General features: G+C 43.0%; 48 protein-coding genes and 1 pseudogene (2 of these 49 running past the window's edge). 18 read left to right on the plus strand and 31 right to left on the minus strand.

Going from position 1 to position 57,671, the window contains the following annotated elements; translation table 11 throughout:
* Together ACXAD4_RS20510 and ACXAD4_RS20515 are read right to left on the minus strand one after the other, a co-directional pair.
* Positions 1-637, minus strand: the 5' portion of a protein-coding gene (locus ACXAD4_RS20510; protein ID WP_475243773.1) for a transporter substrate-binding domain-containing protein. It extends 149 nt beyond the left edge of the window; the window shows 637 of its 786 coding nt (coding positions 1-637); its start codon is at positions 635-637; the stop codon falls past the left edge of the window.
* Between the two features lie 93 nt (positions 638-730).
* Complete coding sequence (locus tag ACXAD4_RS20515; RefSeq protein WP_475243774.1) at positions 731-2,188, minus strand: NCS1 family nucleobase:cation symporter-1; 1,458 nt, start codon at positions 2,186-2,188, stop codon at positions 731-733.
* Positions 2,189-2,464: 276 nt separating this feature from the next.
* Here ACXAD4_RS20515 and ACXAD4_RS20520 point away from each other — a divergent pair, with 276 nt between their 5' ends.
* From ACXAD4_RS20520 to puuE, 3 genes are read left to right on the plus strand one after another with little or no spacing between them, the layout of a single operon-like run.
* Positions 2,465-3,124 (plus strand): GntR family transcriptional regulator, encoded by a 660-nt coding sequence (locus tag ACXAD4_RS20520; RefSeq protein WP_475243775.1) that lies wholly within the window; start codon positions 2,465-2,467, stop codon positions 3,122-3,124.
* 26 nt (positions 3,125-3,150) lie between these two features.
* Positions 3,151-3,906, plus strand: coding sequence for an aspartate/glutamate racemase family protein (locus ACXAD4_RS20525; RefSeq protein ID WP_475243776.1), 756 nt, complete (start codon positions 3,151-3,153; stop codon positions 3,904-3,906).
* Positions 3,907-3,909: 3 nt separating this feature from the next.
* On the plus strand, positions 3,910-4,863 hold the full coding sequence (gene puuE / locus ACXAD4_RS20530; RefSeq protein WP_475243778.1) for an allantoinase PuuE: 954 nt from the start codon (positions 3,910-3,912) through the stop codon (positions 4,861-4,863).
* A gap of 13 nt (positions 4,864-4,876) precedes the next feature.
* Here puuE and ACXAD4_RS20535 read toward each other — a convergent pair whose 3' ends face one another.
* Both ACXAD4_RS20535 and ACXAD4_RS20540 read right to left on the minus strand, forming a co-directional pair.
* Positions 4,877-6,124, minus strand: coding sequence for a PGAP1-like alpha/beta domain-containing protein (locus ACXAD4_RS20535; protein WP_475243779.1), 1,248 nt, complete (start codon positions 6,122-6,124; stop codon positions 4,877-4,879).
* A gap of 113 nt (positions 6,125-6,237) precedes the next feature.
* Entirely contained in the window at positions 6,238-6,552 is a 315-nt protein-coding gene (locus ACXAD4_RS20540) for a hypothetical protein (RefSeq protein ID WP_475243780.1), read from the minus strand.
* A 609-nt stretch (positions 6,553-7,161) separates the two neighbouring features.
* Between ACXAD4_RS20540 and ACXAD4_RS20545 the strand changes: the two genes are divergently transcribed.
* Positions 7,162-7,482, plus strand: coding sequence for a hypothetical protein (locus tag ACXAD4_RS20545; protein WP_475243781.1), 321 nt, complete (start codon positions 7,162-7,164; stop codon positions 7,480-7,482).
* Positions 7,483-7,484: 2 nt separating this feature from the next.
* Here ACXAD4_RS20545 and ACXAD4_RS20550 read toward each other — a convergent pair whose 3' ends face one another.
* The 4 genes from ACXAD4_RS20550 to ACXAD4_RS20565 form a co-directional block, all read right to left on the minus strand.
* Complete coding sequence (locus tag ACXAD4_RS20550; protein ID WP_475243782.1) at positions 7,485-10,331, minus strand: helix-turn-helix domain-containing protein; 2,847 nt, start codon at positions 10,329-10,331, stop codon at positions 7,485-7,487.
* A 243-nt stretch (positions 10,332-10,574) separates the two neighbouring features.
* Positions 10,575-11,585, minus strand: a complete 1,011-nt coding sequence (locus tag ACXAD4_RS20555) for a phosphotransferase (protein ID WP_475243783.1) — start codon at positions 11,583-11,585, stop codon at positions 10,575-10,577.
* Between the two features lie 332 nt (positions 11,586-11,917).
* Positions 11,918-12,460 (minus strand): RNA polymerase sigma factor SigZ, encoded by a 543-nt coding sequence (sigZ, locus tag ACXAD4_RS20560; protein ID WP_475245601.1) that lies wholly within the window; start codon positions 12,458-12,460, stop codon positions 11,918-11,920.
* A 137-nt stretch (positions 12,461-12,597) separates the two neighbouring features.
* The gene (locus tag ACXAD4_RS20565; protein WP_475243785.1) at positions 12,598-13,311 is read right to left on the minus strand and encodes a glutathione S-transferase family protein; all 714 of its coding nucleotides are present in this window, start codon (positions 13,309-13,311) and stop codon (positions 12,598-12,600) included.
* Positions 13,312-13,517: 206 nt separating this feature from the next.
* On the opposite strand from ACXAD4_RS20565, the gene ACXAD4_RS20570 reads away from it, so the two are divergent.
* The gene (locus ACXAD4_RS20570; RefSeq protein WP_475243787.1) at positions 13,518-14,492 is read left to right on the plus strand and encodes a helix-turn-helix domain-containing protein; all 975 of its coding nucleotides are present in this window, start codon (positions 13,518-13,520) and stop codon (positions 14,490-14,492) included.
* Positions 14,493-14,590: 98 nt separating this feature from the next.
* Entirely contained in the window at positions 14,591-15,808 is a 1,218-nt protein-coding gene (locus ACXAD4_RS20575; protein ID WP_475243788.1) for a serine hydrolase domain-containing protein, read from the plus strand.
* 141 nt (positions 15,809-15,949) lie between these two features.
* On the opposite strand, the gene ACXAD4_RS20580 is transcribed toward ACXAD4_RS20575, so the two are convergent.
* A complete protein-coding gene (locus ACXAD4_RS20580; protein WP_475243790.1) occupies positions 15,950-16,300 on the minus strand; it encodes a DUF3332 family protein in 351 nt (116 codons plus the stop codon).
* Positions 16,301-17,008: 708 nt separating this feature from the next.
* On the opposite strand from ACXAD4_RS20580, the gene ACXAD4_RS20585 reads away from it, so the two are divergent.
* The 3 genes from ACXAD4_RS20585 to ACXAD4_RS20595 all read left to right on the plus strand — a co-directional run bounded on the left by ACXAD4_RS20585 (position 17,009) and on the right by ACXAD4_RS20595 (position 19,382).
* Positions 17,009-18,457, plus strand: a complete 1,449-nt coding sequence (locus ACXAD4_RS20585) for a sulfatase (protein ID WP_475243791.1) — start codon at positions 17,009-17,011, stop codon at positions 18,455-18,457.
* Positions 18,458-18,657: 200 nt separating this feature from the next.
* A complete protein-coding gene (locus ACXAD4_RS20590; RefSeq protein ID WP_475243793.1) occupies positions 18,658-19,155 on the plus strand; it encodes a PadR family transcriptional regulator in 498 nt (165 codons plus the stop codon).
* Positions 19,152-19,382: a hypothetical protein gene (locus ACXAD4_RS20595; RefSeq protein WP_475243794.1), complete on the plus strand. Its 231-nt coding sequence runs from the start codon at positions 19,152-19,154 to the stop codon at positions 19,380-19,382. Before ACXAD4_RS20590 ends, ACXAD4_RS20595 begins: the two co-directional genes overlap by 4 nt.
* A 481-nt stretch (positions 19,383-19,863) precedes the next feature.
* Here the strand turns inward: ACXAD4_RS20595 and ACXAD4_RS20600 are convergent, their stop codons facing one another.
* The 4 genes from ACXAD4_RS20600 to ACXAD4_RS20615 form a co-directional block, all read right to left on the minus strand.
* A complete protein-coding gene (locus tag ACXAD4_RS20600) occupies positions 19,864-21,516 on the minus strand; it encodes a sulfatase family protein (protein ID WP_475245603.1) in 1,653 nt (550 codons plus the stop codon).
* Positions 21,517-21,699: 183 nt separating this feature from the next.
* Positions 21,700-23,043, minus strand: coding sequence for a putative glycoside hydrolase (locus tag ACXAD4_RS20605; RefSeq protein ID WP_475243795.1), 1,344 nt, complete (start codon positions 23,041-23,043; stop codon positions 21,700-21,702).
* Positions 23,044-23,189: 146 nt separating this feature from the next.
* On the minus strand, positions 23,190-24,488 hold the full coding sequence (locus tag ACXAD4_RS20610) for a hypothetical protein (protein ID WP_475243796.1): 1,299 nt from the start codon (positions 24,486-24,488) through the stop codon (positions 23,190-23,192).
* Between the two features lie 141 nt (positions 24,489-24,629).
* Positions 24,630-25,658 (minus strand): hypothetical protein, encoded by a 1,029-nt coding sequence (locus tag ACXAD4_RS20615; RefSeq protein ID WP_475243797.1) that lies wholly within the window; start codon positions 25,656-25,658, stop codon positions 24,630-24,632.
* A gap of 530 nt (positions 25,659-26,188) precedes the next feature.
* Here ACXAD4_RS20615 and ACXAD4_RS20620 point away from each other — a divergent pair.
* The 4 genes from ACXAD4_RS20620 (at position 26,189) to ACXAD4_RS20635 (ending at position 30,706) form a co-directional block, all read left to right on the plus strand.
* On the plus strand, positions 26,189-26,530 hold the full coding sequence (locus tag ACXAD4_RS20620) for a hypothetical protein (RefSeq protein ID WP_475243799.1): 342 nt from the start codon (positions 26,189-26,191) through the stop codon (positions 26,528-26,530).
* 32 nt (positions 26,531-26,562) lie between these two features.
* A complete protein-coding gene (locus tag ACXAD4_RS20625; protein WP_475243800.1) occupies positions 26,563-28,104 on the plus strand; it encodes a putative glycoside hydrolase in 1,542 nt (513 codons plus the stop codon).
* A gap of 76 nt (positions 28,105-28,180) precedes the next feature.
* Positions 28,181-29,617 carry a sulfatase-like hydrolase/transferase gene (locus ACXAD4_RS20630; RefSeq protein WP_475243801.1) on the plus strand — a complete coding sequence of 479 codons (1,437 nt, stop codon included), beginning with the start codon at positions 28,181-28,183 and terminating at the stop codon, positions 29,615-29,617.
* 267 nt (positions 29,618-29,884) lie between these two features.
* The gene (locus tag ACXAD4_RS20635) at positions 29,885-30,706 is read left to right on the plus strand and encodes an alpha/beta hydrolase (RefSeq protein WP_475243803.1); all 822 of its coding nucleotides are present in this window, start codon (positions 29,885-29,887) and stop codon (positions 30,704-30,706) included.
* A gap of 47 nt (positions 30,707-30,753) precedes the next feature.
* Here the strand turns inward: ACXAD4_RS20635 and ACXAD4_RS20640 are convergent, their stop codons facing one another.
* The 11 genes from ACXAD4_RS20640 to ACXAD4_RS20690 all read right to left on the minus strand — a co-directional run bounded on the left by ACXAD4_RS20640 (position 30,754) and on the right by ACXAD4_RS20690 (position 46,722).
* Positions 30,754-31,089, minus strand: coding sequence for a hypothetical protein (locus tag ACXAD4_RS20640; RefSeq protein WP_475243805.1), 336 nt, complete (start codon positions 31,087-31,089; stop codon positions 30,754-30,756).
* Between the two features lie 39 nt (positions 31,090-31,128).
* Positions 31,129-31,683: a hypothetical protein gene (locus tag ACXAD4_RS20645; RefSeq protein WP_475243806.1), complete on the minus strand. Its 555-nt coding sequence runs from the start codon at positions 31,681-31,683 to the stop codon at positions 31,129-31,131.
* 322 nt (positions 31,684-32,005) lie between these two features.
* The gene (locus ACXAD4_RS20650; protein ID WP_475243808.1) at positions 32,006-32,482 is read right to left on the minus strand and encodes a hypothetical protein; all 477 of its coding nucleotides are present in this window, start codon (positions 32,480-32,482) and stop codon (positions 32,006-32,008) included.
* Positions 32,482-33,303: a carbohydrate ABC transporter permease gene (locus ACXAD4_RS20655; RefSeq protein ID WP_475243809.1), complete on the minus strand. Its 822-nt coding sequence runs from the start codon at positions 33,301-33,303 to the stop codon at positions 32,482-32,484. Before ACXAD4_RS20655 ends, ACXAD4_RS20650 begins: the two co-directional genes overlap by 1 nt.
* Positions 33,300-34,181 carry a carbohydrate ABC transporter permease gene (locus ACXAD4_RS20660; RefSeq protein ID WP_475243810.1) on the minus strand — a complete coding sequence of 294 codons (882 nt, stop codon included), beginning with the start codon at positions 34,179-34,181 and terminating at the stop codon, positions 33,300-33,302. The genes ACXAD4_RS20655 and ACXAD4_RS20660 overlap by 4 nt, the downstream gene beginning before the upstream one ends.
* A 75-nt stretch (positions 34,182-34,256) precedes the next feature.
* The gene (locus tag ACXAD4_RS20665) at positions 34,257-35,498 is read right to left on the minus strand and encodes an extracellular solute-binding protein (protein ID WP_475243812.1); all 1,242 of its coding nucleotides are present in this window, start codon (positions 35,496-35,498) and stop codon (positions 34,257-34,259) included.
* Between the two features lie 73 nt (positions 35,499-35,571).
* Positions 35,572-36,558 (minus strand): LacI family DNA-binding transcriptional regulator, encoded by a 987-nt coding sequence (locus ACXAD4_RS20670; RefSeq protein WP_475243813.1) that lies wholly within the window; start codon positions 36,556-36,558, stop codon positions 35,572-35,574.
* 153 nt (positions 36,559-36,711) lie between these two features.
* Positions 36,712-40,107: a GH36-type glycosyl hydrolase domain-containing protein gene (locus tag ACXAD4_RS20675; protein ID WP_475243815.1), complete on the minus strand. Its 3,396-nt coding sequence runs from the start codon at positions 40,105-40,107 to the stop codon at positions 36,712-36,714.
* A 41-nt stretch (positions 40,108-40,148) separates the two neighbouring features.
* Positions 40,149-41,267 carry an ABC transporter ATP-binding protein gene (locus tag ACXAD4_RS20680; RefSeq protein ID WP_475243817.1) on the minus strand — a complete coding sequence of 373 codons (1,119 nt, stop codon included), beginning with the start codon at positions 41,265-41,267 and terminating at the stop codon, positions 40,149-40,151.
* Between the two features lie 350 nt (positions 41,268-41,617).
* Entirely contained in the window at positions 41,618-45,031 is a 3,414-nt protein-coding gene (locus ACXAD4_RS20685; RefSeq protein WP_475243818.1) for a carbohydrate binding domain-containing protein, read from the minus strand.
* A 158-nt stretch (positions 45,032-45,189) separates the two neighbouring features.
* A complete protein-coding gene (locus tag ACXAD4_RS20690) occupies positions 45,190-46,722 on the minus strand; it encodes a sulfatase family protein (RefSeq protein ID WP_475243819.1) in 1,533 nt (510 codons plus the stop codon).
* A gap of 573 nt (positions 46,723-47,295) precedes the next feature.
* Between ACXAD4_RS20690 and ACXAD4_RS20695 the strand changes: the two genes are divergently transcribed.
* On the plus strand, positions 47,296-49,014 hold the full coding sequence (locus ACXAD4_RS20695) for a sulfatase family protein (protein WP_475243820.1): 1,719 nt from the start codon (positions 47,296-47,298) through the stop codon (positions 49,012-49,014).
* Between the two features lie 125 nt (positions 49,015-49,139).
* Positions 49,140-50,864, plus strand: a complete 1,725-nt coding sequence (locus ACXAD4_RS20700) for a sulfatase family protein (RefSeq protein ID WP_475243822.1) — start codon at positions 49,140-49,142, stop codon at positions 50,862-50,864.
* A gap of 125 nt (positions 50,865-50,989) precedes the next feature.
* Here the strand turns inward: ACXAD4_RS20700 and ACXAD4_RS20705 are convergent, their stop codons facing one another.
* Both ACXAD4_RS20705 and ACXAD4_RS20710 read right to left on the minus strand, forming a co-directional pair.
* A complete protein-coding gene (locus ACXAD4_RS20705) occupies positions 50,990-51,523 on the minus strand; it encodes a porin family protein (RefSeq protein ID WP_475243823.1) in 534 nt (177 codons plus the stop codon).
* 164 nt (positions 51,524-51,687) lie between these two features.
* Positions 51,688-51,918, minus strand: a complete 231-nt coding sequence (locus tag ACXAD4_RS20710; protein ID WP_475243825.1) for a hypothetical protein — start codon at positions 51,916-51,918, stop codon at positions 51,688-51,690.
* 325 nt (positions 51,919-52,243) lie between these two features.
* On the opposite strand from ACXAD4_RS20710, the gene ACXAD4_RS20715 reads away from it, so the two are divergent.
* Positions 52,244-52,669, plus strand: coding sequence for a septal ring lytic transglycosylase RlpA family protein (locus ACXAD4_RS20715; RefSeq protein ID WP_475245604.1), 426 nt, complete (start codon positions 52,244-52,246; stop codon positions 52,667-52,669).
* Positions 52,670-52,721: 52 nt separating this feature from the next.
* On the opposite strand, the pseudogene ACXAD4_RS20720 reads toward ACXAD4_RS20715, so the two are convergent.
* The 4 genes and pseudogenes from ACXAD4_RS20720 to ACXAD4_RS20735 all read right to left on the minus strand — a co-directional run.
* Positions 52,722-52,823, minus strand: a pseudogene (locus ACXAD4_RS20720) (cysteine/O-acetylserine transporter); the annotation flags it as partial.
* A gap of 12 nt (positions 52,824-52,835) precedes the next feature.
* Positions 52,836-53,525 carry a zinc metallopeptidase gene (locus ACXAD4_RS20725; RefSeq protein ID WP_475243826.1) on the minus strand — a complete coding sequence of 230 codons (690 nt, stop codon included), beginning with the start codon at positions 53,523-53,525 and terminating at the stop codon, positions 52,836-52,838.
* 228 nt (positions 53,526-53,753) lie between these two features.
* On the minus strand, positions 53,754-54,260 hold the full coding sequence (locus ACXAD4_RS20730; RefSeq protein ID WP_475243827.1) for a pilus assembly FimT family protein: 507 nt from the start codon (positions 54,258-54,260) through the stop codon (positions 53,754-53,756).
* 433 nt (positions 54,261-54,693) lie between these two features.
* Complete coding sequence (locus ACXAD4_RS20735; RefSeq protein ID WP_475243828.1) at positions 54,694-55,179, minus strand: GlcG/HbpS family heme-binding protein; 486 nt, start codon at positions 55,177-55,179, stop codon at positions 54,694-54,696.
* Positions 55,180-55,394: 215 nt separating this feature from the next.
* On the opposite strand from ACXAD4_RS20735, the gene ACXAD4_RS20740 reads away from it, so the two are divergent.
* Together ACXAD4_RS20740 and ACXAD4_RS20745 are read left to right on the plus strand one after the other, a co-directional pair.
* Complete coding sequence (locus ACXAD4_RS20740) at positions 55,395-56,072, plus strand: response regulator (protein ID WP_475243829.1); 678 nt, start codon at positions 55,395-55,397, stop codon at positions 56,070-56,072.
* Entirely contained in the window at positions 56,050-57,501 is a 1,452-nt protein-coding gene (locus ACXAD4_RS20745) for an ATP-binding protein (RefSeq protein ID WP_475243831.1), read from the plus strand. Before ACXAD4_RS20740 ends, ACXAD4_RS20745 begins: the two co-directional genes overlap by 23 nt.
* A 30-nt stretch (positions 57,502-57,531) precedes the next feature.
* On the opposite strand, the gene ACXAD4_RS20750 is transcribed toward ACXAD4_RS20745, so the two are convergent.
* A protein-coding gene (locus ACXAD4_RS20750) for a hypothetical protein (protein WP_475243832.1) crosses the window boundary here: on the minus strand, positions 57,532-57,671 show its 3' portion. 172 nt of this gene lie beyond the right edge of the window; only the last 140 of its 312 coding nucleotides appear in the window; its start codon lies off the right edge, out of view; the stop codon is at positions 57,532-57,534.

The following is a 57,671-nucleotide window of genomic DNA, read 5'->3' on the forward strand; positions in this document are numbered from 1 at the left end:
AGTTCTTGATAGCAAACTTGGTTTCCGGATGGCGCTTAGGGAACTTGGTGGCAATTTCACTGGCAATCACATTGCCGGTTGCAATCAAATCAACTTGACCCGAAACATAAGCCGAAATAGTGGTGTTGTTATCTTCAAATCGGCGGATAGTGACATCTTTTCCAGCCAAATTACTCAACTCAATATCTTCTACCGAGCCACGTGTCACCCCGACTACCTGGCCTGACAAACCTTCTACCGAACTGACTTCAACCCCTTCCTTACCGAACACGCCAAGGAAGAACGGCGCATAGGCTTCACTAAAATCAATTGCCCGCTGGCGTTCGGCATTTTTTCCAAGGCTAGAGATAATCAAATCCACTTTGCGGGTTTGCAGGTAAGGCACCCGGTTAGCACTGGTCACCGGCACCAACTCCAATCGAACCCCCATCGACTTGGCAATGTATTCAGCCATATCAATATCGTAGCCTTGCAAGCTCATATCACGGCTAACAAAACCAAAAGGAGGAAAATCCTGCGGTACGGCGACTTTCAGCACGCCGCTTTTCTTTATATCTTCGAGTTGTGTTGCACTGGCAATAATAGAAGTAAAACACAATAACAGGCTGACAAAGCCAACTAACGCTTTTTTGAACATAGCTATTTCCTTTTTACGTTCATTGATACTTAACTTTCCATTCCAGCCAACAGGTTATTTCTGGAATAATTATTAGATATTGTTTTTCTATTATTACGCTTCATTCATGCTTACATGATTGCGCTTTTTTACATTCAACTGCCACTCGTAGCTCATCAAGAACCAATAGCTCACAGCACCTAAAATACCGCCAATAAAGAGTGAGAAATTAGCCAACTCAACCACAACAAACGAAGAGAATAGTGCTGCTACTGTTGATGGAATTAACGCATAAACCGCTTGTTTATTTACCCCGCCCTGATACCAATAACGGCTAGTTTTGTCTTCGGTATATAAAGCAGAGATATCAATTTCTTGTTTTCTTATTTTGAAGTAATCAATAATAATAATGCCGTATAGTGGGCCAATAACTGCTGCTAGAACATCTACGGTATAATGAATAACTTCTGGGTTATTGAATAAATTCCAAGGTGTAATTAATACTGAGCCGATCGCTGCAATAAAACCACCCGTTTTGAAGCTGATCTTTTGTGGTGAAACATTAGAGAAATCAAAGGCCGGGGCAACAAAGTTAGCCACGATATTGATACCAATCGTTGCCAGAATAAAGGTAAAGGCACCAAGAATAATCACCAAGCCATTATCTAGACGGTGAACGGTTTCAATCGGGTCTGTAATGATTTCACCAAATACCGGCATAGACGCGGCGACAATAATGACACTGAATAGCGAGAACAGAACAAAGTTAATCGGCAGACCAAGGAAGTTACCAAACTTCAGTGCTTTATAAGAACTGCAGTAACGAGAGAAATCACTGAAGTTCAAGGTAGGGCCTGCAAAGTAACCTGCAACTAGTGCTGTTGCTACTGCCATTTGGGTAAATGCGTCCCAACCCGTAAGTGATGACTCACTTAAGTTGAAGTCTATGTTCTGCCAGCCTGCCTTGTAGACCATCCAAACGGTCAACAATGTCATTGCCAGATAAATAGCTGGGCCAGACCAGTCAATCAGTTTACGGATTGCACCCATACCGAACATAAAGACCATCGCCTGAGTGATCCACATAAAGACAAAGCCAAACCAACCCAATGGTGATAAACCTAAAAATGAACCTTCGGTATAACGTCCATATTCCGGTGCAAAATAAAGGATGAGAACAATAAAGGCACTTGAAGCGAGGAAGGTTTGAATACCATACCAAACGACAGCGATTAACCCACGTATTACTGCTGGAATATTCGCCCCCAGCACGCCAAATGACATTCGGCAAACAACCGGGAATGGAACACCTGCTTTTTGTCCCGGCTTACCCATTAAATTGGCAAAATACTGGACTATCGAAATACCTAAAATTAAACAAACGAAAACTTGCCAACTGGCTAAGCCTAATGCAAATAAACTGGCTGCAAATACATAGCCGCCAACAGAGTGAACATCTGACATCCAAAAAGCAAAAATACTGTACCAACCCCATTTCTGCTCTTTCTCAGGTGCCAGATCATCATTAATTAATCTGGGACTGACTGTTACACCTTTAATTTCCTTATCCATAATAATCTTCCTCTCACAATCGTATACAATCGATGTATACAATCATCATGCCAACTTTGCGAATCGTTTAAAACAAAGGTTAAAAGGGCTATATGCAGCAAAAATAAGGTATTAGTTGCATCAACATGATGCAGGTCCGCCCCTTATTAGCGCGCTAAAACATCCGTATCGCATTTTCTTATTTGTTTATTTGCTTTTATTGTGAGAATTAAATTAAGCTAATTGTATACACTTCAACGTTATATTGTATTTAATGGGTTTTATGGACTGATAACCATGATTCAATACGATGCTATTTATCTCAAAATACGTGATGCGATAGTTGCCCAGCAATTAGAGCCAGGCGTTCGCTTGCCGGAAGATAAACTGGCCGAACGGTTCAAGGTCAGCCGAACAGCAATCCGCAAAGTACTGCAGCAGTTAGCAATAGAAAACTTCATTACTATCCAGCCCAACAAAGGAGCAGAAGTCAGGACACCGTCAGCGACTGAGGCGCAAGAAGTTTTTGAAAGTCGTATTTTGATCGAGACTGGCTTGATCCCAACGATTGCCAACCATTGGCAGGCACACCATGCAGAGGCTTTGAGAAAGGTTATTGAGCAAGAGGACAAAGCCAAGGGCAACAATGATTTTGCCGCCGCTATCAAATATACCGCCTTGTTCCACATTGAATTGGCCAAAGTCGCGAATAACGACACCCTAACCCAGTTTGTCGAACAGTTGGCCTTTCGATCCTCATTGATCATTGCCGTATTCGGCACAAAACACAGTGTCGGCTGTGATTGCGGCAGCCATATAGAATTAATAGCACTGCTAGACAAGGGCGAAGTGCAGGCCGCCACGATATGGATGAAGCACCACCTAGAAGTGATACAAGATAGCCTTCAATTCGACAGTGACAATAAGCCTGTCGATTTCGATGCCCTTTTTCATTAGATCCACTATTTATTAGGAGCCCACGGATGCGGATCCAGCTTATCAACCCCAATACCTGCCAGGGTATGACAGATAAAATCGCCCTATGTGCAGAGCATATTGCCCTGCCAACAACCCAAGTTAACGCCTGCTCCCCACAGCATGGCCCCGAGACAATTGAATGTGCCCGCGATGAAGTATTGGCTTCAGCCGGGTTACTGGATGTGCTCAAAGAGTGCGAGCAAGAGCCAAGCAAGCCAGATGCCTATATTGTTGCATGCTTTGGCGATCCTGCCCTAGATGCTGCCAAAGAGCTCACCGAGGCACCGGTGCTTGGTATTGCTCAGGCTGCTTTTCATGCTGCCAGCCTTGTCTCCCATCGATTTTCAGTGGTCACAACCCTTGCACGTACTATTCCAACGGCTGAGCACTTATTACAACGCTATGGCCTAACGGAGCGTTGTTGTGCCATCCGAGCTATCGAGTTGCCTGTTATGGCATTGGAGCAAACCGACAATGCAACCTTCCAGCAACTCTTAGCCGCTTGCCGGGAGACCCTGCATTATGACGGTGCGGAAGCCATCGTACTCGGTTGTGCGGGTATGTCCGACCTTGTATCAGACTTGCAGAGTGAACTGGGTGTGCCGGTTATCGATGGTGTAACTGCAGCCGTCAGCCTGGCAGAATCCCTCCATCGGCTATCCTTATCAACATCAAAGGTTGCAACCTATGCCCCGCCACCTGCCAAACCTTTCACAGGTCGCTACCAGCATTGGTCGGCAGTTGCAGGCAAGGAGGACTAACCCATGAACAACGATGACGCACTTCTATCGCAAAATGCTACCCTCAAACCTCGTGATATGGCCGGATATGCAGGCAAGCCGCCACACGCGAACTGGCCCAATAATGCTAAACTTGCGGTACAGTTTGTACTGAACTTCGAGGAAGGTGGGGAGAACTGTATTCTTCATGGGGACACCCACTCCGAGACTTTCTTATCTGAAATCGCCGGGGCGGAAGCCTACCCAGATCGCCATATGAGCATAGAATCCCTGTATGAATATGGCTCTCGCAGCGGGGTGTGGCGCATATTCAACGAATTCGAAAAGCGCCAGCTCCCTTTGACGATTTTCGCCATCACTACCGCGCTTGAACGCAACCCGGCGGTAACCCAGGCGATAATCGACAATGGCTATGATGTGGTATGCCATGGCCTGAAGTGGATCCACCACCAAAATATGCCGGTTGACGAAGAACGGGAACATATGGCGCAGGCACTAACCCGTTTGGAAGATATGCTGGGCAAGCCCGTTGTCGGTTGGTATACCGGCCGGGACTCAAAGCACACCCGCCAGTTACTCGCAGAGCACCCAGCAATCCTGTTCGACTCTGACTACTATGGGGATGACTTGCCGTTCTGGACCACCCTTGATACCCCAACGGGCCAAAAGCCACATCTGGTGGTGCCCTACACCCTGGACGTCAACGACATGCGCTTTTCCTCACCTTACGGCTTCAGCCATGGCGAAGAGTTCTACCAATATTTGAAAGACACATTTGATTGCTTGTACGAAGAAGGGGAAACCTCACCGAAGATGATGTCGATTGGCATGCATTGCCGGATTTTGGGTAAACCTGGGCGGATTCAGGCACTCAAGAAGTTCCTTGATTACATCAACGGGTTTGACGATATCTGGGTGACTACCCGTACCGATATCGCCAAGCATTGGATAGCGAATCACCCTGCTGATAGGAAGTAAAGCCAACTAGGACTTAGCGCAACCACATTTCAATTTGCTGGGTGACCTGCGGGTCGCTGAGCAACTGGTTGTGGTTCATTTCATAAAATACTTTCTGGGATGTCTCAGCAAACATAAGGTGTCGCTCGTCAACCGAGTGATACCCCAACGCACTATTTAGTGGAACGAGACCATCGCCAACCAGTCTTTCAGCTAACAAACTTCTTTTACTCGCCGTTGTGGCAGCGATAGTGAAACAGTCGATGTCGTTTGGCAAAGGCACCCCAGACCGCTCGTCAGGCTTGTTTTGGAAACGATCAGTACCTTGCCAATCTTCATCAACGACATAGCCGTAACGAAGGTCGGTGATACCTGAACTTCGTAGGTTGCTAAGAAGGTTAAATGGCGCTGTATAGGGTGTTTTACTCAAAATAACACCCAACTTATTTCCCAAACGCTCCAGAGGTGCGCCATGGTGAGGAGTCCCAAGAAATACCATTTTTTTCACAGCATTGGGCCATAACGCTTCCTGAGCTTGGCCATAATGCACGGCACTTCTCGACACTAACCCGCCCATGCTATGGGCAATAATTGAGAGCTCTTCTACGGGGACAGGCCAATTTTTTACAAGTTGCTCCAGCAAGTCAGATAATTGCCTGCCATTTTGCGACGTATGCAGCCCGGTATTATAACGAAGATAAACAGGGGTATAGCCAAGCGAGGAAGACAGATGCTGACCATGATCGATTTCTACCCCGCCATGCTCCCCTCGCCAGAGGCGATCATTCATGCACAGCCCATGGATCATCAGCAGTACTTTCGACGTGGCTTGTGGAATTTGGTCGACATGTAAGTCATCTAAAGACAAAGGCTCTTGCTGGTGATAGAAACTCATCGGGATCGCAAATTGACTGTTCTGCTCGACCAACCTATCCCCCATCACACCGTTAAGGGCTGACAGCACTGAAATACGCTCAATAGTCTCTGGCTTACCTTCATCGAAGGACTCAAGCCAAGGTTGATATTTCTCCAGAACTTTATCGAACCCACTCCCAAGTAGCTCGGTTATTTTATAGATGTTCTTGTACACAAACCCTGTGATACCCCGGGTACGGTCCGGGGTAGAGCCACCCGGCACTCCCATCGTACGCCAAACTGACTGATGGACACCTTCAGCGATTCGGGTTGCACTCACTGTTGCTTGCGTTGCTAGTTGCCCAATCCCACGAAGATCGGAGGCGTAGAAATGCTTAAAGCGTTTTTTTGATACTTGAGTAGCCACTAAGAACTCCATTTCGCGTAGTTATAGGGGGACTAACGCATAGTGAAGCAATAATCTAGAAACATGAACCTAGATTCTTCACATTCCGGTAATTAAGGTGATTAATTGCCGTTTTAGAGCTCATATTTTCTTTTATCTGCTTGTTGCTCACAACAAAATGAATCTACTAACTCACCCAGATCAACAAGACCCGACCATGAGTTATCAAAGGTGTCATCAATCTCACAAAACAGTTCACCATATACAGTATTCGGTGCTGCGTGCTGAACCACCCTCTCATACAGAGAAGGAAGATTAAATGCGGTCAGATACATAAAGCTGCCTAATATAACCCACAAACTAACAGATAGTAGAATGTTAATCATCATTTCAACGCTATTACTAAAATAAGATATGAAATGTTTAAGCTTACTTACCAAATCAACCATCTTATTTAACACCCAGTTTATTGTACAATAACCTAACATATACTAAGGCGAAAAATAAAAAAGAATCTTCTTCGTATCTACTACCCGAAATAGTTAACATTTAGAAATACAGCCTAAAATCATTTCGATAGAAACACAATCAAACATTTAATGTGATCCCGAGATAATACTTGATGTTTAATATAAATAGGTATAAATGTAAAATATCATATAAAAGTTTAGGTGTTTGAGATGAAGTACTCTGTGATTAGTAATGAATATACCACAATAAATAATGTCATTGGCAGTGACATAACCCCAAATGAACTAACTGTTGATTATCAGGTATGTAATCATAAACTATCAAGCAATGTATATCGTCCGGAGATGCTAATTTCCGTTTTCCCAACACCAAGGTTCAAAAGCGACCAGGCACTCGTGTCACTGTACGAGGCGCCGTTAAACGGTTCCAATGATTCTGTGCATAAAAAGATTACTAAACTTGACTGCAACCGTGACATGTCCAATAAGCGCCACATGATCACTTTATCATTTATCAACAATAAGTATCGTTACCCATGTTCTCTGTTACTAAAAAATGGTCATACAACGATAATTAAGCAGTTCTGTATGCTAAATCTTAATCATATAGATAAAACAGATAGAGGTTTTTTATTTAATATTAGTTACAAAGCTTTACCAAGAGAGCATGATATAATACCTAATGATAAAATCAGCATCTATGATTTGACAGGCAAACCGATATTACTGGCATCTGAGAGTATTAAAAACAGTTCAAAGTCATCACGCATAAATATATTTATCGAACATTTAACGCCAAACACCAAGCTGTCAATCAACTATTACCTTGGAGGACTACTTTCAAATTGTGTCGCAAAACAGCAAGTTAATATTATAAATACTTGCTGTCTTAATAATAGATTAATGTAAAGCTAGTTACAGGTTAAGCCGTGACTTAACATAATCCTCTGTTTTAGAAGCGGTGCACAGGCTTTGTGATTAATCGCATCTGTTAACCAATCTTTTGTATTATCACCACACAAAGCCTTTAATGAATATAATTCAGGTAAATAACATTCAATAGAACTATTTGTAGTGATATTTATAGCTTCATTAACAATGTCTAACGCCAATTCAGGATGATTATCAAGCAGTAATACTTCAGCGATAACTATTGAGTAGACCGAATAAGTTATATGGGCTAAACTACTCAATAACCACCTTTTATACCCTATAACTATCTGCTCTATGTGCTGGTCACAAGGTTGTTGTACATACCTTGCCCACCCTTCAAAAACGTGCGCGATTCCTATATAAAATGGAAATGACTCCTCTTCAGCTAACTGCCTAAGTTTACTCGCATAGATCAATGTTGACTTACTGTCTCTCTGTTGCCAAAAATACCATGTGCAAACATGTAAAGCAGCAGCCTTGCTAGAAGAGTGACTCGATGTATCAGCAATTGTTATAACCGAAGATAATATCTCCGCTTGTTCAGGTAATTGCTGTAATCCACTAGACAATAACGAATAATAAAGTGAAATTAATCTTGGATCTTGACCTTGAATAATAATACCATCATCAATAAAACCATCATTAAAGTAACTTTGAGCTTCAGCAGCCTGTTGATAACATTTTTCATAGTTACCAAGGTAAAAGGATGTATTACTCAACAAGCTTAAACTAAGCATAGTCAACTGATCATCTTTGTATTTTTTAGATAAATCCAACGCTGAATAAGCTATCCTACTTGCTTCTTGTACACGCATATCAAACATGGCCAACATCCACTCGCCACATAGTGATTTGATTATTTTCCCAGTGTCAGTGGAACCTTTGTAATAATCCACTATTTCTTGATACAAGTCTTCCATGACGGGAGACATAAATCCCTTTTTTGAATTATGTATCGATGCTAAAAAGAAAATCATTTCGACATCCAGATCTACAATTTGACTATCTATTTCTTCATTATTGTTAAAAGAAGAATCTTTCCTCATTTCCAACAAGTAATCACGAGCTTGATTAAGGTATATTTCTGACATCTCGCACCTATTATTTTTAACTTCGAGAAATGCCAAATACTTCAGATATAAAGCAACACTAAGTTTATCGTTAGAATTCTTATATTGCTGACAAATAAACTGAGCTTCTTCAAAAGACGGTGAGAAGCTACTCATTTCAAAAAATCTAGCAATATTCAAATGAAGGTCTTTCTTTTCTTTCTCATCCATAAGTTGTAAGGTAATCAGTCCAAACGTTTTATCAATCAATTCAAACTTGTTATCTTTAATAACCTTTATAATATTAACTTCGTTAAGATATTCAAAGTTAGGAATATAACCTAACATATCACAAGCCTGTTGCTTTTGAATAGGAACACTTGCGGCTGCTGATAATTGAACTAGTTTTAAATCATCCAAATCAAGAGAATCTAATTTTTGCTCAACAACATATAATAAAGTATCCGGATAACCAGTTCCCGTATAACTTTTTAGTAATAAATTGAGATATAGTGGATTACCTTGAGATAACTGCTGAATAGTAGTCAGTTCATCCTTGCTAAATTGTGGATACCATTTATGCTGTTCGGCACACTCATAAGATCGTACGTAAGGCAAGTTAAAAACACAATCAAATGTGAATTTATTCAATGTAACATCCAAAGACTTAGGATTTATCGCTGCAATTAAACTGATAGATTCGCCATGATTTCCATCGGATAGTAGCATCAACCAGTGTTGAATTTTTGTATCTGAGAAATCAAAATTATCCAGTAGTAAAACCAGCCTTTTCTTTAGGTTATAACTTGAATTTTTAATTAACTCTACTATGGACTCAAAGCAATGTTCGCCATTTGAAAAATCAATCAATAAATATGGTACTTCAATATTTTCACAATGGATAGCAAGCTCTATCAACATCCTTGTCTTACCTAGGCCATTGCCAGCACAAACCAGAGAACGGAAGGAATTACTTCGATTATCAATATCATTAATTTTACTTTTAATCTCAAGTAATTCTTTTTCTCTACCAAGGATTGGGGTATCAATATTTCTCAAAATTTTATTATTTTTTACTAACCACAATGAATTTGGATGCGACAACTCCAGTTTTTCATAGTCAAACTCAAGCTCGAACAATGACTTAACTTTCTCATCTACAAACATATTATTTGCTGTTATTAAATTCATCAGATGTATTGTGCAAGTTATTACTTCATTATTGATATAAGGCTTTTTTTTACTGATGCGAAGAAATTGTACAACTGAGAATACAGGTGAGAGAAAACTAGAATGTTCTTTTTGGCATTCAAACAACCTGTTAAATATAGTAAGTGACTTGACTGGCAATCCTTTATCTGAAACATAGTGTTGATAGTTAATCCCTACAAAGATCATATTTCTGTGCTTTTCAACAAATGTTGGTTGGCATCGGTTAATTTTACGGAGAAAGGCCTCTTCCTGCTCAGAATTCGCCATTTTTACAGTACAAACAATATGCCGCTCATTAATTGAATCTTTTTCAACTACAGGCTTTTCTTTTGCTACTGTTATCGCTTGTAACTCATTGGCTTCTAGCCCAAAAAACGAGGCTAGATTCTTCAATGTACGGTATGTTACCGGCTTTTCAGCTTCAGCTCGCTTTATGGTGGCAATAGAAACTCGGCGTTTTTTCTCAGCAGTGGCTTCTACCAATGCTTCCTGGCTGAGTCCATGCTCCCGCCTTAACTGCTTTAATTTATTACCATTTAGCTTAATCTGACCGTCTTTTACCACTGCAACCTCACTGCAAAACGAAATTTACTACTGCAAAGGTGAGGTTATTCAATTTCAAAATATCTTTATCGAGGGATATCACATTTTTAGCGTACTTATGCTTATATAAAGCATCTATTTGGAAACCAAATCATTCAGCGGGTAATATTCTGTAACCAACCCTCGGATAAAGTAAATAGTAATATTAATATAACTAATGAGTCACATAAGCCATATGACTGTAAACGTTCCCATATTGAGTTGCTATAACTCGCTATGCCTCAGATTAATATAAGCCTGTTCAACTAACGACTCTGTATAGCTATTGATCTTCCAGTGCCCTGGACTCCAACCTTTAATAAACCGTTGGAAATCCGCCCAAGCCACGCAATACAAAGGCCGCCATACCCGCTCGACATCGTCACTATCTATCTCCGAGTGATAATCAGACAAAGCCTGTTTCAGCGCCACAAAGTACTCATCAAGGTACCCTTCTACTTTACGCTGATTTCTCTCCACGCTTTCACTGAAGTCCAGCACACTGCTGAGGAAAAGGCTGACATCCTTCATACCACAGCCCCCGCCCACATATTGGAAATCAACCGCGGCGACAGCTGTACCCTCAGGGGTAAAACAGAAGTTAGCCAATTTGGCATCACCGTGCACTAACGTCTGATACTTGCATTGCGAAAGTATGGTATCTAACTGAATGGCTGCGGCTTTGAGTGCTTGGTCTTCAAGCACGTCCAACTCATCCGGTCGGGTAGCCAAATGCCAATATGTTCCAGTTTGCCACAGTCCTTTGGTTTCAATGGCTTTGTCTTGAACCAGATATTGAGCATGAAACTGAGCCAACCAGCGTAGGCAAGCCAACATACTAGGCTGCTCAACACGCTTATGTACCTCGCAATATCCCAGCGTGTTCAAATCCTCCAGCACCAACAAAATTTCATTCTCTTGTTGTTCCATCAGCAGGCACTTGGGTACTGCGGCATGACAGTCGTTGGCGTTATCTTGATACCAATTCACTTCAACCTGATAAGAATCCAGTTTGCGCTGGTGTGAACGTGAGGTATTCCAGCCTCTTGGGTGATCCTTTGGCTGAGGCAACAGAATGTATTTCACAATTACAGAGGTGCAGCGACCACCTTCAAGGTGTAACCGCACCAACTCGCCATAACCGCCCCACAGGTTTTGGATATGCTCAACATTCGCGACTTTGTTAGCGCCGATGGACTGAATGACTTTCTCAATGATATTTGATGGGATATTCATAATTAAAAGCAGGTTTTTAGATCCTGGATACTAGTTCCTAGTTTGTGGGTTCTGGGTTCTGGGTTCTGGGTTCTGCAACTTATGTAAAAGCATTTCATATCAGGCTCTTGATTTTCACTCTTCCTAGGAACTAAGCTCTTTAGCTCTTATTCTTTTTCCAGGATCCGCTCTTCCCAGATTCTAGGTTCTGCATGCAAATCCCAAATACTTACAGCTTTTATAAGTTCTTTAGCTCTTATTCTTTTCCCAGGACCTAGGAACCAGGATCCGCTCTCCCCAGATTCTAGGTTCTAGGTTCTAGGTTCTAGGTTCTAGGTTCTAGGTTCTAGGTTCTAGCATTTATTCCTACACTTCTTCCTTTGTTCGAAGTCGATAATATTACCATGGCTATCGACCTTCATCTCACAGCATTCACTAAACAGACGGTTAAGTTTTTCCCGGCTCTTTTGGACACGTGATTTCAGTGTCGAGTACTTCATTCCATGCTGTTCGGCATAATCTTTCTGCGAAGTGCCATTGATTTCAATCGCGCTCAGCAGCTGCGCGTCCTCTTCCGGCAAAGCTTGGATAAACGGCAGAATACAGTGGGAAAGCTGACGGTGGATACTCTCGCCACCCTCGGTATACCAAAGCTCATCTTCGGTAACACCTTTCCCTCGTGCCCGCTTACGGTAAAAGTCGATAATGGTGTTATTGGCTAATTGAAACAGCCAAGACTTCAACTTGTTCCTGTCTTTTACCGTACTGATCTGCTGGTAAGTCTTGATCAGAATGTCCTGCAGCAGATCATCCACATCATCCGGACAGGATACATTCGATTGTAAAAATCGCTTCAGGCTTGTCTGGTATTGCAGCCACACATCCTCAATACGAATCGTACCTTCCGGCAACACACTCTCAGGCATCTCTTTCTCCAGCACAGCGACTCTCCAAGGCTACTAACCTCCAACGTGAAAAGGTTATGGGCATCCCCATAACCTTTCTGAATAGTAAATTAAGATATGACTAAACGTTAGCCGCAACAACTGCTTGTGGCACATGTTGTGCTGTTTTGCAGCTCATTGCCTGTCTTGTGATGATTATCTGACAAATAAGTATCTGATAGATAAAAATTGGTGAAGTGCTGCTCGAAGTCCTCAGCGACAGTTTGCTCAACCAATCCAGATGCCATAACCGCCGTTTGCCATGCCTGCGTTTTCGGTAAGCCACACAAGAAATCATAGCCTGTATGCTGCTTGATGATGTGGGCTCGATGCAGCAATGGCAGCCAAGCGATATCAACATTGCCGATGCTATCCGCTTTAAAGAAGCGCGATTGACCCGACAATTGTTTTTCTACCTTGGCAAAGGCGGTAACAAACTTTTCATTACGCTGCTCAAAGGTTGCCTTGTCTTTGCTACTCATGGTTCCACACTGAGCCATGTAATTCTTGGCCCCGAGGTAACTCCAAGCTCTATCAAGTGCGCGTTGTTCGTGAGTCACCCCTGTCTCTAGCGGGCCATACTGATCCTCAATGTATTCAATGATGGCATCAGACTCGAACAGAGCCGTACCCGATTCAGTAATGAGCAAAGGGACTTGGCCATTCGGGGAGATATCCAAAAACCACTGTGGCTTGTCCTTGAGGCTAATGTATTCAATCTCATAAGGAATCTTGCGGGCCGCCAAGGCTGAAGTCACGCGCTGGACAAATGGGCAGATTTTGAAGCTAACAACTTTAAGCATCTCGAACTCTCTTTGATAGTTTGTATACCCGTAAGACGGGCACCATCAGGAAAAGACGAAAAAAACTAAAAATATTTTCATCTCACAGAACGAATACTCTCAGTTCATTCGTAAAATAACCGAGTCGTGAATAACCATGCACCATTCAGTTATCTTCAAGGTGAGTTAGCATACAGTGCCAGCATCATTCACCACCAAAATGGATCATGAGTTCTCTACCCGTTTGCCGAGCAGCGCTTAGTGTACCTTTTCTCCAGTTTCTCGATGAAAATGGCCGCGATCCATCACCGCTGCTAAAGCGCTTGCGCATTGATAAGAAGACGCTGACAACACCAACATTGTACCTGCCTTCACATGTCGTCAGCCTGATTGTCGATTCGGCCTCTAAAACAACGGGGCATACTGATATTGGCTTTTATGCTGCACAGTATGTAAACAACCAAGCCCTTCACCCAGACTTCCAGCAGCAACTAGCCAGCAGCGAAGGGTTGACTGATTTCCTTGATAGCTTGATCTCATTCCAGCACCTGCAGGGGTCTCACTTCAAGTTGTGGTTTGAATACCTCAATGGTGAGCTAAAAATATGCCACCAGAGCTCGCTCAAGGCGACCGACAAAAGCTATGAACATGCCAATGAGTTCACGACCTTCCTGATCATCAAACTATTGAAGGATCAGTTGGGTGCATCCTGGCAGCCTAGCTATCTGGCCTTCGACCACCAAAGCGTTCCTAAAGCTAAGATTGTTGGTCAAACTGCAGAAAAAAAAGTGTTTTATGGCGCGGAATGCAGCTACATACCGGTCAGCTTGAATGTGGCTGACTTGCAACCCTTTAAACGCCATCCCGACCAAAGGCTCGGGTGCTCAATGGCAAGGGTAAAAGGTGTGGTTGATACTTTCTGGCAAGAGGAGCACTTTGGCATTGATTTCGTTGCCCACCTGTTTGGGGTTTCGGAACGAACACTGCAACGATTATTCATCCAGCATGACACGTCATTCCGGGACTACTTCAACCAGAAGAAGATAGAAAAATCGATGCTGTTGCTCCAACAAGGGTACAGTGTTCAGGAGGTGGCAGAAAAACTCAATTATTCAGATCCGTCCAACTTCTCGCGGGCAATGAAGAAGCACCTCAATCAGACCCCGACTCAGTACCTAAAAAGCTTGTCACTAGTCTCCTAGCTTCAAGCTCTTTTGCGCTCAAGATGTCGTAATGTGATAGGTTAATTCTGCTCCCACCTCGCTATATTGCTGTTTTCAATAACACTCGCGAGGTTGAAATGATAAAACATAGTATCATTGCCCTGGCCATAGCCAGCACGGCTGCCACAGCGGACATCTCCACTGAGACCGAACAAGAATATATCGCAGATTTCTCCCTACAGACCTTTATGTACCCGAGCGAACAAGCCTCATGGTACTGGCAAAACTTAGACAAGGTACTGCCCTTTGCCACACTGGAAAAAGATTCTCAATCGAAGCCTTTACAGAGAAACCTGATACCGCTAGAAAATGTTCACCAAGCCAGTTTCAATAACCAAAACTTGGGCTCGCTGCTAACAGGCAGTAACCCGTCTGTTAACTCGATGATGATCATCCAAAACGGCAAGGTCATCTTTGAACACTTCAATATGCCCTACAGCAGTCAACATGTCTGGATGAGCAATGCTAAATCTGTTGTTGGATTGTTGATGGCGTTACTTGAGGAAGAAGGCAAACTCGATGTTTTACAATCCTTATCAGCCTATATGCCGGAACTTAGCAATACAAGCTGGGGACAAACCCGAATTCTAGATATCTTGAATATGCAATCTGGGATGGATGCGGAAGAAAACGATACAGCCAGAGCTAACCCAGCATCCCACATCACCAAACTCTTTTTTGCTGAAATCGAAGCCAAAGGTGATTACTACCAGACTTTGCTAGATATTCCACGCAAGAGCCAAGCCGCCAAAGCATTTGAGTACAGCTCGGCCAATACCCAAATCCTTGGTCTATTGATTGCCAAAATCGAAGGTAAACCTTTGTACCAGGTGATCAATGAAAGGATCTGGTCGAAGGCCGGTATGTCCGCTAATGGGTATATCACCTTGACACCCGACGGCCATGAAGTAATCCATGGCTTGATGACATCCAATACTGAAGATATGGCCCGGTATGCCATGCTTTACACCGATGCATGGCAAGCGACTTCCAATGAACGGATAGTTTCACCAGAGGTTATTCGAACCATCCAGCAATCAGTAACACCCGGCGTGTATACAATGAGCCCTGCCTCAGAGCAATTCATTGCGATGACTGCTGATGAACCACTCGGGGGAAGCTACCAGTTTGATGCCATATGGGCAGATGGTGATATGTTCAAAGGCGGGATGCGCGGCCAAGGCATTTATATTACCCCCAATAAAAATACCGTGGCAGTCTGGTTCAGTAATCGGATAGAAAAGTACAATGTTGCTGGTTTCATTCGCAACTTTGTGAAAGAACTAGAAGATTAAATAAAAAAATCCCTTACATAATATGTAAGGGCAAAAGGACCTAAGAGTACTATTATTATTTTCCAAAGAATCGAAATCAACCCTCATAAATAACCTGATTATCTTTAAAGTTTAATCAGAAAATTATTGCAGATATCGATTTTATTCAGACGTGCTTAATTTTATAGGAGCAGAATGTAGCGACTCATCAATACTGCTATTGACATCCAACCACGTATCCGTTTGAGTATCAAAGATATGAGGCTGACCGCTAATTGGATTTTCACCTGTCCAAAACTCCAATGAGTTCAATACCAAGTAATCCGCCCCTACAGTTACCGCATACAATGGTGACATCGCCATATTGAGGCCGCCACGGGCATATCGGTTATCTACAGCTTTTACGTTATATTCCATTAACTTAGTGGTAGCCACATTACTACCTACGCAACCAGTTAACAGCGCAGAAGCGATACCCATCACTACACATCGTTTAATAATATTGATAGCCATACAACTTATATTCAAAGGCAAGTTTATCGACGTGGGGAATACTACTGATTGCTCAAATATGATCTAGCGACAAGCACAATATTTGTTAGCCGGGTTGCAACTTTAACAATCAAATATTAAGTGTCGCAAAATGACCTGTACAAGTTAAATAATAAAAAAGTGAAATATTGATTGAATTAATTATGAAAAAATATTTATGCAAACCATCAATGGCTCGACTTATGAGCTTCGCTTTCTATTTGAAGAAGGCCAACTTATAAGTGAAAGGATCTCAAGGTAAAACAACAGATTAAACGGAAATAGCACATACGCTTACAAAGTCGAAAGTTACCAGAATCGCCTTACGTATCATCAGACAACAGTATATCAACTTAGCAATAAAACACTCGCAATGCATCAGGTTTTGATGCTCCATCAATCAAAAATCTTGCACGCCATACTGTCCTAGGCGTCAGACAGCTGATATGTGGCATCTAGCACGTATGTTTTGAAAAAGATCACAAATTGAAACGTTTCAATTGATAGGGGTAAAATTGTGCTGTACAGTTCATAGCAAATTACACCTTATAGACTTAAATCTTTGAAACTAAGTCTTGGCAGCTTTAATTTCATTGAAAAACAATTGAAATACGCCATAAAAACAGTAGAAACGTTACGCTACATACGCGACGTTCATGAGGTTAACGGCACATACACAAGGATAGGAAGATGATGTCATCCAAACTCATTAAACGGAAATTCTCCCCCATTTGGCCAGTTGCAGCATCGCTTGCCATGATGTCCCTGCCTTGTGTCGCAACGAACCAGACTGAAAATACTGCAGCGAAGAAACCCAATGTCCTTCTTATCTTTGCTGACGACTTGGGGTATGCAGATACCGGATTCCAAAACCAAAGCAAAGATGTCAAAACACCGAACCTCGACAGATTAGCCGAAGATGGCGTTATCTTCGAAGCAGGTTATGTTACCGCTCCGGTATGCGGCCCTTCGCGGGCAGGAATGCTAACAGGACGCTATCAGCAACGCTTCGGTGCACATGATAATGTCGGCCCATATATTTTAGAAAAAGGCATTGAGCAGGGAGTCCCTGCCAATATTCCAACCATTGGCCATTATTTCCAAGATGCTGGCTACAAGACAGCCATAATTGGGAAATGGCATGACGGTGATGCCAAGCAATTCTGGCCGCACAACCGTGGTTTCGAAGAGTTTTTTGGCTTCAATAATGGGGCAGCCGATTACTTTGTCGGGGCCCGCAATGAAGAGAACAGCAAGAATGCGCCTTTTTCTTCAATCTATCATAATGATCAACTAGTTCCTCCCTTTGATCAGTACCTTACCGATAAGTTTGGTGATGAAGCTGTCAACTTTATTGAAACCAATAAGGATCAACCTTTCTTCCTGTACGTACCATTCAATGCTATTCATGGCCCACAACAAGCATTAGATGAAGACTTACAACGCTTTAGCCATATCGAGAACCCAAAACGAAGACTTGCCGTAGCAATGAACTACAACATGGATCATAACGTCGGCCGGATCATCGCTAAGCTGGAAGAGCACCAATTAATGGAAGAGACACTGATCATTTTCCTCTCTGACAATGGTGGCAAATTCCTCGGCAAGCATGGCAACGAGTCCTACAACCATCCGCTTAGAAGTGAAAAAGGACAAGTTTGGGATGGTGGGATCAGAATCCCGTTCAGCGTGACTTGGAAAGGCACCATTCCCGCAGGCCGCACCATCAGCGATCCTATTATCTCTTTAGATATTCTGCCTACCGCCTTGGCTGCCGCTGGAGTACAAACCTCAAAGGAGATGCAGCTTGACGGTGTGAATTTATTGCCAGTGCTAACAGGTGAAACAGAGCACCTCGATAACCGTTTCCTCTACTGGCATATGCCTAATCAAGCGGCTATTCGCGATGAGAACTGGAAGTTGGTCATGCCCAACCTTGCAGATAAAAATGCACCCTATGAATTGTTCCATATCAGCGATGATATCAGTGAAAGTAAAAACGTCGCGGATACCAACCCAGAGCAAGTTGCTAGGCTAAAAGCTCAATTTGACGCTTGGAGCAGCGACAATATGCCGCAGTTATGGGGGTGGGATAAAAACCGATTGAAATATACCAATGGCTGGCGAGGAAGATACTGAGCCAGTTGGACTATGTTCGCAGTATCCCCTTCGGAGGCTGCGAACTGTTCTTCATTAAGAAATCAATGATCTTACAGTGTTCTGCTTATACAGCAAAGTAATACCCAAAATCTGAGTACATATATTAAGTTACGGCTAGACATACCAACCACATAATCATAATTACAAATCGAACCAACCAACAATTTAGAAGAGATATCATGATAGGCAATCTTGAAGTCGTCGTTTTAGCCAATTTATTGGAAAATGCATCTACTGGCTATGAACTGACAAAGAAAATAAATAAATCACCTTGGAAAACATCACATCAACAAATATATAGAACTTTGTTGAAACTCAAAAACAAAGGTTTTCTCACTTGTGAAGAAGTGAATCAAACAAATAAGCCTGACAAGAAAATATACTCCATTACCCACGAAGGCGAACTTGTTGTGAGTAGTCAAAATCTTCAAGAAGCTAAAGTGAAAATTAAACAAGATGAAGCTAACTCAAGACTCGTCTTGGGTGATCCGCAATATTTCATCAACATGCATAATGAAATATCGAAAAAAGTATCTGAATTAACGATGGCCAGAATTGATGCTGATCCTTTAACTCAACTCGCTATCGACCGTAAGATAAACCTACTGCATGCTGATTCAGAATGGTGTAAATATGTGGTAAGAACATTATCAAACAAGATCAAGGTTGCGGCATGAATTACATTGCTATATTCCTCAATGAGAATGGAAAAGCAGTCTCCGATAACATAGGTCAATGTATCAATATACAACTTGGTGAGTTTGATGATATTCACCAAGCGACAAATAGTGCCCGTGATCTTTTTGGTGGCTTTGAAGTACAAGAAGGGCTTATTTGGAGTAAATCACGATGCGGCGGGGTATTGATTACACCAGAAACACTGACAAATATCACCTATTACTAGGTCGTTAAACCAACTAAAGTAATTGTAAATAGTCGAATATACCCAAATATATTAATTTATACTTGGGTATATTTTCATATGGGAAACTAAAATATTGAATAATGGAACATAATTTTTAATTAAGATTTTCATGATAGAAATAACTTTTAGAGATACAGAGAAACTAACACTAACCAAATAAAAGTGGATGATAAAGCAAGTGTATCGCCAATACGGGTATGCTTGGTAAGGTACCAATGGATTATTATATTTATCATAGCGTCCATAAATAATATTAATAAAATAGCATGGATGTCTATTCACTATTGAAAAGTAAATATCTCCGCTTCAATATATATAGTATGATACTCTATTATTATTTGATGTGATCTTGATTCCATTTTACTTTGAGTAATATAAAAAACGCCCATACTTAATATAACAAATAATATTTTTAAATAATTATTAATTCAAGTATGGGCTATTGGATAACGCTATTATCTTACTTATTCTTATTCGAGAATATCTCTTCTAACGTTGGTTTTGGTTCGTGAATAAGTTGCATATCAACCCATTCCTCTTGCGGTGGAACGTCATATTGCTTTTCAAGCTTGTTCAGCTCAGCCTTCAAGCGGGTGACTTCATTTTGATAATCAGGGTTATCAATCAAATTCACCATTTCTGATTTGTCGGATTCCAGATCGTAAAACTCCCATTCATCATCTGGATAGTAGAAATGAATCAGTTTATATCGATGATCTCGTACACCGTAGTGGCGAGCTACATTGTGGAAGCCTGGGTTTTCATAATAGTGGTAGTACAAACTATCACGCCATGTTTCACGGCCTTGGCCAGTAAGCAATCCCTTCATAGAGACACCATCAAAGGCTTCATCGGTTTTCACGCCGGCGAAGTCTAGCAAGGTAGGCGCATAATCGATATTCTGAACAAGTTCATCTATCACCGTGCCAGGCTTTATCTTAGCTGGGTATTGTACCAGTAGTGGTGTTGAGAAAGACTCCTCATACATAAAGCGCTTATCGAAAAAGCCATGCTCGCCAAGAAAGAACCCCTGATCCGATGTATAAACAACAATGGTGTTATACGCAAGATCGTGCTCTTCAAGGTAGTCGAGTACTTCACCGACACTTTCATCGACAGCTTTTACAGTGGCTAAGTAATCCTGAAGATAGCGTTGATACTTCCAGACCGCCATCTCTTTATCTGACCACTCCGACTCATGGCGATTCATGTAGTCATTGCGCTCTTGATACGCCGCGTCCCATGCTTCGCGTTGCTCTTTGGTCAGTCGAGCCAACAGGTGTGGCCAAATATCTTTTCGCCATTGGCCGCTGCCTACTTCACGGGTCATTTTTAAATCGTGCCCTTCTTGAGCATCACGATATATATTCATTTCCTGCTTACTTGCCGCTAAACGACCTTGGTAATTATCAAAGTAATTTTCAGGCACAGGAAACTCAGTATTCTCATACAAGCGGGTATAACGCAATGGAGGCATCCAGTTTCGGTGCGGGGCTTTGTGATGCATCATCAATGCGAATGGCTTACTTGTATCCCGCTCGTTATCCAACCACTCCAACGTTTTGTCAGTGATCAAGTCCGTGGTATAACCCATCTCCTGCTTCACCCCGTTTTCGGTGATGAAATCAGGGTTATAGTACTCACCTTGATCATTCAAAATATCCCAATGATCAAACTCTAACCCTTCCGGAATGCGATTAATGTGCCACTTACCAATAACAGCTGTGTTATAACCGGCCTCATGTAAAGCTCTCGGCCAAGTAAACTGATTACCATCAAAGCTCTGGCCATTGTAGTTAAAGCCGTTTTTATGGCCAAACTTGCCTGTCAGCATTGTTCCTCGGCTTGGCCCACACAGCGAATTAGTCACATAAGAGCTAGTAAAAATCGCGCCATGCTGCGCGATGCGGTCGATATTAGGCGTCGGAGCCAATTGGGCAATCTCATGACCATAAGCGCTGAGCGCCTGCACAGCGTGATCATCGGTCATAATAAACAGCACATTCGGCCTTTGCTGGCCATCGGTATTTTCCTCTATGGGCATAGATTCAGTAGCGTGGACACTACCGACTGATGCAAGAGCCCCCATAACAATTAGAGGTATTGCTTTCATTTTCACAGTGAGTTTCCTTTATGTTTTTCCTTAAAATAAAAAAGCCGGTACTACTGCTCTTCCCCTAGCGAAAGTAGTACCGGCAAAAAACATTTTTTAATTTGTCGAAGAATCTGACTGTTATTTATAAAAAATCAGATAACAACAGTCAGAATCATTGCTACAAGCTTTACGGTAAGTAATTTATTGAGGGTTCATCACGAACTTCACATCACTGACACTGAATTTTAGGCCTTTTGGTGTATAAGATTTATCATCAACTTTTTCAGGAAAGAAGACCACTTTCTTAACGTGTTTCAATACGTTGATATCAATCTCACCATCTGCCGTACTAAACATATCAGCTAACGAAACTGACATTTTCTGTTTTTTACCTTCACAGTTATCTACCTTACAATATATTGTATATAGCTTTGATGCTGGGTAGCGGTAATCTGGTGAAGGACTCTCAGGTTCATTCTTGGTTGGTGTATCAATTTTCATAATAATATGATCATTAGGATGAGGCATCTCACTATATGACTCAATCCAGATATTAAATTCTAATGTACCATGCTCTAGGTACTGGCTAACATCTTTAAGCTTCGTGTCTTCTTTATTCAAAATAAAGCTCAAGTACGTCTGCTTCCCTGGAGCCGCGGTAGATTCAACCCCCGCCCAACCAATATCTGGATTTTCACTGTCTTCAGGATAGGTTTTGGCGCCATTTGAAGTCTGGTGGTAAGTCCATCCAGACTCAACAAATTCACCTTGATCGTTTTTCTGACGAGCATACACGACAGACTCAGCCGTGGTTAGCACTTCACTCTTCGATGAGTTATCACACTCGATCACTAGGTTAATGCCAGGCTTATCACCACCAGCCTCTGCCTGAACACGAACATTGCTAATATCGAAATTAGCATTAGCACTCATATCCATTGAGAAAGATTGTGTCACTTTGCTGAAATCAACACCCTGATCAGCAAAGCATTGCAAAGGAATTCGGACACTCTGAGTGCTATTAACCTCATCACTATTTTTTACGCCCAAGTAAGCATTGAGCGAGCTAGTAATATCAACTTTGCCTTCTGAGCCGTCATCAGACTTTAAAGTAACAGTAGCTGGCGTTACTTTACCCGTTGGGAAGTCTTTCATATGTACATCGAAGATCAGTAGGCCAGTCTTATCAGCATTTGCCTCTGAGTAATCAACTGGAGAACTTGCGATAAATTGAATACCCGCCTTAGCATCCTGAGTCACAGCAACATTAAGTGCTGCTTTGGATTGGTAATCACCCGTTACTTGGATATTACTTAAAGCTGAACTTTCTTGACCATCAACATCGACAACACTGCCATCTTTATCGACGGCTTGCATGATGAAAGAACCATCAGAACCTTCACCGTATATCTGAGTAACCTCACCACCAGGGACAGGGCCGGGACCATCTTTTCCATCGTTGTAATTAAAGCCATCTTCCAAGCAGCCGGACAATGCCATTACTACAGATGTCAGTACTGCTGCTCTTTTAAAATTAGTTTTCATAAGCATCTCATAAACTAGTTTAATTTATATTCAATACAGTTTGACAGTACGTCCATTTAGATAACATGGGTGATATTTTCCTATCTACGTTGAGGAGAGTATTAATATAGGTATCACCCAGTCATTTGGTGCACGCCAATCACAATTTAACTTTTATTTTCCTTGTCAAAGTAATTGTTGTAAGTGTTAAAGAACTCCATACCTAAGTTCTCTGGCATTGCTGCTAAACCAAATAAGAAAGTTGAAAAGTCTACGCCTTCAACCCATCCAGCCTTCCATTCAGGTTGGTCATAACTGTAGCGCCATAGGATTTCATGGCCATCAGGCAGTACATAACGAGCATTCACCGACTTATCACGATAAGTTGAAATTAGATCGCTGCGAGCACTCTCTGAGTAAGGCATGAAACCAGCCATAATATGTGGAGAGACAACTAGGTTTTTATTGAACTGACGATCGGCATCAAAATGAAAACGGTCAACACAATACCCATCAGGACAAGCACCCGCACCAGTTCCCCATTCATAACTCTCTAGCCCATCAACTTTCAAATCATTCCACCATGCATGGTCAACACTCGCCGCATTGGCCGTCGCGGCCTGGTAAGCCGGTGAATTAGAATATTCATGGATCAGGTAGTTATTGAACAAGAAATTAAATTGTGACGTAAAATATTTCTTGCTTTCCGAAAGAATAGGAATGCCATTATACTCAGCAACAGGTAAGTTATCTGGTGTTGCATACCACTTGTTCCAGAAAGCAACAGGGGCTGAATCTTCACCATAACCAAAGTCCAGAGCTTGGTGTTTGGCAAACGCCGCTACCAACATGTACTCATTGTAGGTTTTGGTTGCATATTCCTTGAAGGTGCCGTCATTGTTCTGAGCGAGGAAGATTAGGCCTTCCTCGACATTAGCAATATAGGCGGTTAAATCCGTTTTACGATACAACTCATCAGCTAATTGGGCGATTTCTTCATTATCACTGAAGTAGTTCTTAGCAAACAATGCACCACTTAGCATGATTGCACTATCAATAGGACTCCAATCATCGCCGACAGCATCACCTGTTTGGGTGTTGTAAAAGTGAATGAAAGTATTCGAACGATTTTGAGGAACACGGATGTGTGGATCTTTACCTGCTAGCATCCTTAATGTTTGCAACGCTAATTTCTCAGCCTCCGGCTCCCAACCATTTTTATGACCAATAGTGAGAGCAATCAACCCCATCCCTGAATTGGCAATAGAACCGACATAACTGCGGTCACCGTTAAGGAAAAGCTTATCCTCATAGGAACCATTGTCATTTCTCGCCTGCTGCCAATAGGCATAGCCACCACGGTACAAATCTTGAATGATGTCATCATCACTTTTCTGATTTTCTACCGCTATTGCTTGAGGGGCTAGAAACGCAGCCAATAACATTGGTAACAGTTTTTGTTTCATTTTCATTCCTTTACAAGCTCTATCTTAAATGAATAAGACAAAACTCTAATCAAATCGCCTCTGTTACCTACTTCACAGAGGAAACATATCATTCTTCAATAAACAATAAGTTGAAGTCTTTAATTAATAGCTAAATTAAAATTAGAAAGATAAATTGAATCCCAGTTTTGCATTCAACCCATTCTTATCTTTTTCTTTATCGATACCACCTTCATGAAGCTTAACCATGGAGTAACCAACATTAGCAATGAGTTTCATATTTTTGTTGATTGGGTAGTTATTGTTCAGGTTAATCTTAACTGTTTCGGAGCCGCTTAATTTCAAGCCACCTTCGTTGTAGTTATAAGGCGTGCTAATTTCAGTCACGATTCCTTTCCAATGCTTGATACGCATTGATGGTTTGACCGCAAAGGCTCGACGACGAAACTCAGGGTCAGAATTGTCAACATAGCCATTACGGGTAAACTCTAGGCCAAAGTTCACTCGAGAACCGTAGCGGTAAATGTAATTGGCTTTAATTTCAAAAGTTTCGAACTTTTTATTCGTAATATTTTCGTTATCGGTTTCTTTATCAACAAAACTATAAGTGTAAACAGTATTTAAACCATGTTTACCCTTAGTAAACTGCAGGCCCGGACGAAGCTTGATTTCTGTATTAGTTTGACCTGCATCAGGGTCAGATTGATGCACATAGACAGGCTCAGCAAAAAAACTGAACCAAGGGTTTACCCACTGCTCATAACGAGGAGCGATAGTGAAGTTTGTTTTTTTATAACTGGTTTCTTGCTCAATACCAGATTTGTTCTGGATCTGGCTGAGTACATAACGTATCCGCCAATTCTCATGAAGTCGCGTCGAGCCATCCGCTACAACGTACTTAATGTTTTCCGTCTTAGCAAAATAATCCGAAACCGTTTCGTTATACTCCATGCCCGTAAAGAAAGAGGTTCGCTTGGGCATTTTGTATGAAGAATATTCAGGCGCTTTTCGGATAATATCAACATCATCCTCCATGATAAGAAACTTGCCGTCATCCGCTGCGTTGGCATATCCGGTAAAAGCCAGAGAACCAAGTAATATAGGTATTATTTTATTCATAATCATTCCGTCTATAGTGCGTATCTGTTCCGTATTAAAAAACGCATTATCATCAAAACTTGATTCTCTCATTTAGTCTTACCCAGGCTTTATTATATTTATTGCATAACAAACTAAATTCTTATCGCAATAATGTTTCATCCTCAAAGTTCCAAATGAAACCACCGCATCAAGTTTTGTAAGAAACACAAAAAGGATAAACGTTTCGACTCCTCCGTACAACTACCTATTACAGTGTGTAAATTAATGTAAATCACCATAAAGCCATGTAAATACTGGCTTTGCGAGCAAAATCCCCCTCACAACCAAGTTTCAGTTATATGAAGCCAATCACAATAATTTCCTTAAGTTGTACGGTTCGCTATACAAAAACTTTGAATTCCCGCCTAAAACAATGCTAATTCCCTATGTTCACTGGACTCGCGGCTCCTCCCTATCTCACCAGCACATAACCTGATTTGGGTCACACCATGTAATAAAATGTGTTCATTAGTCACAGTTTTGAGCTTTGCCATGTTGTATCCCCCTATTATCTGGAGTATGTTTCACTCAACAAAACATAGAAACGTTTCAATTACTCCGGAAAATAAAAGGATTTCAGTGTGAAAAGATTTCTTCTTTCAATTATTACCATCTTTAGCATTATTTCTGCTTCCTCTAGCTTTGCGGCCGAGTTAAATGAAAAGGATATAAAACGGATTGAGAATGAAGTGAGTTCTATGACAGATTTCATGGACTTAAGCCCAGCAGAGGCAAAGACAATCACTGAGTTAAAAAAAGAGCTCACACTAAGTAACCGTGAAGCGGTTGCCAAACACGGTCGTGGCACCAGCGAATTCAAACAAGCTCGCAAAACAGCAATGAAAAGTTATCAAGGTGAGCTTTTCCAAATTATTACCAAGCAAGAACTAAAAGAGTGGCGCCAAGCAAAAGCTGGCAAATAAAACGCCCATACCAATTTAACAGGAGGTAGAAAATGGAAATTAAAAAGAAGCACTTGGCGCTAATCATTGCAGCAATTATTGGTCTGTCTGGCTGTGTTGAAGACGCAAAAGATTCTGATAGTAGCGGTAATAGCGGCGAAGTTACACCACCAGACGGCGGCGGTGATAACGGCGGCGATAACGGCGGCGATAACGGCGGCGATAACGGCGGTGATAACGGCGGTGACGGAGATGACTTGAAGCTACCTCGTGAAGTCACTCTGTATTATCAAGACCCAGATAAAGAAGATACCAGCCCTTACGTAATGTATGTTTATGACAAGGATGGCAATCCGCTAGCTATCAGTGGCGACAACGACATTAATCACGGTAACATTAGTTTAAAAGGCGAATCCTCTGTTAAAGACCCGCTAACTGTGACGGTTGCCGACGATAAAGCATCCATTGTTTTTTCTTCTGACGACAAAGCCTATGACCTGAATACAGCCAACGGTAACGATAATCAAAACGGCACATTACAATTTAGAGTAATTACAAACAGCTTTGATGTACTGAATGCTCAAGATGAAAAAAATACTGTCACCCTTAGCATGGCTTCAGGTGAAAATAAAGCCACCATTGATGTAACAAGTGCGGTTTCTGCCTCTATCGGGGCTGATCAATCACAGTTAATTCGTGTTCCTTTACGCTGTTTCGAAGACGCAGGATTAGAGATTGGTAAAGTCGACATGGCAATGACTCTTGAGTCATCAGGCCCTATTGAATACGAGTTCAGTAACGCACGTATTATTGCTAATTCTGTCACTGACCAACCAGCTTCAAACAATGTCCAGGGGTGCCTCAACAACAATAACAGCAATATCATTGTCGGTGAGAGCTCTTTAATTACTGAAAGTATCAAAACTACTGATGGCTGGGTTGAGCAAGGTCTAGCAACAGAAATCCTTCGTACTCGTGGTCAAACTATAAACCCGACACCTAATGGCAATGCGGAAGGTGCAACCCGTTTTGTTGGTATTGGTTATGATAGCGAAGCAGCGACAGGGGCTTTTGATCCAACAAAACGTAGTGTCCTGACCTTCTCAATTGACAAAGCAGCAAATCTTAAAGACATGTCAAAGGAGCGTCTGGACATCAGCCGATACATGGGTGGTACTTTGCAGATACAATTTATCATGCCTTCGGCCAGTATTGATTTACCACCAGGTGACGACACTTTCCTAGTTCTACAGTTTGATACTCCTGATAGCAAAACAACTGATGTTGCAACTGGGGGCTACCCTCAATCAGAGCTTGTATCTTATAACCTAACGCAAGTTAATTATGAAAAAGGGAAAATCCTTGATATTGAAATTCCAATCAAGGACTTCTTCACTAAAGCTGATACAGGTGCAGTGAGTCTAAATAGCATTCAATACGTACAGAAGCTGGTAACACATATCCAGCAAACAGACAGCGAAGGTAATGCTGATTATTCGCAGCTTGATAAATTCCGGTATGGCCTTGCCGATATCAAACTTGTGATGCCAACCGATGAATCAGAAGCACCTGAACCTGAAGTTCCAGCAGAGTAATACTCAATAGTCATTCGTTCTCAAAGCCAACTCATCATTTGGGTTGGCTTTTTCAAATGTGAGTTAAAGGAATATTATGACTCTTCCATCGCTAAAAAAATGCGCCCTCGCAAGCGCACTCAGCACAGCGCTGTGCCTAAGCCAACCCGCTTTAGCCGACTCGAAACCCATGCCTATGGTTGATGGCCATCGCGCACCTAATGTCGTTCTACTGTTTGCTGATGACCTTGGGTATGCAGACACTGGCTTCCAAAACAGCAGCAAAGATGTGGTTACACCTAATTTGGATAAACTGGCAAAAGCCGGTGCCATTCTTACTACCGGCTATGTTACCGCACCGGTATGCGGCCCTTCTCGCGCCGGTATGCTCTCGGGACGATACCAAGAGAGTTTCGGCTACCACGACAATACCGCGCCTTATGTTCGTGAAGAAGGTATCGTGCAAGGCTTACCGCTTGATATCCCGACTATTGGTAATCGCTTCCAGGACATAGGCTATACCACGGCAATGATTGGTAAGTACCATGATGGCGACCCTAAAGAATACTGGCCACATAACCGCGGGTTTGACGAATTCTTTGGATTCAACAATGGTGCCGCCAATTACTTCGTCGGTCCTATCAATGATAAAAACGCCGAAGAAAAACCAAACTCATCTATCTACCATAATGATCAATTAGTGCCGCCTTTTGATGACTACCTCACTGATCGCTTTGGTAACGAGGCTGTCAGTTTTATCGAAAGCCATAAAAACGAGCCGTTTTTCCTTTATGTTCCGTTCAACGCTATTCACGGCCCGCTACAGGCTCTAGATGATGATATCGAGCGTTTCAAACATATTAAAGATCCTAAGCGTCGTTTGTCGGTAGCGATGAACTACAACATGGATAAGAACGTCGGTAATATCATCAACAAACTCAAAGAGCATGAGTTGATGGAAGATACTATTATTATCTTCTTGTCTGACAATGGCGGTAAACCAAAAGGCAATGCCTCATATAACCATCCATTGCGTGGTCAGAAAAACGAACTATGGGATGGCGGCATCCGCGTACCTTTCACCGTCACATGGGAAGGGAAAATTCCAGCCGGGCAAAGCATTGATGATCCTGTGATCTCACTCGATATCCTACCTACTGTACTCAAAGCAGCTGGTGCTGATACTTCTGACTGGGATCTCGACGGTGTTGATATCATGCCACGCCTAACAGGCCAATCAGAGAAGCTAGATAATCGCTTCCTATATTGGGATAGAGTGATCAAAGCGGCGATTCGTGATGATGAGTGGAAGCTTGTTATGCCAAATATCACACCTCGAAAAACAGAGATCCAGCTATTTAAGATCAGCGAAGATATCAGTGAGTCCAACAACCTTGCTGACAAGCACCCTGAGCAAGTCGAACGTTTGATGAAAGAGTTCAAACAGTGGCAGGCTAAAAATGAACCGGCCAAATGGGGATGGAACAAGAAGAAGTTCCCGCATAAAACGGTCTTCCGTGGTAAACAGTATTAATTAAAGTGACTTAATCAAGCCAGAGTTAATAAGCTCTGGCTTTTTTCTATCGAAAACAGATCTTAGATATCTCTTGTTAATTTAACAAAGGAGAACACTATGTGTGAGATGTGTGGTTCGCAATTATTACGTCAAAAAAGAAACTGGTGGCAAAAAGTGGTATACCGATCAATTTGGAAATGCTCAAAGTGCCAATATCAAATTATGCTTTAAGCCTTAACAAGCCAGCACCTATTTTATTTGTGCCTTCATGATTTATGGATGAATATGAAAATAAAATTACTCTTGATTTCAGTGTTATGTCTGTTGTCATTTTCGCTCTGTGCCGCAACAAAGCCAGATAGCATCATGACTTATAAAGAAGTGGATGGACATTCATTAAACCTACACATTTTCACACCACAAAAACACCTAGCTTCAGAGAATAAGCCTGCCATTGTCTTTTTCTTTGGAGGTGGCTGGATTGGCGGTAAGCCCAAACAGTTCTACAAGCAAAGTCAGTACCTTGCCAAACGAGGTATGGTCGCAATGTCCGCCGAATATAGGATAAAGAATACGCATGGTACATCACCAAAAGAGGCTCTCAGAGATGCTAAATCGGCCATACGTTGGGTAAGAGCACATTCCGACGACTTAGGGATAGATCCGAACAAAATTGTCGCTGCTGGCGCTTCTGCCGGAGGCCAACTTGCCGCAGCAACTGCGACGTCCAGTGGGTTCAACGAGGCAGCTGATGATGTCAAAATCAGTGCCCGTCCCAATGCACTCGTGTTGTTCAACCCTGTAATAGACAATGGGCCAAATGGTTATGGTTTTAATCGAGTCAAAGACTATTGGCAGGACTTTTCGCCAATACACAATATTAGCGACAACATGCCGCCTACCATTTTGTTTCTTGGCACAAAGGATAAACTGATCCCTGTATCCACAGCAAAGAAGTTTAAAGCCAAGGTGGAAGAGCAAAGCGGCCGCTGTGAGCTACATCTTTACCCTAACCAGCCTCATGGGTTCTTTAATGTCAAAAAATACAATGAGACCTTACAGGCAACGGATCAGTTTCTTGTTTCTCTTGGTTTTATTAAAGAATAAATCATGAAACGTTATAAGCAGTGATGCAGTAGTTAATTGAAGCTGCATCACTTTTCTACCCACTCCCCATCAAGGTTAATGATTTTACACGGAAACACCTTTTCATATTTTAGATTGACACTTCGGCATGATTGAAGTGCGTGATCAATAGCATCTTCTTGGGTGTATCGATTTACCGCCCACGCCCAGCTGCCTGCTTTCGTACGAGCCCATGCTTTATGAAAGTCGCCATCAACATAATTCACCATATAGCTTTCTACAGCGCCTTTGGTTTTTAAATGCTGTGAGACTACCTTCATTTCCTCTTTGCTTAACGTTGGCTCCATCGCACAACCCGAGAATAAAATGGATATGGTCAATGTTTGCAATATTGTTTTTTTCATAATGGTTCCTGTTTTACTTGCTGTTTGTTATTTTATTTTTTAACTCTGTTCATTTTGTTCTGCTTCACTTCCTGTAAAGCAGTAGACACCTTCCTGGTATCGCTTTGAGTGGAATAAATTCTGATAAGGAAATAACCATATCTTCAAAGACATTGCATAGATAAAAAGAGAAACATCAATACTCAACCCTATCCACGCTCCAATCATATTCATATCAAAATCTTTCAGGCAGTTGATACTCCCTTTAAAACATAAAAATGCAACGATTAAATATGAGAGTGCGTTTTTCTTATAGAGACCATAAAGGATAAACCCATCAAAAAGCAATGAGCAGAAAAACAGTATGGCTGTATATTGATTTAAAAACTCATAACTGACCTCAAATACAGACCCAATTGTCGCTAACATTACAACGATTGAATATAAAATAATGAAGGTCAGATTAGCTGTATGATACTTCTCAGATTGCTCTGGATCAGGGAAAAGGGATAAGTACCTAGATACTTGTCGTTTACTCAAGCCAGAATAAACACCTCGTTGAAATACCTCTACTTTACTGAGGCCTTTTTTAAGGAGGCTTCTAACGTATTTCATTTCAATATCCTATTTGTGATAAGGCGTAACAGTTAGTTTTATTGATTTGCTTTTTCAAAGCCTCCTCCTTGCAAATCTGATCACTGAAGTATCTTGCGCCTGTGCTTGTTTACCTTAGTGACTTTATGTGGGCCATGTTTCCAGTATTGGGGCTGGGAGGATGTCCAACGGAAAATCAGGCTACTACGTCTTTGGCGAATTTTTCTTGTTTTCAACTTCAATATTTCCTGAACTATAAATGGAAACCAGAAATGCCGCTCAATCAATTACAAGCAGAGACGGCATCAGGTTTAATTTGTTTAGCTTTTTGGTACCTTACCGATCAACTTTGGTAAGCTTGTTCTGGAAACGCTTCGTGTAAGAATTCGTACATTTCCTTGGCCATATTGATGTTACCTGCGTGCTCTGATTTTTTTAGTAATTCCTTCGCAGCTTCAGGAACATATCGAGTATCGAGTTGAACATAGATTTCGATAAATGACTCCAGCTCCTGCTCAGACAACTGTGGAATTATCTCATCGGCTTCTTTAACCGCAAGGTCGTAGAAATCAGGTCGAGGACCAATTATGCTGGACTCCCAAGTTTCAATTACCTGTTGGTACCCTCCGAGGTACTTTTCTTCGATTCTAAGCTCAAGTTTATTCATACCTTTCAGGGCATAAGTCAAATTGCCATTATCACGTTGCTGACGTGCGTACTCAAAGTATTCACTTGACTGGTTATATGCCTTTACCCACGCCATCACATACGTAAAAGCAAGAAATGCCACTAAGAAAGACAACTTTTTGGCCATATCCATTACTTCACCCCTACCCCGGTAAATGCTTTGATAAAGTTTTTCTGCATGAAGAAGAAAGCAAACACGACAGGAACTGCAATCATTGTGGTCATTGCCCACACCTGTTCTAAGTTACCGGCTGGGATATCTTGCTGAAACTTAAACAGCGCCATTTGTAACGTCAGCATCGAGTCGTCACGGATATATAGAAGCGGCCCCATAAAGTCATTCCAGGCCCCCATGAAGGTCAAAATACCAACCGTTGCCATTGCTGGTCGCATCATAGGCAATACGACTTTAAAGAAGATCCTGAACTCACTTGCCCCGTCAATTCTGGCAGCCTCCAAATATGCCTCGTCAACTTGAGTCATGAACTGATAGAGCAAGAAAATGTTATAAGCACTGATCGCCCCAGGGATGATCAGTACCCTGTAGGTATTCACCCATCCCCAATCGTACATCATCATATAAACAGGAATGGTAAACAGGATGGCAGGCACCATCATTGATGAAAGAATCAACCTTAGCCAGACATCACGCCCCGGCATTTTCGTTTTGGCAATGGCAAAAGCGACCATGGCCGACAACAGGCAGTTCAATACCATCACTGACACAGAAACAAAGATAGTATTGAAGAAAATACGCAATAAGTTCGTACTTTCGAAGACATCGATATACCCTTTCCACGACCACTCTTTCGGCAATGCATTCGGGGTATGCATAATTTCAGCCCCAGACTTGAAAGAGTTAATAATCATGAAGAAAAACGGGTATAACACGATAAAACTGGCAGCAATCAAACCCAAATAAATTAACCACTGATTCTTTTTGGAGCTGATCATTCTTTATCTCCGCCATTGGTAAGTTTTAATTGAAGTGTTGTAAGCACAAAAATAACCATTGCTAACAAAAGGCCGGCCGTTGACGCTTGGCCCATTTTCATTTGCTCAAAGCCTATCTGATACAGATACAATACCGGGGTCAGTGCCGCATGATGTGGGCCGCCCTGAAGGTCAAAATTCATAAAGACCTCGGTAAACATTTGCAACCCGTTGATCACATTGATCGTTAACACAAAGACAATTTGTGGCTTCAACAGTGGCAAGGTGATCCGCGACACTTTTCGCCACCAGCTTGCCCCATCAATTTCTGCAGCCTCAAACAAGGATTTGTTGATGCTGGCAATACCGCCGAGGAAAATAATCATTTGTACCCCGAACCATTTCCAGGAACTGAATACCGCGATAACTGGCATTGGCAGCCATTGTTCAAACTTCCAAAAAACCGGTTCATTCAATATATCCATGCCCATCATGGCATTCTGTATTGGCCCTGTAGGACCTGCCAGAAAGTCAAAAATCAACATGGCTACCGTTACCGAAGTGACCACTGGGATAAACAAGATCGTTCGGAATAAGCTCGATAAAACAGTGATTTCATTAAGCATGAGCGCAGCACCTAAAGAGATCACAAAACTGAGAGTAATGAAAATAATCTGGTTAAAAAACACATTAAGAATCGATTGCCAAAACCTAAAATCAGCTGCGACGTTAATCCAGTTTCCTGCCCCGACAAATTTGGTATTTTCAGGGTTCAATATATTGATATCGAGAAAGCTATTTTCAAATGACAAGAAGAATGGATAAAGCATGAAAATAGCAAAGTAAAGGACCCAAGGTGTGATGAACACATAGGATATCCAGTGGCGTTTAAAGTTCATGATAAAACGTCCCATGTAAATAAAATCAATTCGAAGCGAACTTGCTAAACCATAAAAAAGTTAACGAGCTCACTATTAATGCCGTAAAACGAATTTTGCTTCTTTGCTAGCTTGAGTCACTGCATCTTCTGCGGACAGCTCATTCATCACCACAACCTTTGAGTAGTATTTCAATATGATGTTAGACACCTCTCCAACATGTACAGAAGACTCATTCATTACCGCGTGTTGTAATTGATCAACAAACGGTTTGACATCCGGTGTTTGGAAATAAGGGTCATCCTGCAATGATTTCAATGTTGGCAAATTTTGTAGTGCCATATTGGCTTTCAAGTTGTAATCATCTTCCATTAGCATTTCAATCAGCTGCCAACTGCGCTTCTCGATATGACGGGTATTTTTAAAGACCATCAAGGCCCGACCATCAAGGTTCGAATAGTGAGTGTCACCTTTGTGCTGGGTTGGAATAGGGGCAATACCCACATCCTTACCAATCTCCATCGGATGACCCGCTGCGTCCTGCAAGTTCACTCGCCATGCAATACCGTACTGAGGCCACATCCCAATGGTTCGAGAAAAGAAATTTTGCTCCATGGTTAACGGCGCATACTGTTGCACTTCTTTCATGGTGTTGAGGAAATCAACCATCCCGGCTTCTTTTTTATCAAAGATTGGGTGAGTACCGTATTTATTCAGCAACTGATATTGACCACCATTGAAGTTGTAATAGATCTGCGACAGCATATTCCAATACCAACTACCACCCGCTAACGCATCATTCCACAAGGCTACACCATGTACTTTTGCGCCATTTTCCTGTGGTGGCAATTCATTGATTTTCTTGGCCGCATACAAAAGCTCGTCCCATGTTTCTGGCGGTGTGTCAGGATCCAGCCCTGCCTTTCTAAACAAGTCTTTGTTATATATCATCATCTGGGTCGTGGCATGCCACGGGATATAATAATGACGGCCAAAATTCTTGCTCATAAATTGCGGTGCGATGCGAGAATTCATCTCATCGAAACCATCGAATCGATCGAGATACGTCAAACGACCCAATTCGGCATACCGCGCAACCATATAGCCAAATACTCCAGCATAAACGTTGGGATAGTCGCCGGCAGCCATCCGAGTTTCTAAGTTACTGTCGTTCGTTAACACCAACTCTACGTCTGGATATCGCTTTTCGAAATCTGGCTTAATTACTTTATTAACAAATTCAATTTGATCGCCAGAGGAAACCATAAATTCAAGCTTTTCTTTCGCTTGAACAAATGGCGTAACTGTAATGAGTACAACCAATAACCACTTGTACATCTTTCTATCCTTGAAAACAGGAAAAAGGGAAACGCTAGTTTTTACAAAACAACTTGCCGTCTATTTGAAATAACTACATCGTTTTTCTCTCGACTAAAGTCGTCGGTAGCATAGTGATAGGATCAATATCACTTTTACCGTTGATTGCATCGAAAAGAATCGTAGCTGCTTGTTCGCCTTTATTGAATTTCAAGTGGCTCACTGTCGTTAGTGCCGGCGTTGTCATTTCTGACTCTCTAATATCATCAAAGCCAATAATTTTAAGTTCAGAAGGGACTGAGATATGATACTCACGTGCAGCCCTTAAAATACCAATCGCCATTTCATCATTGCCAGCAAAAATGGCCTTAGGCCTCAAACCTCGCTTGATGAGTTTAACCATTTCACGGTAACCACCTTTTTCGGTGAAGTCACAGTGAACTATCAGGTTTTGGGTAAAAGGTATGTTGTAGAATCCTAAGGCAGCAATATAGCCATCAAGTCGCTTTTGGTTATCAAAAGAGTTTTCTGGTCCGCTAAAATAATAAACCTCATTACAACCACTTTTGATCAGTGATTTGGTTGCCGAAAACGCACCACCAAAGTTATCAATCAGTATATTGTAAATGTGAGGAGCATTTATCTCACGGTCGAGCAAAATAAAGGGTAAGCTTTTGCTTGCTGTGCTCCTTAGCAACTCATCACTCAGCGCATTGCTCAAAATAATCGCCCCATCGACCATTTTATCTTTCAGGTATCGATGCGCGGTAGAATCTGCTCCTCCGAATACGCTACAAGCGATAAGATCGTAGCCCATCTCTTGTACTTTCTTCTCGACCCCTTTCACGATCTCACTGTAAATAGGACCAAACCAGGAATTGAAGAAAATACCTATCGCACCATTATTTCTCTGCCTTAACTGCTTGGCATTGCTATTCGCTGAATAGTTCAGTCTTCTAGCAACTTCTAAAACATGTTGCCGGGTCTTCTCGCTAATACGGTCACTACTATTGACTGCGTACGATACCGTCGAAATGGAGACATTTGCCTCTTTTGCGACATCCTTAATCGTTGGTTTCAATATCAGCTCTCCCTTTTCAATCTATTCCCTAAATAGCTTGTATCTTCATTGCCTGTAATCCAGACACAAGCTGGGATTTATCACCCTCTGAGTAACAGTTCCCCGGAGCGCACTTCACAAATCAAGCAAACTCCGAGGGTTTCATTCAAACTGCTACAACCAGATTTCAAGTGTGTTTTGAACAGCATTAAGCTTGCTCATGGCCATTTCTTTTTCGATGACAACGCCACCTGTTCGGTATGGGTTGAATTGAGATTGTAAAGGTAGACTTTCACCGTTAAGCACAACGCGCTTAGGTGTGTGACAACCCTCTTCTGGATGAATAGCAACCTGACAAGGCATACCGTACAAACTGAAGTTCAATTTCACTTTACCTAATGATTGAGCAATGACTGGGTCGAGTAGCAATGATTGGTTTTGGTAGCGAATACCCAACACGCTGCTAATGACCTGATTGATATAAATACCAGGACCACTTGAATAAATGCGCCATCCACCTTTAACTTCAACCTCGCCAGTTCTTAACTTATCGAAGTTATCGTAGGCCTGATAACGGTCATTAAACTTACCGTCAGAGCTGGAGAAATACGCATTGGCTTGCCTTACATCCGCATTAGGAACCGCTTTATTAATACCGACTGGCACAATTTTATACAGGTTATCAAAAACATCGTCCGCTTTACCCATTTTGCACAGTGCTTCAATAAAGCGAATATGGGCGTGGCAGTATTGCAGACCCACTTCACGACCAAGGTTAGCGGCCAACTCTGCCCGCTTGAAATAGCTCTGTTTACCCGCGTTGTATTCGGCCATTCGCTCCATAAGTCGAACACCATCAGGGAAAACCAGTTTCTCCATAATGGTTGCCATATGTGACTCTGCCATTTCCTTGTCGAAGGTTTCAGAAATAATCGAGCGCGATGCAGGTAATAAACGGTGCTGAATACCGGTTTTCACATCCGAGGGATGCAGTAAGTACTCGACCTTATCCAACTCTTTATTGGGGAAATGGACGAAACCCGCGATCACATTATCTTTTACCAGGTATCGATGGTAGTCGGCTTCCATTTTTTCAGTCAGCTCGGCTACTTGCGCCACAAACTCACTGTAAGCCTCTTCCTCAGCAAGTGCCGACGTCAGTGTTTTCATCGCCTGCAGAGTCAGGGGAATTGTCCATCCGCTAACCATGTTTTCACGCAACGCCTGATTAGCAGGCTGCAAGGTATCATCCCAATCGCCATCACCGTAACAAGATAAGTGGGTACCTGGGATCAAGTTGTCGATAATATGTTTTAGCTGACGCTGGATATGAGCAAACAGCGATACCTTTTCTTCTGTGAAATCAAACCCAGCCTCGATGGAGGTATACGGCAGATTTTCGTTCAAGATATCGAGATCGCCCGTCGCAGTCAGATAATCAGCAACGGCTTTGAGTGGCCATACGACAATGTCGCCATGGCAGTCTTCTTGCTGAATCTTGTAGTACTTATCAAACATGAACCATTGTGGCCATGTACCGGTTTCCACGTGCTGATGACTGTAGATATTGCGAATCAAGTCTGCCGCTTTATCAAAGTGTTGCGTCGCCATAAAGAACTCAAAAGGCCCTTGCGACACATCTCGTGTTCCCCAAGCGGCACCTGAATATTGCTCCAGACCATGTGGTGTTGAATAGTGAACCAAAGCGTTATGAGTAAACCACTGCATCGTATCGTTGAGCTTTTCAGAGTTGTATTTATCCTTTTCAAACTCAATATTGAAATTTTGCAGCAGCTTGTTTTGAGCGCGCTGGTACAATTTAGATTCAAACTCAAAATCCATCATCTGCAAATTAGCAGGTGTAGTGTTGTCTACAGCCCCTGTTATCAGCAAACTCGATTTATTGGTAACTTGTCCTTTCAACAATAGGTATTTGACCGAGCCCCCCTCTTCGACAACCGACAGTTCATCGATTTCAGGGCTCGCAAGCCATGTGTACTTAAGAGCTGGGTAAGTTTCTGAAATAAGAGAGTTATCGCCAGTTACGACAATATGTCGGCCTTCACGGTCAACAGTAACAATGCTATCACTCTCGTTATTGCCCATCACCAACTGGCTAGAAATACTGATATCTAGAGGCTGATCCAGATTAATCAGTTCGATATCAAGCTGGATACTCGTGGTATTCTGCGAGCTAAAGCTGGTCAACTGGATATAACCGCCATGGTATTTGTATATCCAACGTGAGTGGTTGGCACCTGTTTCGTAAGCGGAAGGCATGCCCAGTACTCGGTACTCCCCATCATCAAGCACCCATATCCGCTGTCCGCTGAATTTAAATAAGTTCAGCGATGTACGATCGACACCGATTAGCTTGTTGAAAGAGGTATTACCCAACACAACATGTGAGTTGAAAACACCGTAGATACAATGCGTCGAGCTCATCACTTCATTGTTGAAGTCCTGATTATTCCCCGAGCTAATCATATGGCCAGTTGAGCGCTCCAACACCCGCTCTTTGGCTGGCATAGTGACATAGCGGCTATCACTAGGATTTTTGCTATAGAAAAAGGACAGCAACTCTCCTTTTTTCACTTCTTTGAAACGGTGAGGGCCTTCAAAAAATTCTGCGATTTCATCTTCTGATAACGCTTCACCCGCTAGGGTTGAGTCTGCTTTGAATAGAAAAAATGGAAGATCAATATCAGTCTCAGCGTCACTGCTTTCTGAAGGATGGCTTACTGAAGGATAAGTTGCCTTGATAGAAGCGACATCGCTCGCTTCAAACACATTCGAACCTGGCTGGTTTTCACGAAAGTGCAGATAAAATACACTGCCGTTAGTATCCCCAGCAGCAAGTGTTACATCCTCAGTCTGAAGTGCTATGTAGCCCATTTCAAATTGCAGGCGTTCATTTTCAAGCTGGGGTTGACTCAATATACTTGGCGTACTGTCGAAACGGTAGTCTTTGCCGAAGAACTGATAGCCGTCTGTAGAAAACCCAACAACGGTAGAAAATGAACCTATTTGTGCCCAAGGATTACCTGTGCTCTGCGGTAAGTTCTGACGAGAACAGACAACATAACCTGTCGCCTTATCATCAAAAATCTGATGGTCCAAATACTGGCTGACGTAGCACTCATTACTCTTCACAGCACCTCGATCAGCAAGGGCGAGATCTTGGCCAAACACCAAATCATACGTTATAGGTGAAGACGTTAAGTTAGTGACTTTTGCGGTATAGAAAAGTGTACTGGTGTCTGTCGCAAGGGTGAGCACGACACTCGCTTTAAACGTATCGGTTGTCGTTTCCCAGCCCACTTGTCCGTCATTGGTGCGGAAAGTACGGATATTTTCGTTGAAATACATCAGCGGTGTAAATGAGATTGCCTCCCCTTGTTTGATACGTAGATAAATATTCGAGAGGGCAATTTCAAATTCAGTCGGCTCATAAAGGTTGAGCATGACATCTTTGGCATTTATTGACTGTAGAACATTATGCTCATTGAAAAGCAATTCAAGTTGCCCGTTAGTCAAAGTATGAGTCGAAGTTGAAAGCGAAAAATTCATATAAACTATTTCCGTGTTTAATGATTGTGTTTAACGATCACTCATTTGAGCAACAAGATATTTTCACCCGTCTCTTTATCAAAGAGGTGGCACTTTTCCAGATTTAACTTAACGGCTTGAACTTCATTTCGCTGGATGGAAAAAAATGGGTTGGTATGCTTACTAATCAATTGCTTACCTATCAAATCAAAATGGATGAATGATTCTGAGCCCATTTCTTCTACATCTGTGACAAAGGCTTGAAGATCACCGTCTCCGTCCACAACCAAAATATCTTCAGGCCTCAACCCAAGGTAAAGATCTTTGTTTTGCCAAGATTGTAATTTCTCAATCTTTTGTTCCGAGTAAGGAAGAGTGAAGTACTTATCCTTAATCTTTAATTTCAATGTATTATCATGAAGGGCCAATTTGGCTTCTAACATATTCATCGCAGGGGAACCAATGAACTCAGCCACAAACTTGTTCTTTGGTTTGTGATAGACATTCATTGGAGTGTCAACTTGCATAATTTGCCCTTTGTTAAGGACACAAATGCGATCGCCCATTGTTAACGCTTCAACCTGATCATGGGTCACATAAACCATGGTGGCAGGACGATCACTCTTTTTTAGTTCATCATGCAAACGGCAAATACGTCTTCTCATCGAAACACGTAGCTTGGCATCCAAGTTAGATAGTGGCTCATCAAACAGAAATACCTCTGGTTTTCGAACCATTGCTCGCCCCAATGCGACCCTTTGGCATTGACCACCCGATAATTGGCCCGGTTTACGGTCCAACAATTCCGTGATCTCTAATAAATCAGCCGCCTCTTTAACGCGGGACTCTATTTCATGTTTCGGCTTTCTTGCCGTTTCCAAACCGAAAGCCAAGTTTTTTTTCACCGTCATATGTGGATAGAGAGCATAGTTTTGAAAGACCATTGCGATACCACGATCTTTAGGTGGCGCATCGTTACAACGCTTGTCACCAATAATCAAATCGCCGCTTGTGAGACTTTCCAAACCAGCCATCATTCTCAAAGTCGTGGACTTAGCGCAGCCTGAAGGACCGACCAAGACCATGAACTCCCCATCTTCAATATCTAGGCAGACATCATGAACAGCATGGAAGCCGTTCTTATATACCTTATTAATATTTTTTAGTTTGACTTGGGCCATATGAATTCTCTTTGTGAATCATCGCATCTACAATAGAAACGTTTCTACAAATAATATGAACCATGTATTACTGTGTCAATTAAATGCTCTTATTATGCTAGCGAAGATCACATTTTATATTCGATGATTGCATTGATTACACTAATCTTTTTAAGAAGAGAATGGAGAGGAGACTAGTAGAAAAAGGCGAAGCCCAGCCAGAACAAAATACAAAACACTGAAATTAAACAATAAAAACTCATCAGCTCAAGCTATACTCGAGAAAAATAGTGTTAGCTTCTTATTATAGTTTATTAGTGAAATTTGCAGCTGGTGATGAAGAATGTTCATCACCAGTAGTCGAAATGTTTCTAGCAGCCTGTTGCACTAACATTACAAATTGCAGGTAAAATACGGTGTTTAAACAACCTTAAGTCATCCACAACGATACGGCTAAGAGATGAACTTGTCGTACTTTCGGTCATTCGTAGGATGATGTTGAAAGCTGTTTCATCCGGTCTTTTACGCATAACAAAACGAATCATATTTCCGCTGTCATTTTCTATGGTTGCGACTGATGGGACTAATTTGGTTTTGGCGCTAGCGCTTTCTACCTCAACATCGACATCGAAATAGGCACCTTCCGCCAATTGCTTTTCACCTACGGATAACGTGAATACATAACGGGTTCCATCTGGGTCTGACGTAATATCCAAAGGCGTGCTAGCAATGATTTCACTCTCTTTACTCGTTGTTCCGTTTGATTGGAAGACCAAAGCCTGCTCCCCTTGCGGCGCAACATTGCCTTTCTCAATAGTTACAAGCCCATTCGATAAATCCCAATATTGGCTTCCGCTTTCAAAATCACCATTAAGGATCTGAACTGGCTTACCAAATACTTGAAGAGCCGTGTTATCAAAGATAAAGGCTTCACCTACCCCACCCTCAACAACATATTCAATATGGAGGTAAGACGCTCCTTCAGGTTTAACGGTATCAACAGCAACTAACTGCCCTTCATCAGTGTCTGTAAGCTTCTGGCTTTGCGACACAAGGCCTATAGCCTTCTCATGCTCACCATCGGCTGTCCAATACACCTGGATGTACCCTTGGCTGCTATCGACAGTTTCTGGCTTGATATAGGCAGAGACGCGATATTTACTTCCGACCAGAGAAAGATCTTGTTTGACGCTCTGAGAAATCAGCGAACGATCGCTTGAGCCCGCAACGAGTTTTACCCCCTTACCCGAAATACCATCGGTCAAAATCGGTAAAGCGTCGCCGTAAGCTTGCCAACCATTCAATCCATCTTCGAAGTTGGGGTTGGTGAAAATCGCTTCTTTGCCATGGACAACATTGACGATATCATCAAGTTCAATCCAATCTCCCTCAGGGTCTACGACTTCGAATCGTTCAAAAACACTATCACTTGGTACCGTGTATGGAGAACGCTGATAACCAAAGCTCTGCTGGTCACCACTTCTATCAATGCCGATCACTTCTCTTGGCGAAAAAGCAGAAAAAAGAACAACCTGCTGACCTTGTTTGTTAGTATGCCAACTCACCTCATGTCGATAAAACGTGTTCCTCAGCTCATCAACTGTCCCTGGCCTGATAGTTTCGACTAATCCAATAGCACCAAACCAAAAATCAGCGATGCCAACCGAACTCATTTGATAATCAGGCAGCGACATAGACCAGCGAGTCAGAAACTCTATATCTTCGCCACCAGAGGCATTGACCATCTTCTGCCTCAACTCATCTCTATAGGCAAAATACCCGCCAACCATGGCACCCTGCTTGCCATGCTGGCCAAAACCTAACACGGCTGGGAAATGCAAAATATCGCCCGGATGCTGAGATGGACCATCATTATTGTAGTTTCCTTCCACGGCGGTGTTATTTCCGGCTGAGAATGCCGCGAAGTATGGCGAGCCTAAGTCATCAGTTTCTGCCTGACTTATTGCATAGTAATTTTCATTGAACTGTTTCCACTCAGGATCCTCGGCATGATGAGCCAGTATCAAGGTTCCTCCCATCACGATAAAGGCCGAATGTGATGCCTTTATCACTGGCTCTCCTTCTAACCAGTGATCGTATTTGAAATACTCCCGCTTCGAGACATACTTGTCATAGTTATAGCTAGCATGTGGGTCTTGCGCTGCGCCGAGATCCCCGTATATCCAGGTTTCATTCGCCATACCATTATCGTTGCGCAGCGGTCCGAAATCATCGTTTTGCCACGTGACTCCTTGCCGTGCCCTGATAGTGTCACCCGAACGCACAAATATCTGAGTAAGATACTGTTTCGCATGTTCAATCGTTACATTGTCTGGATACTGTTCAGCTGCTTTTATCACCGCAGGCAAAAACTTCATGCTGGTATAAAGCTGCGGTTGCGGCTTCTCATCATGAGGGGAACCATTGGTTTGGTAGTTTCTGACAAAATGGCCATCAACCGACTTGAGGCCACCCAAACCATCTTCCATCAATCCAGCGTGGCGTTTGATGAGCAGTGTGATAATAGGTTCGATCTCAGGATCATCGAGAACCTTATCAGCAGCAAGTAGAGTGAAAACCGCCCACCCCACGGTATCGGCAATAGGTGTTTTATTGGGATTGGTGCCTTTGCGCTGGATCTTGCGGTGCAAAAAGCCTTCCGGAGAGAAGTCATTGGTGGTGGCGAACTGCCTTGATGACGTGAGGCTTTTAAGCGTCGCAACATATTGCCGCAATTCATCATATAACCAGTCGTTGTATGACAGCTTGTCATCCAGCTTGTCAGCCAGTAATTTTGGCGAACCGTCTGTATAAAGTAGCTTACCATCCGCTGTTGCGGCCGTGCTTAATATCGACGCCTTCACTTCGCAAAGAAGTTTAGGCGAAGTCTTTATGCTGCCTTTTAAGTCACCTTTGGGAAACAACCAAAACTCGTCATCAGCATCTTTTCTTACCGATAAATACAGTCCTGACATATCATCCCGTCCAAAGACACGGCTGTAGGTAATACTTTCGAACTCTGCCCCGGAATATATTTCTGACAATGAACTCCCTTCTGCTGCCATGCGGTAGATCGATTGATCAGACAAGGCATACAGTTTTTCCTGCTTCATGTCGAGTGCAAGATCAATAATTGCCCGAGGGGATGGAATGAAATGTGGAGCTTGTTTCGCCCCACCCAAATAGACACTATTTTTATCGGCATCATAACGGAAAATCCCTTTTTCACTTCCGACATAAAGGTGCTTTTTAAAATAAGTCATACCATATTTTTCAGATGGTGATTCAATATCCGCTCGTAATGAAACAGAATCGAATAGCGACAACACCTTGGTATTTTGGTTAAAGGCAACAATATGGTCTAGTTCATCACCTTGCCCACACATCGCAAGATACAAGAAACGGCCTGATGGCGTAAAAGTCATTCCACATAAGGAAAAATCAGCGCCAGAAGAGGCTAAGTCTTCAAGTGCTAGGAAGTCATCTTGGCTAAGAACATTCAAGGTATCATGGGAAATGTTCCTAATTTCAATATAGTTAGTCGCTGTATTTGCAACGGCGTAATATCCGGCAACCTTTGCAGCCGCGACTAAATCACTGCTATTTTGTTCAAAAGGCCATGGTGCGGAGGTAAAATCAGACTCAGGCTTTTCTGGCTTTGGAACGGGTTTATAGTCAGGCTGCTTTTCATCGGTAGGGGGACTATCCCCTCCTCCTTGGCATCCTACCAAAATAAAAGCTAATAACCCTACGTTAAGGATTTCTCTGTAATTTTTGATATGCATAACCCCTCACAACATACACGCGATACTGAGTAAATAAGAAAATTTGAAATGTCTTTAATTGGCTTAAGCCAGTATTAATTTATAAATGTTTTTTTGATGATTAAAAAAGAGCAGCAGTTATTCACTGCTGCTCTAATTGCCACTACTTTAAATATAATTTAATGACTTTTTTTACCGCCGCTTAGCTGGCGGTGGATTTTCTTTCTCTGCCTTGTTTCCATCTGTAGCTCTGCAGTTCGGCTTACTAGGAAATCATTGTCATCGCGCTTGAGGAGTAGCTCCAACATTGGGTCATTATATTGCTCCATATGTTGACGCATAAGCTCCGTCATTTTCATTTGCTGCTCTTTGAACTCTTTCTTATCTGCTAGATTAACCTTCGCATCCGGATCATTACGCAGATCATAGAACTCAGTAACGGTACGGTTTAGGAAAAACTCAACCCGCTCTTTAATTTCAGGGTTTTCATCTGCCAACGCCTTCATCGCTTTGAAAGTTTTACTATTGTTAGCCGAAGTTTTGTAAACACGGCCACCCACAGCCCATGGGTTGAAGATATATAGCCAATCTGAATTCTGTACCGCTGCCATAGGGAAAATACGGCCACCAGCATTCTCATGGTATTGGGTAAATACGTAATCTCGCTCGGCCTGTGAATCGCCTTCTAGAATAGGTAAAAAGCTTCGACCATCCAATGAATCTGGCACCTCAACGCCCGCCGCATCAAGCAGGGTTGGCATCAAGTCGACCATTGAAACAAAGTGCTCATCGTCAACCGACGCATTGATTTTCTCTGGCCAGCGAACAAAGAATGGGGTGTGGTTACTATTACGGTACACATTGGATTTCGCAAACGGTGCAGCAATACCATTATCAGACAAGAACAGAACAATGGTGTTGTCACTCACACCTTTCTCTTCAAGCACTGACATCATTTCACCTACAGTGTCATCCAAGCGCTTTACCGAACTGTAATACTGAGCCAGCTCTTTGCGTGCCCCGGGAATATCCGGCAAGAAGCTTGGTACTTGGATCTCCTCTGGCTTGTAGATCCTCGAAGGCCTTTGCTTTCCGCCTCTTTCATAGTTCGGACTGTCGACAAAGTATGGGCGATGCGGATCATGGGAGTTAGCCATCATGAAGAAAGGCTTGTCATTTGCCTGCGCTGAATCGATAAATGCCGATAGATGTTTGCGATAAAGTTTCGGACCACGGCCGCTGCCGATATCCGCTTTGTCTTTGCTGTAATCCCATACATAATCATCAACATATTTCGGTGTTGAGTGATTCACTTTACCCAGGATTCCAACGGTGTAGCCATTATCCTTGAGCTCTTCTGCTAGAGTCGGAATATTCTGGGTTGTCGGATAAAAACCCCAAATGCCGCTGTTCTGTATATAACGTCCAGTTGCCATGACCCCACGAGATGGCTCACACACCGAAACAGTGACAAACGCGTTGTTGAAACGGATCCCCTGACTGGCCAAACGATCAAGGTTTGGCGAAATCTCAGGAACAGTCGAACCTGTTACTCCCAACGAGCCATAATCCATATCGTCAGCAGTAATTAACAAAATATTAGGTGCGGTCTGCTCATTCTTCGCTGGCTCAGCTGCCAGAGACGGCGCAGAAGTTGCCGAAAACAGCATCAACATCGCAGTGGTTAAAACATTCTTTTTCATGGTAACCATTAGTTATTTATCCTTAGAATTATTGCTATCCATGAATAACTGTCCCCATAAATTTCCCAGTTATTCGGATAACCTCCTGTTTTCTCTTCACCAAGTTCTCTCAATTTCAACTGAAAGTGATGAGCAGCAAACAAGTCAAACCGTACTTCATATTAACAATGACCAAAGTATAAACGTTTCTACAAATCACCATGTGACAGAGTTAACATTTACTTGTACCAGCGGTGATTGCTAGCTGAATTTTGCTAGAAAGTTGAAGGTGGTCCACAAAAAAAGCGATGAAGTAGCGATATTCAATAAAAACAGCGGAAAAAATTAGATGTTCGTCATGTTAATGAAACAAACCTCTCTTCTATATACATGCAGAATTGATCCATTAACTCGAAACGTTTATATTCAAAACATTCCCAAGCTATGCCAGTAAGCAATCATTCCTCAACACTCTCGAAGTATTAACAATTTTTAGTTGAGACACTCATCTTTGATGAAGCAAATATGGCCGAATTCAAGTTCAGTATCGTCTTCTACATGAACCATTTGTCTTCTTAACACTGATATGTAATCAAGGATCTTATGAAAACTTCACATTCCACTCTCGCAAAGGGGATTGGGCTCTTGCTTGCAGCAACTTCTTGCGCAGCCCAAGCCAGCCAAGCTAGCGACCAACCCAATATTCTCTTCATCTTCTCTGATGACCACTCAAACAACGCCATCAGTGCTTACAGCGATGATCTGGTACAAACCCCTAATATCGACCGTATTGCCGAAGAAGGGGCTATTTTCGAAAACGCGTTCGTCGGTAACTCAATTTGCCAACCAAGCCGTGCTTCTATCATCACGGGTAAGCATTCACACCTAAATGGCGTTATCGACAACTCCTCAGCATGGAACCCAAACCAAACCATTTACCCGAAATTAATGGAAAACGCTGGTTACCAAACCGCACTTATCGGTAAATGGCACATGCACCCTACTCCAGTGAAAGAATTCGGCTACTCGAACGTACTGAGTGGTGCTGGCGGGCAAGGAACGTACTACCAGCCAGAATTCATCGATAATTACGGCAAGAAGACGACCGTTGAAGGCTATTCCACCGATATCATCACCGATCAATCAATCAAGTGGTTGGAAACCAACCGTGATCCTGCCAAACCATTCTTACTTCAGGTTCAATTCAAGTCACCGCATACACCACGCCGACCACCACTACGAAACCTGGAGTTGTTCAAAGACACTAAATTCCCAATTCCAGCCACGCTTCATGATGACTACAAAACTCGTGGCAAGCATGCGAGCGAAGCCTGGATGGAGCTGTACGGTATGACAGCAGAAGGTATCAATGCCTTCCCACCAGCACCGACAACGGCAGAAAAGAAAAAGATCCGAGAAGAGTGGCTAGCCAGTATGAGCAAGCCAGAACGTGAAGCGTTCGACAAATGGATGGATCGCCTCACTGAAGATCAGCGCATCGCATTCCACGCAGCCTATGACGATATCAACGTCGATTACTGGAAGAAGATCCAAACTCCTGAATACAAGATGCGTTACGGCTACGTGCCACCAGCAGAAAAGAAAGCCCGTACCGAGTATAACTACCAGCGTTTCATGAAAGAGTACGCGGCTGCGGCAGTTACCGTTGATGAAAACATCGGTCGTATTCTGGACTACTTAGACGACACAGGTCTGGCAGAGAATACCATCGTGGTATATAGCTCTGACCAAAGCTTCTACATCGGTGAACATGGCTGGGCGGAAAAGCGCTACATGTATGAAGAAGGCATGAAAATGCCGTTCATCATTCGCTGGCCTGGTCACATTGCTCCGAACCAACGTCCACAGGCGATGATCCAGAATATCGACTTCGGGCCTACCTTCCTTGATGCTGTTGGTCTTGAAGCTCCTGAAGAAATGCAAGGCAAGTCTTTCCTTGATGTACTGACTGGCAAGCAAAGTCTGGCCCAATGGCAGAAAGAGCGCCCGTACCTGTACTACCACTACTACATGGAAGGTGCTCACAACGTACCACGCCATGATGGCGTGCGTAGCGACCGTTACAAGCTGATTAACTTCTATTCAGAAAACAACGGTAAGGGCGAGTTTGAAATGTATGACCTTAAAGCCGATCCGAACGAAGTGAATAACGTTTACAACGATCCGAAATACTCCAAAGTTCGCGAAACAATGATGAAAGAGCTTCACGATGCTCGCAAAGAGTACGAGGTCCCATCAGATGTTTATGAAGCGCCGTTCCCATTCATGACGGCTCAAGAGCGCAAAGCGCTCGGCTATTAAAAGCTATTAACTTCGGCACCTTCACCTGGTGCCGAGGTATTGCCATTTTCTAAAACATCAAACAATGCCTGAAACCAACTGGTTGAAATAACCGTTTACTATTAACAAGATCAAAGCAGGATAATATGAAAATTAAGCGCTCGACTTTATCCAAAGGAATAGGTGTGCTGTTAGCCGCCGGTGCTATTTCTTCTCAGAGTGTTGCTGCCACCTACGAACAACCTAACATTCTGTTTATTTTTTCCGATGACCACTCTACACAAGCTATCAGTGCCTACAATGATCAGTTTGTGAACACCCCCAATATTGACCGAATAGCTAATGAGGGGGCTATTTTCGAGAACACCTTTGTCGGCAACTCCATTTGCCAACCAAGCCGTGCAACTATCCTGACCGGTAAGCACTCGCATTTAAATGGTGTTATCGACAATACGTCACGTTGGAACCCTAATCAGACTATCTACACCCACCTGCTGGAAGATGTTGGCTATCAAACGGCCTTGATTGGTAAATGGCACATGAACCCTGCCCCGGTCAATGAGTTTGGCTACTCAAACGTCCTCAATGGGCATGGCCGCCAAGGGACCTATTACCAACCAGAATTTATCGATAACGAAGGTAATATCACTACAGTTCAAGGTTACTCGACCGATGTGATTACCGACCAATCTATCGAGTGGTTGGAGCATCAGCGTGATGCCGACAAGCCATTTTTGCTAAAAGTTCAGTTTAAGTCGCCGCATACACCGCGTCGCCCACCATTGCGCCACCTGGAACTGTTTAAAGACAAAACATTCCCACTACCTGAAACATTGTTCGACAATTATGAAACCCGTGGTGAGCATGCCAACAAAGCGTGGATGAAACTCTATGGTATGTCTGGTGAAGGTATTAATGCTTTCCCACCAGCGCCAACAACGCCAGAGCGTGCTGAAATCCGAGATGAATGGATTAAGAGCCTGACCAAGCAAAAGCGTAAAGCATTTGAAGGCTGGATGGCGCGTATGACCGATGAGCAGCGCGACGCTTGGCACAAAGCTTACGATGACATCAATGTGGATTACTGGAAGAAAATCCAATCTCCGCCATACAAAGTGCGATACGGCAATGTGCCAGAAGACGAGAAACGGATCCGTGCCGAATACATCTACCAACGTTTCATGAGAGATTATATGGCATCAGTGACTGCAGTTGACGAAAACGTCGGCCGTATTCTTGACTGGTTGGATGAAAACGATCTCGCTAAAAACACCATTGTCGTTTATAGCTCAGATCAGAGCTTCTTTATCGGTGAGCACGGCTGGGCGGAAAAACGCTACATGTATGAGCCGGGAATGAAGATGCCGTTTGTGATCCGTTGGCCAGGGAAGATCCCTGCCCACTCAAAACCTGAGGCAATGATCCAAAATATCGACTTTGCACCGACTTTCCTCACTGCAGCAGGAGCAAAAGTACCAGGTGAAATGCAGGGTAAATCATTCCTTGATGTGCTGACTGGCAAAGAAAGCGATGCCCAGTGGCAGCAAGAGCGGCCTATCGTGTACTACCACTACTACATGGAAGGTGGCCACAACGTTCCTCGTCATGATGGTGTAAGAAGTGATCAATACAAACTGATCGATTTCTACTCTCAGAACAGCGGTAAAGGTTGGTTCGAACTTTATGACTTGAAAGCAGATCCAAACGAAGTGAATAACGTGTTCGAGGATCCTAAGTACAAAGATGTGCGTGAAAACATGATGGCTGAACTTAAAAAAGCCCGCACGGAATACAAGGTGCCGAGTGATGATTTCGAGGCGCCTTACCCGTACATGAACCGCAAGGAGCGAAAAGCGCTAGGTTTTAAATAAATAGCTTCTAAGCAGCTCCAATTCCCCCAAGACCAATACCCCAAAGAAAGGTTACCTTTCTGCGGGGTATTTTTCTTTCTTGGCTTTCTATCTTGGTTTCTTTCTCAGCCTTCTTGCACAAATGGCTAGAAGCGGCGATCGAATGCCAACGTCACTTGCTGAGTTGTATCCAACTCATGCTGGCTGCCATTAACATCCATATCTAGGTATCGGTAAGATAAGTCAACGCTCCAGCTCTGGGGCAGACGATACTGCAATCCAACTTGTCCACCCCACGTAAAATGAGTCCGTCGCCTGTCGTCAAACTCATTGTTGTAAAGGCCCATCGTCGGTCCAATAAATCCTGCCAACCGCCCATCAAAAGCAAACGGCACCATATAGTCATACGAAAACGTCATTAGGTGCATGTAGTGCTTATACTTTTGATCATCCGCCTTAACGTCATCATCCTTATAGGAATAAGCCGCAGTGATTCGATGATTCTCTTCAAGGATCGCACCAGCACGAAGCTGAAAGTGAACACTTTCACTGTCCTTATCTAGAGTACGTTTAATTTCATCTTGCTGCCAACCAACACCAGCGCCAACAAAAAAATCCGTTGCCAAAGCGGGTGTCGCCACAGCTATCGAAATAATGCTAATCAAAGATAACCTTTTCATTATTCGCTCCTTTCTCTGCTGTAACATGGAAGAACAACTTCATGATACTAAGCTGATTAGGAATATCTTTGCACTTTATCTGAGTTTTTACTCTAATTATAAGCGATCGATGGCTGTTCAGAATTTGTACAGCAAGAAAGGAAGGAAAAGCAGGGATTGTCCCCTTAGTGAATTGTTGCGCCAGCGCGTATTTCGTCCGCTGTTATATCAGCTTGGTCTTCTGGTAGCCAAACGACAAAAGCTCCATTTTCGCCGTAAAAGTCATCCCAACCGCCGTTCAACACTTTTAACTTACACAACGCCTTGATTTCTTCTTTGCTTTTACCGAGCTTAAGGGCTGCGTGATCTAGAGTGAAAGGTTTAATCCAGTTTGTTTGAAATTGCGTGGCTGACATGTTTGGTTTTCTCGTTGAACGAATACTAATTTAGAGTTGCTTTGCACGTTAATCCCCATTTACGGCGATATTTTTTACGCGGAGCAACAATACCAATCACCTTCATTCAAAATCAACCGACTGAAGCACATGTTCAATGTAATGTGGCTCCATTCTTAAAAATAATACGACGTCTCATATTTTATGAACTTCATCAATACGATCACACTTAAAATCTTTCTTAACCTTGACTAAATGGAACATAGTTCGTGTCAAAATCGGCGAGTCATATCCGATGATCAACAAAGACAAACATGGCATGAAGAAGATTGAGTATCCAAATAGGATGAAAAAATTAAACCTCGCCTTTACGGCTCTCACCCTTACTTTGCTTGTTGGCTGCTCGTCAACTACGGCAATCAATGATGAAAAAACAAAGAATTACGCAAAGTCACATCAGCTTGTTGGTCAAGCATCATGGTACGGTAACAAATACCACGGAAGACTCACTGCCAGTGGTGAGCGGTATGATATGAGAGCCTATACCGCAGCTCATAGAACCTTACCTTTTGGGGCTATCGTGAGGGTTACAAATACAGCCAATAACAAAACGGTAGATGTCAAAATCAATGATCGTGGTCCCTTTGCGAAAGGCCGAGTCATTGACCTTTCTCATAAGTCGTTTGAGCAAATAGGTGACGTAAAAAAAGGCTTAGCGCCGGTTAGAATTGAAATCATTGATGACAGTAATACCTTTAGGTACAAGCACTAATCCCCTACTTACATGTACCTTGGGCTAAATTGTGCAGCAGGCTGCTGCACAATTAGGCAAACAGCTGTGTTGCACAGTAGTGCAATGTCGCAGCTAATGTCATGTTGATGGCTTTGCCATATTTTTGAAATTGTGATTGAAGTAGCTTACTAGCATCAAGCAGCCATTACCGACGTAGCACCGCGATCCATCGCCCCAAGTTTAACAAGCTGGTCAGCGAGGCAGCGACATAGGTCAGCGCCGCCGCCTTGAGAATTTTCTCTGCATGCTCCAGATCACCATCGTACAGGTAGCCGCCTTTCTGCAGGATCGGCAGAGCCTTGCCATAGCTGGCATCGAACTCAACCGGAAGAGTCAACAGGTGCACCAGAGTACTTAATGCCATTGAAACAATACCAATCATTATCGTTATCGCTCCCGCTTGCGGCAGGCGGGTTAGCATTAGGACAAGCGGAGCAGCCACTAGCATCATTCCGGCAATACGCTCGCCGACCATGGCAGTCTTTACGAGTTTCTGCCGCGCCAGGAACAAAGACTCTCCACGTGAATCCTGAATGGCATGCCCCACTTCATGGGCGGCCACAGTCACTGCCGTCAGCGAGTATCCTGAGTAGTTGTCCGGCGTCAGACGCACAGCCTTAGCGACCGGATCATAGTGATCACCGGCAGAGGTCTCCTCTACCTCGACGTTACCCAAGCCGAAGCTGTCCAGCAGGTGGCGAGCAAGTTCACCACCACTTCCCTGCTTGCGGTAGCGATCAGCCGGCTCTCTGTACTTTTCCATCACATGATTGACCCACATGCCCGGCAGGAAGACGCATATCGCGATTATGAGTAATATGACTATCCAGAACATTTAAATCAGTATTCCATGAGCAATTGTGTGACTACTAAATATTATACGCATAGAAATAAGCAGCAGATGCTTGCCGACAACAGAACTGAGCTGGCTAGGCTAGCTCGAAGTTAGCCAGAAGTGCGTTAGTGATATTACCAAATAAGCAACAAATATATCACGCAAGGGGTTGCTGGAACCTAGTGCCTATCCGGGTAAAGCATTGAGTTTGCTTAAGAGTAATTATTCTCAGCAGCCGTCATATATTTTTGTGATTTCATGATCTAACAAGTTACCTGTAATATCCCCATCTTCATTGTTATGTGGCCTTGGTAACTTAATGAATAGGTAACATCCATGCTTGGAAAGCTTACTTAAGTCTTCACTCGATTTAATGTCATCCCTAAGGGAGACAAATAGGCTGTTATCTGTAACAGAAAGCAGGCTATAACCGCTAACGTCCATCGCCTTTTCCACATCTTCTTTCTTCAGGTTCATATGGCCAAAAATGACATACAAGTCGGTTCCTGGGAGCTGCGTTCTTTCCAAGGTATATTCCATACCATGCATTATGGCCTTGGATCTTACCATTTCATCAGCCGCCCTGAATGCGCCAACAAAGCCATCAAGTGCCGCTATGCGGGAGTCTGACGATACATTTAAAAAGCGCGGAGCTGCAGTGACAGCAATAATGCCCAGAACAACGATCACAATGATCATCTCGATTAATGTAAAACCACGCGAAAGATGCCTCATAAATAATCCCTATAAAAATAGTCAACGATATGCCACTTTGTGCACTTTTATTGTGTCGCTGAATTATATGGGTTGCTTATGATTTTACTAGATAGCATCCGCTTGTTTTATGTATGCCTTTGTAGGCTATTAACATTTTGAAAAGATTGAAAATTAAATGCTCGTTTAAACACAATGAATACTCAAGTATGGATAACAAAGTTTTGGACGAATGTATGGTACGCCCTTCAGCTCTCCCCCCTGTAATCTGCATTACCTACATGACATTTCAATATTAACCAGAGCAATGTAAGTATACTGACTAATACCACCTCCTTTTTCGTCATCTCTTAGCCCTGACTCTTGATCTTTATTATGAAATCAAGAGACAGAAGCTAATGTGGGCTTTGTTGTACGGCGAATATGGCTCTGCTTAACCGACAGAAAACGAAATTTATTTCATCACAGCCTTAATCGCCGCTTCAGCACAGATGACATCAAGATGACCGCCAGGTGCGCCGCCTACCCCGATAGCACCAACAATCTGACCTTTGTACTCAACAGGAAGGCCGCCAGCCAGGAAGAGGAGGTTGTCGTCCATATCACGCAGCGGATCCATCAACGGTTTTTCTGCGACCAATTTCATCAAGTTGGCGGTTGGTTGTTTCATGCTAACTGCTGTGAAGGCTTTCTGGCGCGAGCTATCCAATGTGTGCGGGCTAGCGTTGTCGTAACGCAGTTGCGCTTGTACTCGGCCGGAAATATCGACAACCGTAGCAGACACGTTGTAGCCATCTTTGGCGCATTGGCCTACTGCTGCATTTGCTAGCTCGAAAGCGGTTGCTGATGATAGTTGGGTAACCATTGATACTTTCTCATTAGCCAAAACAGAGCTTGAAGCGGCGAGTAATGTGGCGGCAAGTACAATATTCAATTTCATGATCTTTCCTTAATCGGTTCAGTAATTCAGTGATGTATTTGGGCGATGTATTACGAGGTAATTACTTAGCTCTCGGTGCCCGTGTTGTTGCGATGGAAAAACAATATCCAGCCACAATTGCTGCAACCTTGTTGAAACATTACATGTTTGTAATGAAGTGAAATGTTGTCATCATGTAATATCGGGATAAGGAATAGCGGTAAGCAGGATGCAGAATGAATATTTTAGTGATTGAGGATGACAGTCATATCAGTGCTTTCCTTAAGCAAGGCTTTGAGGAAATGGGCTTCAATGTCAGTTGTATCGCAGATGGTAAGCAGGGCTACCAGCTGGCGACGCAAGATGATTTCGATTTGGTCATTTTGGATCTGATGCTACCAACCTGGGATGGCATGGATGTACTGCGCCGGTTAAGGGGCGAAGGCTATCAAGTTCCGATTATCATCCTGAGTGCTCGCCATCTGGTTGAAGAGAAGGTACAAGGGTTGCAATCTGGCGCTGATGACTACCTGGTGAAGCCGTTTGCATTCGCTGAATTGGCCGCCCGTTGCCAGACTTTATTGAGGCGGCAGATGCCCACCAATAGCCAAAACCAGTTGGTATATAGCGATCTGAAGCTCGACCTTTTGACCCGTAAGCTTTTTCGCCGTGAAAAAGAAATATCACTCAAGCAGCGTGAATTCGACTTATTACAATTATTGATGCAGCAGCCGGAACGGGTATTTTCCAAAACCATTATTCTAGAGAAAATTTGGGGCTATCAGTTTAATCCGCAAACCAATGTGGTTGATGTGCTGGTGTGTCGTTTAAGGGCACAGGTCGATAAAGGCTTTGAACAGCCTTTGATCCATACCATTCGCGGGGTGGGATATGTCCTTAAATATGAGAGCTGAGCAATCAACTCGCCAAGCACAAAAATGGCTGTTTGGACGATTTGTTGCCACAGTGACCCTGTGCTTTGTGGTCATCTTGCTGGGTATTGGCCTAATGCAGGTGTACTCCCTTGACGGGGTAGACAAGAAATTACTCAAGTCGATGGGAGCAGAATACCAGAGGATCTTAAAGTACGAATCGGATGATAAATTAATCCATGTGCTTGAAGGTAACCCTGAACGCTTAATAGAAAATACAATTACAGCCGTTTCTGTCAGTCAAAGCCCCCAGAGCAAACCCCAATATATTGCTGGCACCAAGCATGACAATGCCGATATAGCCCTGGAATACTACCAGGCTGATGATCGTGCTTGGTATCAACTGTTACTTGAACCACATTACTTAACGCTAAAACTCAACGGCCAGCATCAAGACTTTTGGTTGGTTTTAAATGTTCACCCACGCTTGCACCTGCTTTTTATTCAGTGGCTTATTATGGTAGGGGCGCTAGCGCTATTGTGTGCAGTTATTTCCTTGATTGTTTGGCGGTTACTGACAACAACGCTTTCCCCTGTTCACCGCTTAGCGAAAACATTGGATCAAGCGAGTGAGTGGTCGGTAAGCTCGCCACAAGACAATGACAGCAATACTGCCCATGACAAGAGAGGAAAAGGTGAAAATGGCTTAGCGGTACTGAACCAAAGCTTGGAATTGGTTCACGGGCGATTAGAGGCAACGATTACTAGTATGGACAATACCCTTGATGCGATAGCCCACGACCTACGAACGCCGCTTTCTCGTATTGCATTAACGACGGAAAAAACATTGGCGTCAAGCCAGCCTCCTTCCAATGAACAACTAACCAGTGCCTTATCTGATTGTGCCGAGTCAGCCCAGCAGGTAAGCGGAATGCTCAACACGTTAATGAAAATTAATGATGAAGCAGCCAGCAAGTCATCGGTGGCCTTCGAAACGGTAGATGTACAGCAACTGATGCTGAATGTTGCCTCCTGGTACGAAGAGTTGGCTGAAGACAGAAAGATGCAGATAGATGTGTCTGGGATAAAGCCGTGCAAGGTATTCACGGAGCCGAATCGGTTGATGCAGGTTGTTGTTAATCTTGTAGATAACAGCTTCAAGTATACCCCATCAGGTGGCACGATTTACTTAACCTGCGGTTCGGAGAAGGAAGGGGCGACGCTTTGCGTGGGCGATAATGGCATCGGAATTGCGCCAGAGCATCATGAATTGATTTTCAAGCGTTTGTACCGGGTCGATCAAAGCAGGACATATTCTGGGTATGGGGCTGGGGCTGGATATGGCTTGGGACTGGCGATGGTGAAGGCTATGATTGCTTCTCTTCAAGCCAGTATCCAAGTAGATTCGACATTGGGCCAAGGGGCAATGTTCACGGTTATCTTTCCTAATGAAACCACCCTGCAACCTTAACGCGTTGCAGGGCTCTTTTCTTCGGTGGCATTAACGCGAGTGGCTATGGAATATCGTTCTTGAAGCCACTGACATGTCCATATCATCCGAAGCGACAATGTTGACCGAGCGGCTAGCATTTAATGACAGCGGGATAAACACACGGCCGCGCTCGTCAGTGGTAAAAGAGG

The organism is Photobacterium sp. AWH4_225, assembly GCF_056158405.1.

Coding starts and splice junctions, on each gene's coding strand:
- ACXAD4_RS20615 (WP_475243797.1), bottom strand. CDS start 25,658: ATGAGAGAATCAAGTTTTGATGATAATGCGTTTTTTAATACGGAACAG.
- ACXAD4_RS20725 (WP_475243826.1), bottom strand. CDS start 53,525: ATGTTCTGGATAGTCATATTACTCATAATCGCGATATGCGTCTTCCTG.
- ACXAD4_RS20745 (WP_475243831.1), top strand. CDS start 56,050: ATGTCCTTAAATATGAGAGCTGAGCAATCAACTCGCCAAGCACAAAAA.
- ACXAD4_RS20595 (WP_475243794.1), top strand. CDS start 19,152: ATGAATTACATTGCTATATTCCTCAATGAGAATGGAAAAGCAGTCTCC.
- ACXAD4_RS20585 (WP_475243791.1), top strand. CDS start 17,009: ATGATGTCATCCAAACTCATTAAACGGAAATTCTCCCCCATTTGGCCA.
- ACXAD4_RS20700 (WP_475243822.1), top strand. CDS start 49,140: ATGAAAATTAAGCGCTCGACTTTATCCAAAGGAATAGGTGTGCTGTTA.
- ACXAD4_RS20565 (WP_475243785.1), bottom strand. CDS start 13,311: ATGCTTAAAGTTGTTAGCTTCAAAATCTGCCCATTTGTCCAGCGCGTG.
- ACXAD4_RS20685 (WP_475243818.1), bottom strand. CDS start 45,031: ATGCATATCAAAAATTACAGAGAAATCCTTAACGTAGGGTTATTAGCT.
- ACXAD4_RS20575 (WP_475243788.1), top strand. CDS start 14,591: ATGATAAAACATAGTATCATTGCCCTGGCCATAGCCAGCACGGCTGCC.
- ACXAD4_RS20555 (WP_475243783.1), bottom strand. CDS start 11,585: ATGAATATCCCATCAAATATCATTGAGAAAGTCATTCAGTCCATCGGC.
- ACXAD4_RS20680 (WP_475243817.1), bottom strand. CDS start 41,267: ATGGCCCAAGTCAAACTAAAAAATATTAATAAGGTATATAAGAACGGC.
- ACXAD4_RS20655 (WP_475243809.1), bottom strand. CDS start 33,303: ATGATCAGCTCCAAAAAGAATCAGTGGTTAATTTATTTGGGTTTGATT.
- ACXAD4_RS20635 (WP_475243803.1), top strand. CDS start 29,885: ATGAAAATAAAATTACTCTTGATTTCAGTGTTATGTCTGTTGTCATTT.
- ACXAD4_RS20695 (WP_475243820.1), top strand. CDS start 47,296: ATGAAAACTTCACATTCCACTCTCGCAAAGGGGATTGGGCTCTTGCTT.
- ACXAD4_RS20610 (WP_475243796.1), bottom strand. CDS start 24,488: ATGAAACAAAAACTGTTACCAATGTTATTGGCTGCGTTTCTAGCCCCT.
- ACXAD4_RS20665 (WP_475243812.1), bottom strand. CDS start 35,498: ATGTACAAGTGGTTATTGGTTGTACTCATTACAGTTACGCCATTTGTT.
- ACXAD4_RS20515 (WP_475243774.1), bottom strand. CDS start 2,188: ATGGATAAGGAAATTAAAGGTGTAACAGTCAGTCCCAGATTAATTAAT.
- ACXAD4_RS20580 (WP_475243790.1), bottom strand. CDS start 16,300: ATGGCTATCAATATTATTAAACGATGTGTAGTGATGGGTATCGCTTCT.
- ACXAD4_RS20675 (WP_475243815.1), bottom strand. CDS start 40,107: ATGAATTTTTCGCTTTCAACTTCGACTCATACTTTGACTAACGGGCAA.
- ACXAD4_RS20545 (WP_475243781.1), top strand. CDS start 7,162: ATGCTAAATCTTAATCATATAGATAAAACAGATAGAGGTTTTTTATTT.
- ACXAD4_RS20650 (WP_475243808.1), bottom strand. CDS start 32,482: ATGGATATGGCCAAAAAGTTGTCTTTCTTAGTGGCATTTCTTGCTTTT.
- ACXAD4_RS20640 (WP_475243805.1), bottom strand. CDS start 31,089: ATGAAAAAAACAATATTGCAAACATTGACCATATCCATTTTATTCTCG.
- ACXAD4_RS20645 (WP_475243806.1), bottom strand. CDS start 31,683: ATGAAATACGTTAGAAGCCTCCTTAAAAAAGGCCTCAGTAAAGTAGAG.
- ACXAD4_RS20735 (WP_475243828.1), bottom strand. CDS start 55,179: ATGAAATTGAATATTGTACTTGCCGCCACATTACTCGCCGCTTCAAGC.
- ACXAD4_RS20540 (WP_475243780.1), bottom strand. CDS start 6,552: ATGGTTGATTTGGTAAGTAAGCTTAAACATTTCATATCTTATTTTAGT.
- ACXAD4_RS20715 (WP_475245604.1), top strand. CDS start 52,244: ATGAAAAAATTAAACCTCGCCTTTACGGCTCTCACCCTTACTTTGCTT.
- ACXAD4_RS20590 (WP_475243793.1), top strand. CDS start 18,658: ATGATAGGCAATCTTGAAGTCGTCGTTTTAGCCAATTTATTGGAAAAT.
- ACXAD4_RS20740 (WP_475243829.1), top strand. CDS start 55,395: ATGAATATTTTAGTGATTGAGGATGACAGTCATATCAGTGCTTTCCTT.
- ACXAD4_RS20525 (WP_475243776.1), top strand. CDS start 3,151: ATGCGGATCCAGCTTATCAACCCCAATACCTGCCAGGGTATGACAGAT.
- ACXAD4_RS20660 (WP_475243810.1), bottom strand. CDS start 34,181: ATGAACTTTAAACGCCACTGGATATCCTATGTGTTCATCACACCTTGG.
- ACXAD4_RS20705 (WP_475243823.1), bottom strand. CDS start 51,523: ATGAAAAGGTTATCTTTGATTAGCATTATTTCGATAGCTGTGGCGACA.
- ACXAD4_RS20630 (WP_475243801.1), top strand. CDS start 28,181: ATGACTCTTCCATCGCTAAAAAAATGCGCCCTCGCAAGCGCACTCAGC.
- puuE (WP_475243778.1), top strand. CDS start 3,910: ATGAACAACGATGACGCACTTCTATCGCAAAATGCTACCCTCAAACCT.
- ACXAD4_RS20690 (WP_475243819.1), bottom strand. CDS start 46,722: ATGGTTACCATGAAAAAGAATGTTTTAACCACTGCGATGTTGATGCTG.
- ACXAD4_RS20730 (WP_475243827.1), bottom strand. CDS start 54,260: ATGAGGCATCTTTCGCGTGGTTTTACATTAATCGAGATGATCATTGTG.
- ACXAD4_RS20600 (WP_475245603.1), bottom strand. CDS start 21,516: ATGAAAGCAATACCTCTAATTGTTATGGGGGCTCTTGCATCAGTCGGT.
- ACXAD4_RS20625 (WP_475243800.1), top strand. CDS start 26,563: ATGGAAATTAAAAAGAAGCACTTGGCGCTAATCATTGCAGCAATTATT.
- ACXAD4_RS20710 (WP_475243825.1), bottom strand. CDS start 51,918: ATGTCAGCCACGCAATTTCAAACAAACTGGATTAAACCTTTCACTCTA.
- ACXAD4_RS20605 (WP_475243795.1), bottom strand. CDS start 23,043: ATGAAAACTAATTTTAAAAGAGCAGCAGTACTGACATCTGTAGTAATG.
- ACXAD4_RS20570 (WP_475243787.1), top strand. CDS start 13,518: ATGAGTTCTCTACCCGTTTGCCGAGCAGCGCTTAGTGTACCTTTTCTC.
- ACXAD4_RS20520 (WP_475243775.1), top strand. CDS start 2,465: ATGATTCAATACGATGCTATTTATCTCAAAATACGTGATGCGATAGTT.